Source organism: Streptomyces sp. NPDC104096 (assembly GCF_055584385.1).
This window is the reverse complement of record NZ_JBVJMD010000006.1, coordinates 226,787-275,485: the sequence shown is the minus strand read 5'-3', so window position 1 is coordinate 275,485 and position 48,699 is coordinate 226,787. Positions and strand designations below refer to the sequence as shown.

Here is a 48,699-nt window from a genome sequence, read left to right as displayed (position 1 = left end):
GTATCGGGGCGACCCTCCGCCTTGCGATCGCACGCACCAGACGCCGCCGGGCCCGCCCTTCGGGCGGACGACGCTACTTTCGAAACACGCCCTAGTTCTGCGGCGCGCCGAACCACTGGGTGGCCGCCTGCTCGAACGCGTCGCGGTCCGGGGTGGGTCCGCTAGCCCAGGCCACGACGCCGTCGGGCCGGATCAGCGCGGCACCCAGCCCGAGGTCGTTGCGCGCCGGGCCGGCCGCGTAGCGGATCCGGCCTGCCCACCCCTTGGCCGCGGCCTGCAGCGCCCGGTCGGTGCTGAAGTCGAGCACCACCGCCCGCCCTTGGCGCAGCAGTTCGCCGAGCCGGGTGCCGTCCTGGAAGCGGAAGTCCGGGGCGGTGCAGCCGATGAAGGGCTGCTCGCTGCCCAGGTCGTAGCGGTGGAACAGCCCCGACGTCTGCCGGTACACGTGGGTCGATCCTTCGGTGGTGCGCATCAGGTCGTGGACGAGCCGGCGCAGTGCGGGAGCGTTGGGGCCCGGGTTCATGGTGGCGACCTGGGCGCGGGACCAGTCGAGCACGGCGGCGCCGACGGGGTGGCGTTCGGTGGTGTAGGTGCCGAGCAGGCCCTCGGGCGCCCAGCCGCGCACGGTGGCGGCGAGTTTCCAGCCGAGGTTGACGGCGTCGCCGATGCCGAGGTTGAGGCCCTGGCCGCCCAGGGGCGAGTGGATGTGTGCCGCGTCGCCGGCGAGCAGCACCCGGCCCTCGCGGTACGTCGTCGTCTGCATCGCGCGGTCGGTGAAGCTGGAGGCGAGATGGACCTCGTTCAGCGTCACGTCGGTGCCGCTGATGCGGCGCAGGACCGTCTGGAGGTGTTCGCGGGTCAGCGGCCGGGAGCGGTCGAAGGCGGCGCCGTCGAAATCCATCATCCCCAGATGTCCTTCGAAGGGCGTACGCAGATACATGCCGTTCGGGGTCAGGTTGAACCCGAGCGGCAGCTGATCGGGCTCGGCGAAGGCGACCTTGGCGACGTAGCCGGTGAACAGCGGCTCGGTGCCCACGAATTCGAAGCCGGCGAGCTCGCGTACGGCACTGCGCCCGCCGTCGCAGCCCACCAGCCAGCGCCCCTGGTACTCCTGGCCGCCTGCCGTGACGAGGACGGATCCGGCAGCCTGCGCGACGGCTGTGACGGGGGCGTTCCGGATGACCTCGGCTCCGAGCGCGGTGGCCCGCCCGCACAGTACCGAGCCGGCCGCTTCCAGGCTCGTCATGAACCCCTCCATCGCCGGGCCGGGCAGCCGGGGCGGGAGGGCGGCTGTGTCGATGTCGGCCGCGGTGAGCGTCATGCCCGCGAAATGGCTCAGCTCACGGGGGCCGGGCGCCTCGACCGCTTCCCGGTCCGCGCCTAGCTTCTGCGGGTCGACTCCCGAAGCCTGCGCCATCGTCTCCAGGAGGCCGCGGCGGTATAACGTCTCGGCCGATCCGGCGTTCAGACCCCGTAGCCCGAGCGGGAGCGCCTTCAGGGGCGAGGTGGGTTGCGGGTCCCGCTCGAGGACAAGAACCGAGCAGCCGGACAGGGCCAGCTCGCCGGCCAGGAACAGGCCGACCGGGCCGCCGCCCGCGATCACGACGTCATGCATGAGAGGTGTCCCTCCGGGAAGCGAACGACAAGGTCACCGGGCCGGATCGGCCAGGTCAGCGCAGTTGGGCGAGGCCGTCGAGGATGACGGCGATGCCGGTGAGGAACTGCTCGCGGTCGTCGTGCTCTCTCATCTGGCCGACGACGGCGTGCATGAACGGGTAGGCCTGCGGGTCGAGCTCCTGCCAGGCGGCCGACGCCGCGTCGAAGAACTCCTCGCGATCCTCGGTGGGGTCGATCCCCGAGGTGTCCCCCTCGATGCGGGCGTTCTGGCTGACGGCCCCGAGGATGTAGTGCACGAGTGTCGAGGCCGCGTCGAACCACGAGGCCCGCGGCACGCCCAGGGCGTCCATCTGCCCGCCGATCCGCTCGAAGATCCCCACCGTCACCGGGCCGACCGGATTCCGGACGATCTGCAGGGTCAGCCGCGTGGCGAGCCACCGGTGTGCGGCGATCGCGTCGAACAACGCCAGCGCGACCACACGGATCTCGTCCCCGGGCGTGGCCGCGGTCCCGGCGGGCCGGGTCGCCAGCGCCGCGCCGATCACGGTTTCCGTCGCCAGGTCGAGCAGGTCGTCACGGGTGCCGACGTGGTAGTAGATCGCCCCGGAACCGGTGGACAGCCGTTCGGTCAGCGCCCGGATGGTCAGCGCGCTCTCGCCGCCCGCATCGAGCATCCCGACCGCGGCGTCGATGATCTGCTCCCGGGAGAGCACCTGGTTGCGCCGCTGTGGCCGGCCCGCTCGCGTCGTCATACCTCGATGGTGCCACGTTTGGTGCAGCGCTCCAAATTGGTTCGTCGTACCAAAATGCCGAGCAGTGAGCCGATCCGCCCCGCCTCGGCAGGAGCGGATCGGGCGCAGGCTGGAGAGGGGAAACCGGCAAAGGAGGCGAGCTGCCCATGGGTGCCGTCGACATCGTCGTCGTCCTGGTCTCGGCCGTGCTGATCGGCGCGATGGGCTGGTACTTCTTCGGCCCGCGCCGTGCCGGTGCCGCCCGCCTGGAAGGCGGGGTGCAGCGAGTGGAAGTGACGGTGCGGGGCGGCTACAGCCCCGACCTGATCAAGGTCCGCCAGGGCATGCCGGTGGAACTGGTCTTCGACCGGCAGGAAGCCGGCGAATGCACCTCCCGCGTGGTCTTCCCCGACCTGAAGGTCGGTGCGGGTCTGCCCGCCCACACCCGTACCGCCGTGCGGCTGAACCCGGACCGGCCGGGCTCCTTCGGCTTCGCCTGCGGGATGAACATGATCCACGGCACGCTTCTGGTCGAACCCGAGGACGACTCGACAGCGCCCACGCCGGACGTGCACGCCGCCACTGCCGCACCTCCACCTGCTCTTCCCACTGCCACGGGCGGCCCGTCGGCAGGTGAGGAGCGCACGGCGGCCGAGTCGGAGGCCGCGGACGCCGCCGAGCGGCAGGCGGAGATCAAGGACCTCACCCGCAGGGTGGCGGTGGGCGCCGTGCTCACCGCTCCGGTGCTGTTCGCGGTGATGGCGCACGAACTGTCCGGCGCCACATGGGTGCCCGGCCGGCTGCTCGACCACGGGGTGCAACTGGCGCTGATCACGCCGGTGATGTTCTACACCGGGTGGCCGATCCACATGACGGGCTGGCTGACCCTGCGCCACCGGGCCGCCGACATGAACTCCCTGATCACTCTCGGCACGTCGGCGGCCTACGGCTACAGCCTCCTCGTCACCCTCGCTCCGGGACTGCTGCCGCAGGACCTGCGGGAGGTCTACTTCGAGGCCGTCGGCGTCATCCTGACCCTGATCCTGCTCGGACGGTTGCTGGAGGCCCGGGCGAAGGCCGGCACGGGTGAGGCCATCCGCGCCCTGCTGGGCCTGCAGGCCCGCACCGCACGCGTCGTGCGGGACGGAACCGAGAGCGAGGTCCCCATCGAGGACGTCGTGGTCGGAGACGAGCTCGTCATCCGGCCGGGCGAGAAGATCCCGGTGGACGCCGCGGTCCTGTCCGGCTCGTCCGCGGTCGACGAGTCCATGGTCACCGGCGAACCGATGCCCGTCACCAAGCACACGGGGGACACGGCCATCGGCGCCACCGTCAACGGCACCGGGTCCCTGCGGGTGCGCGCCGCCAAGGTAGGCGCCGACACCATGCTCGCGCAGATCATCCGCCTGGTGCAGCAGGCCCAGGCCTCCAAGGCCCCCATCCAGCGGCTCGCCGACGCGGTGTCCGCGTACTTCGTACCCGCAGTGATCGCGGTCGCGATCGGCACCTTCGCCGTCTGGTTCACCCTGGGCCCCTCACCCGCGCTGACCCTGGCACTCGTCTCCACGGTCGCCGTGCTGATCATCGCCTGCCCGTGCGCCCTGGGCCTGGCCACCCCGCTGTCGGTGATGGTCGGCACCGGCAAGGGCGCCCGGGCCGGCATCCTGATCCGCTCGGCCGGGGCCCTGGAGACGGCGCACAAGCTGGACACCGTCGTGCTGGACAAGACCGGCACCGTGACCGCGGGCAGGCCCGTCCTGACCGACGTCCACCCGGTCGGCGGATTCGACGGGACGGCGCTGCTGGAGCTGGTCGCCGGAGCCGAGGCCGACAGCGAGCATCCGCTCGCGCAGGCCGTCGTCACCGGTGCCCGCGACCGCGGTCTCAGCCCCTCCGCGACGACCGGCTTCGACTCGGTCACCGGCAAGGGCGTCCAGGCCACCGTCGCCGGGCACGCCGTCCTGGTCGGCACGGCCGGGCTGCTGGGCGACGTCGGCATCGACACCACCGCCCTGGCCCCCGTCGCCGCCGACCTGTCGGCCCAGGGCAAGACTCCCGTCCTCGCCGCCGTGGACCGACAGCCCGCCGGCGTGCTCGCCGTCGCCGACACGGTCAAAGAGGACTCCGCGGCCGCCATCGCGGCCCTGGATCAGATGGATGCCGACGTCGTCATGCTCACCGGTGACAACGCCCGCACCGCCGCCGCGATCGCCGCCCAGGTCGGCATCAGCCGGGTCCTGGCCGAGGTGCTGCCCGGACACAAGGCCGACGAGATCCGCCGTCTGCAGAGCGAAGGCCGGACCGTCGGCATGGTCGGCGACGGCATCAACGACGCCCCCGCCCTGGCCGCCGCCGACGTCGGCCTGGCCATCGGCACCGGCACCGACGTCGCCATCGAAGCCGCCGACATCACCCTGATCTCCGGCTCGCTCGGCGGGGTCGTCACCGCGATCCGGCTCTCGAGGGCCACGATGCGCAACATCCGGCAGAACCTGTTCTGCGCCCTGATCTACAACGCCGTCGGCATCCCCCTCGCCGCCGGCGCCCTGTATCCGCTGTGGGGCATCCGGCTCAGCCCGATCATCGCCGCGGCAGCCATGGCGCTCAGCTCCCTGTCGGTCGTCACCAACTCCTCCCGGCTGCGCCGCTGGCACACCCGGCCGCTGCCCGACATCCAGCCCGCCCGCGTCCAGCCCCGTGTCGAGTCCGCCGCCGACCGCGCCCCGGCTGCCGGCAGCACGACCGCCCCGGCGGGCTCCGAGCACCGCGCGGCTTCTCGGAGCGACGACGACGGCATGGTCACGGACCCGGTGTGCGGCATGCCCGTGCACAAGGCGGCATCCGCGCAACACCGGCAGACCGAGCACGGCACCTTCCACTTCTGCTCTGCCCACTGCGCCGCCGCCTTCGACGCCGCCCCCGGCCGCTACGGCGCACCCACCACTGGTGGCACGCGCGAGGGAGGCGATCATCGATGACGCTCACCACAAGGCCGGTCACCCGGCCCGCCTGAACGAGACCGAAGGCCGGACACCCGGCACCGGCCGGGGCCGGGGGCGCCGTCCAAAGGCTGGCCGGCTGTCAGTGACGGCTTGCGGTTCGGCCTCCTCCGTGCGGCGGCCGGAGCCCGGAGAGGGTGACGTCGACGAGCCGGTGCACGGCTGCCTCCGTTGACAGCCCCCCTGCGGCGGACAGCGCGTGCAGGCAGTAGTCGGCCAGCTCGCCCGGGGGGACGTCGTCGCGCACCGCGCCCGCCTTGCCGGCTTCGGCGATGACCTCGCGCACCAGATCGTGCAGTTGCCGCTGGGCCTCGATGACGTGCCGGTCCCGGTGGACGAAGGCGGCGACCTCTCCGTCCCGGCGCCGCGTGTACGTGATGTGGGCGTACCCGCGCAGCACTCCTTCGAGCCGGGCCACGGGTCCGCCCGCATGGTCCCGGGCCTGGGAGAGCCGGCCCAGGTGGGCCGCGACGTGACGCTGGTGCCAGACGATCAGGATCGACTGGACGTCCGGGAAGTACTTGTACAGCGTCGCCCGCCCGATCCCGGCCTCTTTCGCGATCTGCGACATCGTCACCGACGTCAGACCGTGCTCACCCACGAGCGTGACGGTCGTCTCCATGACGGCGTCCTGCACGGCGCGGCGATGCGCCTCCATCGTCTCGTCCCAGAGCTTCGGCATAGCTCGAGGATACGCAACGACGAGGCCGTGACACTCTGCCTTGACAGAGACAAAGTGTATCGATAAATCTGAATGAGTCGATCCGGGCGAGGAAGGAAGGCTCCGATGCCCCACGCGCCACCCGTCGGGGTGACCCCTGACGAGAACCGCGCCGCGTTCGCGGACGGCTGGGCGATCCATGCCGTCGACGCCGTGACGGTCGGCAGTGCCCTGCCTGCTCCGGCCGACAGGCTCCGCGGCCGGCGAACCGGCCTGATCCGCCTGTGACGCAGGGCCCGTACCTGAGAAAGGAGCGGTCATGCCGACCGCGGAAGCCCGCCTCGTGACCGACCGCGCGAGCCGCTACCTCGTCCAACTCTGCCGCCATCTGCGCCGCATGCCCCGCATGAGCCACCGCCCGCCCGGCGCTCACGGTGAGGGCAGGACGCAGCCCGAGGTGCGGCACGTCGAGTTCACCGACACCCACGGCACCGTCCGTTTCGCCGACGGCCTGTGGCACCTGGACGCCGGCGCGGACGCGCTCACTCTGCGCGTCGACGCCGACGACGAGGAGGCGCTGCGGCGTCTCCAGCACGCGATCGCCGCGCGGATCGACAAGATCGGCCGGCGGGACGGACTGCGGGTGCACTGGCGGCGAGACGGGCCCGACGCCTTGTCGCAGGCGGAGTACGGCCCGGAGGGCGACACCGACGGCGCCGGCGTGGCCCGCCGCAGGCGGGGAGCGGCCCTGGGCTTGGCGGCAGGCGGGACAGTGATCGTCGCGGTGCACCTGGGGATCGGCGGCGCGGTGCCGGCCGACGCGAAGTGGACGGGCCGGGCGGTCGACGCCGTACTGGTCCTCGTCCTGGTGAAGCTGGTGTTCCTGGGCGGCCACCTCTTGCTCGGGCGGTCCGCGCTGCGCCGAGGCATCGTGTTCCGGCACCGCACGAAACATCGAGAGCGGGCCGACGCCACGGGCTGAACGCTGTGCACGACGGGGCGCTCGGTCCGGCGGAATCGAGCGGGGCTGCGTCGAGCGGGCGATGCGGACGCCTGCCGTACTGCACGGCGACAGACCCCGCTGTCTCCGCAGCCGTCTCCCGCCCGATCCGGAGCGTGAGGTCCGGGTCGGGCGGGAGACGGTGCCGTCAGTGGAAGGCGTGCACGACGGCATGCCCCTTGCCGCGGCCGATCATCCATCGGTTGACCGGCGTGGTGAGCACGAAGGCCAGAGCCAGGGAGAGCGCGAGCGCCGCCCAGAAGAGGAACTGGTCCAGGCCCGCGTCCATCGCGCCGGGCACGGCCACGACGACCGTGTTGTCGATCACCTCCATGACGGCGATGGACACGGTGTCCGCCGCCAGCGCGACCCTGAGCGCCTGGCGGACCGGCAGCCCGGCGCGCAGCACACCACGCATGGTCAGCGCGTAACCGAAGACGAAGGCGAGCGCGATGGACAGGGCGACCGTGGTCGCGTTGTGCAGGCCTGCGGCGGTACCGATGACCATGCCGAGGACTTCACCGATGGCGCATCCCGTCAGGCAGTGCAGCGTCGCCTGGGCGGCGGTGCGCCAGGACGTGCCGGAGCCATGGTGATCATGGCCGTCGTAGTGGTCATGGTGCTGGTGGTGTGCGGTGTGGTCCATCGTCGGCCTCCCCTTTGCCGGATCGTGTCACCCTCCTTAACTGCATACCCCCCTGGGGTATTTCCGTGCGAGCGGGACAGATCCAGGGAAATGTTTTGGGCTCGGGGACGAGCCTGTGGGCCCGGGGCGGCTGGGTGGCAGCCGCCCCGGGCCCGGCAAGGCCGAATGTTCGGTTACTTGCCGAGCATCTTGCCCATGTCGGTGATCTCGGACGACTGCGAGGTGACGATCGACTTCGCCATCGCCGTGGCGGGACCGTAGGCGCCCTTGGCCTGTTCGGTCTTCGCCATCTCGATCGCGCCTTCGTGGTGGCTGGTCATCATCTGCAGGAACGCCTTGTCGAAGGCGTCACCGGACAGGCCCTTCAGCTCGTCCATGTCGTCGTCCGACATCATGCCGGGCATCGACGAGTCGGAGTGGTCCATGCCCGGCATGCTCTCCATGCCGGACATGTCGGCGTCCGGGACCTTCGCGTCCCAGGCCTTCAGCCAGCCGGACATCGTGTTGATCTCCGGATCCTGTGCTTGCTCGATCTTCGTGGCCAGGTCCTTCACCTGCTGGGACTTCGCCCGCGAAGCGGCCAGGTCGGCCATGGCCACGGCCTGCCGGTGGTGCGGGATCATCCCCTGGGCGAACGACACGTCCTGCGCGTTGTGGCTGTTCTGCGCGGCAGCGCCGGTGCCCGAGGGGCTGGCGGTGGACATCGCCCCCATGTCGTGGCCCGTCCGCCCCGACGACGAGGAAGAGGAGGAATCGCTGTTGCCGCAGGCGGCCAGCACCACCACTGCGGTGGCGGCGGCTGCCAGGGCCACGGTCCGGCGGAGGAGGGAACGGCGAGGTGCCATGAGAGGTACAACTCCTTGAAGTGCCCGCGCCCACGCGCGGGAGAAACGGATGCATGCAGGCCGGAGCGCGCCACCCCGTCAGGAGGGGGGCGTGCGGGAGCCTCTAGATCCGCAGGAGCTGCAACTCGGAAAGATCGGGTGGTGCGCGGCCGTCAACCGACCCAGGGGTCCGGCGCCCGCCGACGAATGCCGCAGGTTCGACACGAGCGGTCAGACCGGGCGTCAGAGCGGGCGGGACATAAGCCGTGGACGTACCGCCTGCCGCGCAGGTCCCGCCGGCGTGGTCCATGGCCATGCCGCTGTCGTCGGCATCGGACAGATGCCGGCAGTCGTCACCGGCAACGTGGACCGGCGCGGGGTGGTGCCCGGGCGATTCCGCCGACACCATCATGTCGTGCCGGCCCGCGGCCGGCATGCCGGCAGGGGACAGGGCATGCATGCCCAGCACCCCCGCCACCAAGGCCAGGACCAGCCACATCCAGCGCACAGAACTCGCCCCGGAACCGGTGCGAGCGCTGGAGATCATGGGTTCATCGTATGAGGCTTCCTCCGGACCGGCAGCCGAACACTGCTCCAAGTGCCGCATCCCACATCGCCCTTCTCCCACCGGCGGACGCGCTCCTCGTCGGGGTGGCGTCAGCGACGTTGCGGTTCCGCTCGCCTGCCGCGCATGCGTACGACGGCGGCTTGGGCCCGTTCTCCGTCGACCCCCTCGACGTCGTCGGACAACCGCTGTCTGTGTCGTTCAAGCACGGCGAGCTGCCGTTCTCGCCGCTGTTGGTGTCTCCCGCCGTCCGGCAAAGCGCAGGCTTGCGGCGATGCCCACGGCCGTATGGCGCCGCGGCCGCCGCCGATGGCTACTTGATGCGCCGCGCGGGCAGGGTGACGGTGTGGAGCAGGTGTTCCAGTGGTCCGCGCCGGAAGTGACGGGTCCATACGCTTGCCGTCAGCAGTGCGGCTGCGATGAAGGCCAGCAGCACCGGCAGCGCGGACATGCTCTCGTCCTCGACCGCGGGGACGGACCAGACGTCGGTCAGGAGCCACAGGGCGACGACGTGAGCGACGTAGGCGGTCAGGGCAGTCATGCCGACGGCGGAGACGGGGGTCGCCAGCCGGGAGAGTCGGGGCATCCGGTCCGCGACCGTCAGACAGCCGGCCACCACCACGAGGGCGACGCCCGTGTTGCCGAGGACGGAGAAGGTGGTCTGGCTGTGCGGGGCGGCCACCAGAAGCCAGGCGAGCGGCGTGTCGCCCTCGGGCTCACCGACCGTGTCGGACCACCAGGCCGACGACGCCGCACCGCCGTTCGTGGCCGCGGCGACGGTGGTGAGTGCGTGCGGGACGAGGCGCAGCGCCAGCCAGGAGCCGCCGTAGCCGAGAACGGCCAACGCCCAGCCGGTCCAGGCGAGCCGGGACCGGATCCCGGGCCGGGTCAGGTCGAGACGGGCCACAGCCATTCCGGCGATCAGAAAGGGAGCCCACGTCAGCACCGGGTAGGCACCGGTGAACAACAGTTCCACGATGCCGTCCGTGCCACTGGTCCAAGCCAAGGGATCATGGGCGACGACGGTGGCCGCCCAAGCCCCGTCCTCGATCGACTTCCTTGCGGCATAGAGGAGTTGGGGCAGGGCGAGTGCGCCGGCGGCAGCGATGAGCGCGAGCGTCGCGGCACGTAACCTGTAGAGCGGGAGAACGGCCAGGAAGAGCAGGCCGTAGAAGCTGAGAATCACGTCGACCTGGGTGTCCAGGGCGGTCAGTGCGTATCCGAGCGCCATGAGTACGACGGCGCGGATCACGATCCTGGCCACGGCCTGCCGTCCCGCGCGGCCGGGTTGGGGCTGTGGGCGGCCGGTGATGATGACCAGGGAGAACCCGGCCAGCATCGCGAACAGGGCGGAGGAGCGGCCACGAGCGGACTCCAGCAGGAAGCCGACGGGACCGCCGACCGCGACGTCGGGGCCGACATGGGCGGAGTACATGCCGAGGACCGCGAGACCGCGGGCCAGGTCGATGCCGACCAGCCGTCCGGCTGTCGGGGCGCAGGACGCCGACCCCGGCAGTACCGCTTGCGGCACTGCCGGAGTTGTTTTGTGTGTCATGCCTTCAGGGTCTGCGGACAGCGCGGCGCGGCCCATCCGGCGGCCGTCCGAAGCCCACCGGCCGACGGGCCGGAACCGAACCGGCCTGCCGGCCGGTCCAGGTCGACGGTCAGCCGGATCCGGACCGCACTGCGCAGATGCGTCCCGGTCGGCGCGATACCCAGTTCAAGGCGAAGAGCGGAGCGCATGTGATCCGAGTAGTGGTGGTCGACGACGAAGCCCTCGTCCGTACGGGCTTCACCCACATCCTCAACGTCTCGGACGGCATCCGAGCGGTGGCGGCTGTTCCGGGCGGCCAAGCCGTCCGGACCGTGCGGGAGTTACGTCCTGACATCGTCCTTCTCGACATCCGGATGCCCGACGTGGACGGGCTGACCGTCCTGGCCGAGCTGCGCCGTATGCCGGATCCTCCGGTGGTGGCCATGCTGACGACGTTCGACACCGACGAATACGTCGATGCCGCGCTGCGGTCGGGCGCCGCCGGTTTCCTCCTCAAGGACACCGATCCCCGGCAACTGCCCCACCTGATCCGCACTTTGTCCGAGGGCGGAACCGTGCTTTCCGCACAGGTCACCCGTACCGTGGTGGACGCCTACCTCGGCCGCAGCGTCCGCGAACCCTACGCCATCCGTCTTGTCGCCCGGCTGAGCGGGCGTGAGCGCGGGGTCCTCGCCCTGATGGCCGAGGGGCTCTCCAACGTGGACATCGGTGACCGGCTCCACCTGAGCACCGGAACGATCAAGGGCCACGTCAGCGCCGTGTTCGAAAAGCTGGAGGTCGACAACCGCGTCCAGGCCGTACTGCTGGCCGAGCGTGCGGGACTGCTCGGCCCCGCCGATGACGGAGCAGCCCGGTGAACCCACGGCACCCGACTGCCCTGTCACCGGACCTGCCGCTGGTTGCCGCAGCACTGCTGGACCTGTGGGCCAACGCAGACGACGACAACCGGCCCGCGCTCGCCTCAGGTCTGCTCGCTCGCCACCCCGGCCTTCACCCTGCGCCGTCACCAGCCACAGCCGGCTTTCGCCCTTTGCGGCCATCTCATTTGGCGAGTCTGCGGTAGCAGATGAGGGTGAGGCGGCGATGTCGGTCGCACCCGCTCAGCCGGCCGAAGTGTTCTGTGCCGCCCCGCGCGCTTCGGTGAGGGCTCGCTGCCCGAGGCCGCCGCCGGACAACTGAATCCTGGTGGCGGCCAGGATGTCGTCCCTGCCGATGGTCCGCCCGGCCTTCCTGCGGGCGGACGGGGCCCGGGGGGAATCCTCGAGGAACGAGGGTGGGCCCGGTTCGCCCGACATCACCGGACTGACGGTACCGAAACGCCGGGCCCCCTCCTCGCGGACGACCATGGCCGCGTCCCGGGCGAGGTCCGTCAGGAACACGCTCGCGATTCCGTCCAGGTCGCGGACCATCGCCGGGACGGCCGTAGCCCCCTGGCTCCGCAGCAACTTCCTGACCCCGGCCTCGAACCTGTGGGCGCCGACCACAGCACTCGGTCTGCGCGACCCTCTGCGCTCCCGAACAGGCACGATGACACCCTCGGCGTCGTACAGGTCACCGGTCAGGCCATGAAACGTCGGGCTGTGGAGGTACCACTGGCACCCCACCTCGATCTCGACGTTCCGGTCGATGGCCGAGACGAGGTCCCGGGGAATCAGCTTCTTGCGGGCCTCCTCCGCCGCCGCTCTCCTCGCGCCGTCGATGATCTCCGTCAGCACTGTCCGCGTCACCGACGCGGCGGCCCACGCGGCCGACCGAGAGACGTGCATCGGGGTCACGTCCCTGAACACCGCTTTGACGAGAGAAGGCCTGAACGGCGGGACATCCATGACCGAGGCGGTCTCGGGGCCACTGTGCTCAGGGCGTACGGGCTGTGCGGTCATCGGAAGAAACGCTCCCCGCTGTCGGAGTTGTCAGAGGCCCACACTTCACCACGCAGACCCGCTCTCTTCCCCGTCCTCCGTCGAAGCGGCACCCGGTCAAGGGCCTGACGGGCACATCCCGACGGCCGGACACCTCGCGGGGGAGGTGGACCTGCGGGACCGTTCCCGTCCGATGCCGACGTTCCTTCGGCACCTCGGCGTCGATCTGCAGGCGTCTGGCCGACAGCGTGGTCGCAGATCGTGGAGTAGGACGCCGAGGCGAAGTCGTACGCCAGAGCCGGGCGTTGGTGGATCTGGGGCGCGGTGTACTGGCGCGGCGCGTTCGCGTCTTCGCGCGGCATGGCGTCGGCTTACGGCTTGGCCGGATGGAGGACTGTGGTCCGCGGTGGTGGTAGGGGTGCTTCGGAGGTGGGTCACGTGGCGGTCGCGAGTCCGACGAGGTGCCGGGCCGTTTCCGCAGGATCGATGATCTGGTGGAGGTGCGCGCCGGGCAGGTGTGCCACACGCCAGCCGCGTTCGTGTGCCTCGGCGGCGAGGTCGTCGTAGGGAGGGCCGAACAGCAGGTAGGAGCAGGGATGGTCGTCCCAGCCGTCGGGGACCGGGATGTGCTGCTCGTAGTAGGACAGCGGCAGAGTGGGCTGCTCCTCGATGACGGTCTGTCGCATCGTCGGATCGGAGAACATGGGTGCGACGTCTGCCTCGTCCCACCAGTCGGTCCAGCGTGGAAGACGGCCGTTCACGGCCATCGGACTGAGGAACGCCAGCAACTCGGGTGAGGCGACCGGGGTCGGTCCGATCAAGGCCGGCAGGGCGGCGTCGACGAAGATCGAGCTGGTCACCGGATGGCCGAGGCCCGAACGGATCGCGGGGAGGAACAGGCCTGCGTTGCTGTGTGCGACCAGCGTGACGGGGCTGCCGGCGGGGATCTGCCGGAGGCCGTCACGAACGGCGCTGACGATGCGGGGCCAGAACGGCGGAGGACCGGCGCCGATGTGCAGCAGCGACGGCACCTGTACCTGGTATCCCGCCGCCGTCAGATGTTCGGCCACGGGGCGCCAGGTCGAGGGACCCACGGACGGACTGTGCACAAGAACGAAGACCGGCTGCATGTGATGATCCTGTCGCCCGCGCCGTCGCAGTTGCGACAGGCTTGGCCGACAGCAGAACGCTCGACTTCGAAGAAGCTCACGCGCGCCTACCGCGCGCACACCGCGACGGCCCTGGACGTCCAGGTGGAGTCGAGCCCGGAGTCCTGGGATTTGGGCCGGGCACACCCTGGGGACACCGGCCCGCACTGCTTGCCGTCCACGATGCCGTCGAGGACGGCACTGCCTGCCGGGCGAAGCTGTCGGTGCGCGTCGCTGAGCCCGTCCTGTCCGACGACCGGATCCTCCAGCACGAACCTGCGGTGCCGGACTTCTGGTGGAACGGCCTCGCCGGGACCCTGGGGAAGGTCTCGGCCGCGCTGCGCCTTCTGCACTGGGAGAGATGGGGCTGTGCTCTGGCGGCGTCTGCGGGAGACTGTGGGGTGCCTACATCCAGCCCGCTCGCAGCCTACGACGACGTGCGTGCATATCTAATTGACCAGTTGAATCGCGCCCTGCGACGTCCCGGAATGTTCGGGAGGGAGTCGGAGCTGGCCTTGCGCATGCTGATGCATCACCTGCTGTACGTGGAGTGCCAGCCCGAGGCATTGACCGAGCAGCAGCGGGTCTGGGAGGAGCGTGGCGCATGGTCCAACATCGGCGTCGCGGGCGTGTTCCGCGAGCTGATCCCGGAGCGCTACTACGAGCACGGCATTGCCTCGGTGTATGCGGAGTTCGCGCACTGCCGCGGCTGGCTCAAGCCGGACCGCGTACTGGACCGTGACGAATACGCAGTGCTGCAGGGCGCGGTCCGCCAGTGGGCGGGAAAGGACCGCGTGTGGACGGACGTCGTCGATGAGTTCGGTACCCCGTCCGTTTCGCACAGCGCCGGTCAGCGGGGCCAGCACGTGCCATCCTGCCGTCTCGTAGAGGGCCCGGCCCTGCGGGGTCGCGACCAGCACGCCTGCCGTGGCTCCTTGTCCGGCTGCGATGTGGGCGAGCGTGAGCATCACCAGCTTTCCCAGACCGCGGCGTTGATGAGCGGGGTCGGTCTCGACCTGGTCGACGACGAAGGTGGTGCCGGTGACGGCGACTTGGCCGCGCGCGGCGAAAGCGCCGTCGGTGGTTCGGATCAGGGCGCGGGCGACGTCGGCCCGGGTCCAGGTGTCCAGTCGGTGGCCATCGGGGGTCGCCGGTGGGGCCTCGGTATGGGCGGTGCCTGGTGGAGCGGTCATCAGGAAGCCGGGTCCGCCGGCCAGGGACCAGCCGGGCCCTAGCCAGGGTTCGAGCATTTCCGGTGGTGCGGGTGTTTTCAGCCATACGCCGGGTGCTGTCGTGTTCTCGGTGATCGTGCGGACGGCTGTTTCATCGGTGGCTGACAGTACGTGTCGCACGACGTGCCCGGGGAGGCCCACGTCAACGGTGAAGCCCCAGGGAGTGGGGACGGGGTCGGCCGTGCCTCGCGAGACGGTCCAGCCGTGGATCCAGGCTCGCATGGCCTCGGCCGTGTTCATGAAAGGCAAAACGCCCCCCGGCGCAGGTGATAACTGTCTGGAATGTGCATCCATGTCGCGTGAAGATCGCCGGTCGTTGCCCGGTGAACAGCGACGCGGGTGGGGCCAGGAGTCGCTGGGACTTCCCGGCCGGTGGCGGTTCGTGCGTCGGTCAGGTGCCGGACGCCTTGGTGAACCGGATGGTGACGTCTTCCCGGTCGACCAGGTCCCAGAGCCTGTCGACGTAGTCGGGGCGGACGTTCTTGTACTGCAGGTAGTAGGCGTGCTCCCAGGCGTCGAAGACCAGCAGCGGGGTGCTGCCCTGGCCGACGTTGCCGTGGTGGTCGTAGACCTGTTCGACGATCAGGCGCTTGCCGAGCGGTTCCCGGGCGACCACGCCCCAGCCGGAGCCCTGGACGGACGCGGTCGCGACGGTCAGCTGCTTCTTGAACTGCTCGAAGCCGCCGAGGTGTTCGTCGATGGCGTCGGCGAGGGTGCCGTCGGGTCGGTCGCCGCCGTCGGGGGAGAGGTTCTGCCAGAAGATCGAGTGCAGGACGTGGCCGGAGAGGTTGAAGGCGAACGTCTTCTCCAGCCCGACCAGTGAGGCCGGGGTGATCTGGTCCTTGTCGCGGATCTCGGCGAGCTGTTCGAGGGTGTCGTTGGCTGCCTCGACGTAGGCGGCGTGGTGCTTGGCGTGGTGCAGTTCCAGGATCTGCCCGGTGATGGCCGGCTCCAGTGCGGCGTAGTCGTAGGGCAGGTCGGGAAGCGCGTAGGTGCCCATCAGGCACGTCCCCTTTCCGGGTGAGTGATCGTCCTGGGGCACCCTGCCGGTTCCGGCCGGCTCCGCCGCGGCGTGACGGCTGTGAGATGGATGCCGGCCGCCACCCTGACGAGGGGGTCGCACCAGTCGGACGGCTCTACCCGGCTGCCACGCACCGAGTGGGGCGCCTTTGTCATCGGGCTGGCCCTGCCTGCGCCGGTGCGGGCCGGCCGGTAGGACTCTGTGCCGGTTTCGGTGAGAGGCGTTGAAGGTGAGCCGGTCGATGACTGCTGCACAGACCCGTCCGGGCAGGCCCCGGGCCGAATGCCAGCGTTTTTCAAGCGCCGCAACGGAACATCGGCCGCGTCCTGGGCCCGGCCGCGGTCACGTGACCGGCCGCAAGCCCAGCCATGGGCGCTGGGCGAAATGCCGGGCTCCGGGGGCGGTGGGAACCCCCGGGGCCCGGCTCGGGGGTGCACGGTTAACGATCCGGGGCCCATACCGTCACGCGTCACCGGGGACAGGGCCGCGAGGACGAACCGGAAGGGCGGTCGGCGGCCGCACTGCGGACACCGGTGGATAGGCCTTCCGCGGGCCGCCACCTCGGTGCCCGCGACGGCTACCGTGCCGTCGTCTGCCGGCTGACTTCCGGCTCCTGATGGACATCTTGAACGGCGAGGCCGGCGAGGCGAGGTGTCAGCGCCTTGTCGAAGAGTTGAGCCGTCGTCCCGTCATGGACGTCATCGGATTCGCCGAGCGCCAGGCGCGACCGGTGCACTGAGGAGTCCGCCCGGGCTGGGGGAGTCTCCCGGGGGCGGTTGCGCGGTGACTTTGCCAGGGCACCAGTATGGTCTGGCATGACCTACGTGATCACCGCCGCTCACCCTGAAGACGCCACGGCGTTGGGGCCTTTGCACCTGCGCAACTGGCTGCAGAACTACCCCAGCGCAGATGCGGGGATCGATGAGTCCTGGATCCGTGAGCACCGCGGTTCGTCCGCCACTGCGGAAGGCGTCACGCAGTGGCGAGAGTTCATCGAGGTGGCGAACCAGCACTCTGCCCCGCACTTCTGCCGTGTCGTCCGGTCCGAGACGGAGATCGTCGGCTATCTCTGCGGCCACTGGGAAGAATCAGGATCGGTCACCCTCGGGCCGATGTATTTGCTGGACCATGCCCAAGGACACGGACTCGGTGGCCAGATGATGACCGAGTTCCTCGCATGGGCCGGACCTGCACGCATCCGCCTGGGGGTCGTCGACTACAACGAACGCGCGATCCGCTTCTACCAACGCCACGGCTTTGAGATCACGGGCGAGCGTTACCTCTGGCGAGGCAGGCTGCCGACCCTTCCCATGACCCGGGAGGCCCCATCGGCCGCCGAATGCGGCTCGACACAGACGTAGGGCCGTTCCCGGTCGCGGTATCGCCGTCTTTCGCCTGAACATCTCAAGCCACGTTGATCGGCAACTGCCGTCGAGACTCATCGAGAAGCGCCGTCCCTGGGGAGGTTCTGGCTCGCTTTCCGTGGAGGGCTGAGTGACCGTAATGTCGATCTCCAATGACCAGCAGCGAGAGGCTGACGTGAGCCAGTACTACGACTTGGGCGATCAGACCCTGTGGAACCCGTCCAGCGGGGCGTCGCGGCTGTTCATGAGCCAGGTCACCGTCTTTCAGGCCGAAGTGGGGCTGCCATCCGGCATCGGCCCCATGGAGGCTGATGAGTGTCAGATCGACCCCATCGCGTTCGCGGCGTTCGTCGATGCCCTGCTCGCCTGGCACAGCCAAACCAGGCACGCCGTCATAACCACCCTGTCCGAAGGGTTCGTTGCCACGGTGCTGGCCTTGGCTGAGACAGCGAACATCGAGGTGAGCCGGCAGGCGGCCAAGCGCGCCGAGAGCCACTGTCTCAAGACGGCTTCGGATCTCCGTGCGACGGAATGGACAACCGCACTGCAGCAGAAGTCACGGGAGCTCGTCCGGCACATGGCGCCCTGAGCTTCATCTGCCGGCACCTCTGGTGCCTCGGGAACGTGGTCCTACGTGCAGGGCGGGACACGCTTGCGGAGGAGTCGGCAGTCGGTGAGGCGGGTGATCAGGCTTCGGTGCTTGGTGGGACTGAGGTGGGTGAGCTGGGCGGATCCGTCTCTGCTTTATCCGTGTTGAGTTGGAGGGTTCGTGGAACAGTCGGGCAGACGTGGGCGGCCATGGCCAGGGCCATGTGGCGATGCCGGCCGGGGTCTCGGTGGACCTGAGTCGTCCGGGCAGCTCAGCCGTCTCGATCTCCACGGCACTGACAAGCATGGGCTGAGACGGCCTCCTGCGACGTTTTCCTGCGGGGCACGGATCCGGCCACGACACTGGACCGGTGAACGAGCACGCAGACGCACACGAGAACGAACGGCAGGCGACTCTGGACGAGTTGGCCGAGGGACTGCGCGTCCTCAAGCCGGGCGACCTGTCCGTCGAGGCCCCTCACACCCTCAACTTCCACGGCAGGACTGTGTACGTGACCGGTGAGCGGGCCACGGTCACCGTGACCGAAACACCCGCCGAAGTCAGCTGGCCGCTCACGGTCGGGCCGATTCCCGGCCCGGACTCGGCGCACCAACTGCGCCCGGAGGTCGGACAACGGCTGGCCGGTGCGCTCGCGGAGCATCGGTCCGTCCTGCTCAGTGGGCCCGGAGGAGTCGGCAAGTCGCAGACGGCCGCCGCCCACGTGCACCGGGCGGTGGACAGCGGCGTCAGCCGGTTCGTGCTGTGGGCGGACGCAACCGACGGCCCCTCTCTGACCGCCTCGTACGCCAAGGCCGCGCAGCGGCTGCTCCTGCCCAAGCTCCCGGATCGAGACCTCGACCGGCAGGCCGAGGCGTTCTTGGACTGGTTCCGCACCCCCGGGCCCTCCGCCCTGGTCGTCCTGGACAACCTCGCCGATCCGTCCTCCCTCGCCGACCGCCTGCCGCACAGCACCGCGGACGGCCGCAGGGTCATCGCGACCAGCCGACTGCGCGGGGCCTCCGTCGGCGGACTGATCGGCACCGTCGTGCCGGTCGGAACCTTCGAACCTGCCGAATCGCTCGCCTTCCTGCGCAAGCGCATCCTCGTCTCCGAGGTGGCCTACCTGGCGGACGAGGAGTACACGGCCCAGTTGTCCGAGCTTGCCGAAGAGCTCGGACACCTCCCGCTCGCCCTCGGGTACGCCGTAGCCGCCATGGTCACCAACGAACTGACCGCCGACGAATACCTGTATGAGCTGCGTGAACGGGCCGACAGCCTGGACGAGGCGTTGACCCCGGACCCTGGCGCCCGCAGCTTAGGAGTCACCGCGGCACTCCTGCTCTCCCTGGACGCGGCCCAGCGCCGCCGCCCTCAAGGTGCCGCCGCCCCCGCCCTGCGCCTCGCGGCCTGCTACGACCCCGTGGGTCACCCCGAACGTTTGTGGCAGGCGCAGGTGGTCCGGGACCTGCTGACCGGCCAGGGGGCCGAGGACTGGTCGGGCGCAGGCAGACGGGGCATCGGTGACGCCGCACTGCGGGTCCTGCACGAGTACGGGCTCCTCACCCACAGTCGGCGGGCCGAGCCGCGCGCCGTGCAGATGCACGCCCTCACCGCCAGGGCGGCCCGTGACACCCTCCGCCCCGACGAACTCGCCACCTGGGCCGCCTGCGCGGCCACCGCCCTGCTCGACCTGTGGCCCGAACATGACTACACCGACGCCGAGTTGGAGGAGGTCCTACGGGCGAACGCGCGTCGCCTGCACGCCAACCTCGGGGAACGGCTCTACTCCGCCCCGGACGGTCCCCGGCTGCTCACCCGCTACGCCCGCAGTTCCGCCTCCGCCGGGCTGCTGCGCGACGCTGTCGGCATCTGGGACGCACACGCCGAGACTACCGAGCGCCTGCTCGGTGTGGACGCGACGGAGACCATCGCGGCCCTCTCCGGCCGGGCCGAGACACTGGTCGCCGTCGGCGGCCACGCCGAAGGACTGGCCCTCGCCCAGGACGCCGCCGCGCGGGCGGCACGCACCACCGGCGAGGCCTCGGAGCCGCACCTGGGCGCGCGCCTGGTCGTGGTCCAGGCCCACAGCGCGGCCGGCCGCTATACGACGGCCGCGTCGCTGGCCGAGGGACTCGTCGGTGACGCGGTGTCCGAGCTCGGCCCAGGCCACAAGGTGACTCTCGGCGCCCGGCTCGCGGCGGCGGACGCCGAACGGCTCTGCGGCCGGCCGGAAGCGGCAGCCGCGTACGAACAGGCGATCCTGGAGCAGTCCGGCGCCTTCGAAGGCCTCGGCGCGGACGGCGATCTGCAGGTGGCGGGAGCGGTGCTGATCACCCGGTTGATGCGGACCGGGGACGCCCAGGCCGCCCGCGCGGGAGCCACGCAGCTCCTGACGCGCCGCGAAGCACTGCACGGCCCCGACCACCCCGTGACCGCAGGAACCCGGTACGCGGTGGCGGTGACCGCCCTGCTGACCGGGCGTGGCGAGGAGGCGCTGGAACGGGCCACCGCCGCTGCCGATGCCCTGTCGGCAACCCTGGGCGAGGAGCACGCGGTGACGCTGGATGCCCGGATGCTCGCCGCCTCGGCGCTGGTCGCGCTCGGCCGCCCGGCCGAGGGGGCCGCCGCCGGGGCGACCGTGCTCACCACCGCCGTCACCTCCCTGGGAGAGGACCATCCGATCGCGCTGCGCTGTGCCGCCGCGCTCGCCGATGCGCTGACCGCCGCCGGGCGTCTCGACGAGGCCCGGCCGCTGCTGGAACGCATCGAGGCACTGCGTATGAAGGTCCTGGGCGCGGCCCACCCGGACACCCGCGCCTCGCGGGCCAACCTCGCCGCAGCCAGGAAGTCCGAGGGCCGGCTGGCCGAGGCGGAGGCGATGCTGCGGGAGGTGTACGACACGGAGGCGGCACGGCGCGGCGAGGAGCATCCCGTGACCCTGACCGTCCGGCACAACCTGGCGCTGGTCCGGTCGGAGCTGGGGCATGCTGCCGAGGCCGCGGCGGACCTGGCCGAGGTCGTCCGTCGACGGTCCGGCCTGCTGGGCGAGGAGCACCCCGACACCCTGATCGCCCGCCAGTCCCTCGCGGCCGTCCGGGCGAGCAGCGGCCGTCTGCGGGACAGCCTCGAGGAGAACCGTGCCGTCCTGCGCATCCAGGCCCGTACCCACGGCCTCTCCCACCCCAGCACGCTGAACAGCCGGATCAACGCGGCCCTCGCCCTCCAGGGCTGCGGGCACACCGCCCAGGCCGTGGAGGAGGTTCGCGCGGTCGCCGCCGACGCGGCCGAGGTGCTCGGAGCGGACCACCCGATCACCCTGGCCGCCCTGGCGAACCTCACCGACGGGCTGTCCGGGCTCGGCCTGCACGACGAGGCCCTCGACCTGGCCCGCTCCCTCGCGGAGCGGGTGGCGTCGAGCAGGCCGCCCTCCGATCCTCTGGTGCTGTCGATGGGCACCGGGCTCGCCCGACGTCTCAGGGACGCGGGCCGTGCCGCCGAGGCGATCGCCGTCCAGGAACGGCTGCTCGCCGACGCCGAGGGCGCTTTCGGCAACGACCATCCGGCCGTCCTGCGCGCCCGCAGCGGCCTGGGCAACATGCTGGTGGAGACGGGAGACTTCCCGAGGGCGGTCGAGCTCGCCCGGACGACCCTGGTGGCAACCGTGGAGCGTTACGGGGAGGACCACAAGGAGAGCCTGACGGCCGCGGTCAACTTCGGCGTCGCCCTCCACGCGGCCGGGCTGGGCGAGCAGTCGGCCGCGGTGACCCGGGCCGTCGCGGAGACGGAGGAACGGCTGCACGGCGCGTCGGCGCCCGCCACGCTCACCGCACGGGGAAACCTTGCGGTCGCCCTGGCCCGGTGCGGCCGCACCGCCGAAGCGATCGAGATCGGACGCGACGTGCTCGCCCGCCGCACGGAACTGAGCGGCTCCGGCTCCCCGGACACGCTCAACGCCAAAGCGAACCTCTCGGTCTCGTTGCGCAACGCCGGCCGGTTCGACCAGGCTCTCGCGCTGGGCCGGGAGGTGGCCGAAGCACGACGGGACCTGCTCGGACCGGAACACCCGGACACCCTCAGCGCCGAGCTCAATCTCGCGGCGTACCTGTGGGACGCGGACCGGGTGGAGGAGGCGGTCGCCGTGGAGCGGCGCGTGCTCGCGATTCGCGAGACGGCCCTCGGCCCCGGACACCCCGACACCCGCCTGACCCGCAACAACCTGGCCCACAGCCTTGCGGCCCTCGGCGACAGCCGGACCGCCGCCGAGCTGCACGGCCGCAACGCCGAGCTCGCCGCCCGGCTGCTCGGCCCCGACCATCTGTCCGTCCTGGAAAGCCGCTGTGCCCGGGCCCGCGAGCTGGACTCGGCCGGTCGGAACACCGATGCGCTGAGGGAACTCGAGGACGTGGTGGCCAGGGCCGAGAGAGTCGGCGTGGATGCGGAGGACCGCTCCGCCTTCCGACTGCACCTCGCCCTCGCGTACGACGAGGCGGGCCGGGGCGTCGAGGCACTGGAGCTGATGCGGCAGGTCGCGTCGGAACGCGTCGAGCGCATCGGGGCGGAACACCGCGACACCCTCACCGCCCGCACCAACGTCGCAACACTGCTCGGGCGTCTCGGCCGGACCGGGGAGGCGCTGACCCTCCAGCAGGAACTGCTCGACATCCGCGAGCGGTTGTGGGGAGCGGACCATCCCGACAGCCGGTCCGCCCGCGCGGACCTGGCCGCGGCCACCTTCCGGGCAGGCCGGTTCGCGGCGGCAGTGGCACTGCTGGAACCGGTCGAGGCCGCACGGCTCAGCGCGCTCGGACCCGACGACCCCCGCGTGCTCGCACTGACCGCCAACCTCGCCGGGATGCGCTCGCGCGCCGGCTTCCCCGAGCCGGCCATCCCGGCCGAGGAGGACGTGCTGGCCCACCGCGAACGTCTCTACGGGGCACAGCACCCGGACACTCTGTGGGCCCGGGGCAACCTCGCCTCCAGCCTCCGACGCGCCGGACGCACCACCGAAGCCGTCCGCCATGCACGACAGGCCCACCAAGACGCGCTCGTCGTCCTCGGCGCAGGCCACTCCACCACGCAACGGATCACCGGTGTCCTCGCCGAAGCCCTGCTGGCCGCTGGTCGTCCCGACGAGGCGGCCGAACTCGCCGGCTCCGTATGGTCCGACGCCGTGGCCGCGGATGCCCCAGGGCACCCGACCGCCGTGCAGGCATGCACGATCCTGGCCCGGGTCGCGCTTGCCGTCGGGAACCCCGACCGGACGGTCGCGTTGGCGGCCACTGCGCTCGCCGCAGCCGTGGACACCATCGGCGCGGACCACCCTGACGCACTGATCCTCCGTCACCTCGCCGCAGTAGCAGCGGCGGACGGCGCCGGGCCGGACGCAGAGGTGGGCCAGGCACTCGCCGCGCTCGCTGCCGCAGTCGGTACACAGCATCCGGACCACGTCCAGGCGGCCCGGCTCAGCGGTGAGCGCTGAACCGGGACTGCTACGCGTGGGGGTATCTCACATCTGGATGTGTACCTCCGCGTTCGAGCCAGTGGAAATAGCGGCTTTGTCATGGAATGTGTTCGTGATGTGTGTCGTGTCGTTCGAGATCGTGTTGCGGGTCACCGACATCTGCGGGATCGGCGCCGATTCGCCCCGGGTCTGCCGCACCGCGTCCGCGAGCTGCTCCAGGAGTTCCTGAACGGCCGGATCGGCACGCAGCGCCTCCCCGATCGCCAGTTCCAGAGCCGTGCGCACCTCCGGGGCCAGCACCGGCAGCACCTGCCCTGCCTCGACTTCGGCCAGCTCGGCGGCCGGCCCCCCGCGCAGCTTCGCCATCACGGCGTTGTGGGCTCGGTTGCCGAGTTCGTCGATGGTCCCGTCGACGATCCCGTCCGCCTTGCCCCCCACCCGCTGCGCCTTGCGGACCGCCCACGCGAACACCATGGCCGCCGCGACTTCGACTCCGGTCATTCACATACCTCCGAGCAAGGGATCAAAGAGTCGCCGGATATCCGGATTGTCAGGAACCTAGCCGTTCGATGCCGCCTGCAGGCAGGTTCCGGTGATTTCGATGAGACTGCGACGCTCTACCGCGAGTTCGGCGTTCGGGCCAGGGGAAGTGGCAAGTAAGGCTGCTGCGCTTACTGTTGAATGAGCTGAGTGAATGAGGCTGCTGCTCTTCGACTTCGTCGGGCCATCAAACGCACTCAGGCCGTCACCCGTGAACGTGCCGCCACGGGACGTGGCTTGGAGGAAGCCGACGACGTCGCTGGCACGTTCGCCACGGACGGTGCGCTCGGCTTCGATCCAACCCCTTTCCTTCGGGCTCTGCACGAGGCCGGTTCCCAAGCGGTGGTGATAGGTCAGGTCGCGGGCATCATGCACGGCTCGGTGGAGCTGACCGGCGACCTCGACCTGCTGTGGGACGGCACGCCTGAGCAGGCACACGCACTGCGCAATGCCCTGGCTGCCACGGGCTGCACAAATCTGCCCGACCTTGGTCGTTCTCAGGTGGCCTACCAGGTGGCCAACGCCAGCGGCGACCTGTGCACGCCTGCCCTGCCCTGGGGCGACATGGGCACCGCCTCCTGCCTCGCCCGGGCGGTGAGCGCCCACGACCCGGCGGGCTTCACCATCCGCTACGCCGCCTTGGACGACCTGATCCATATGCGGCTCGCCCTCGGCCGCCCCAAAGACCGCCGCCGCGCGGAGGAACTAGCGCGCTTGCACCCCTGACCTTGTCTTTTGTCGTTTGAGAGAAGTGAATTGATTGCGTTCGCTGATGCTCTCGGGGCGTGTGGTCGTCTTCCCTGCGCCATGGCAGGGGGCGGGACGTCGGTTCTTCCATCCAAGTGGGGCCCCCGGGAACGGCGTTGAGGGTTTTGGCGCACGGGCGGGGCAGTGCGGGTGCGGGCGGAGGTCCCGAAACCCCCGGCGGACGCGGGCCGGTGTGGGCAGGGCGGGCTCAGTCGGCTCCTCCCAGGAGCGGCGCCACGGGACGGGGACGGGCTTGCGCAACACCCGGTCCGAGCGCATCCGTCCCAGTACCTCGACCGGAAGGCCATCGAGTAGGCAGGCCATGCGAGGAGCGTCGCCTCAGCGATATCGCCGTCGGGACCCAGACGAACCGTGTTCAGCAGCTGGCACCCGGAGGGGCGACCCGTCTCCAGGGTGGCGGCGAACGAGTACGGCCAGCCCGGGATGAACTGGTCGCCGGAGTGTCCACTGAGGCCATGAACGTTGCAGAACAAGCGGTCTGCGCTGCACGGAGTATCGGGGCGCAGCCAGTTGGTGACGTCGACCGCGAGGGCGAGCCGGTTGTCGGCGACTGCGGTCTGCGCGAGCACGGCCGGCGCGCGGCGAAGCACGCCTGCGTCGATGCGGCCGCAGTTCAGCGCGTCGTGCAACGCGCCGTGCCCACGACGCTGCTCGGCCAGCAGTGTCAGGTCCATTGGCGAGTTCACCGGCCCGTTCTCACAGCGCATCGCGTCACACAGTTCGCACAGGGTGCCACTGCGCCGGGTCAGGCACGTGTTGGTGATGTCGTCCAAGGTGCGGAACCGGGCTGTCGAGGCGGGTATGCGGAGGCCGTGCGCATCGAGGAGTGGGATGTCCTTGACGGCACGGCTGATGGTCATGGCGGTGGTGTTGAGGAGTTACTCGAAGAGTCCCTGAAGACTGCGCTTTCGCAGGTAGAGGATGGTGACCAGGGTCTGGCCGACGGGCGTGAGGCGGGGCGTGCGGCCTGTGCCCAGCGCGAGGTGGCGTGGTCCATCGAGGTCAAGGCCCTCGGCACCAACACGCGCAAGAGCCGCAAGGACGGCGTGGGTGAAGTGGACGTTCCGGTGGGCTTCGGCGGTGTGGTGTTTGTACCGGGCGCCCACATCGTGAGCGACGAGGACGGAATCGTCCTGCTCCCCGCGTGAACTCCACCGCGATCCGCAGGCCCGGCCCTCGCGCTCCCCGGCCGACCGCTGGAGCCCTACGACGGGTCCACCTCAGGCCCTGCCGACCGGCGATCCGCGCAGGCGCCGTGGCCGAGGGCGTCGGGGTCGCGGGAGGGAAAGTCCGACTCCCCGTAGAGGCCGGTCTCCTCACGTCCCACGGACAGGCCGCCCCTGTCCTGCCGGCCGATGACGGTGTAGACGGAGCCGTCCCCGCCCGACTGGAAGACCTCCAGTTCGGCGCGGCCGTCGTGGTCGGTGTCGATGGCCCGTGCTTCGTACACGAAGGACGACGACCACATGCGGATGGTGCCGGTCCGGCCGCTTCTCAGGTCGCGGGCGAGAGGCCCGTAACGCACCTCGTGCACCACCATGTTGTCCTGCGGTACGTCGCCGTTGTTCTCCTGGCTGTAGAAGACGGCCAGGTCGAGGTAACCGTCGCCGTCGAAGTCGCCGAAGGCTCCCCGCGTCTTCATGTCCCACCTCCATAAACTCCGCAGCATCGGCCAGAACCCGAGGGCGTCGTCGACTTCGGCGACGGTCCGGTGACCGTCTCCCCGGAAAGCCACCGAACCGGTGCTCGCGTTGATCTCGTCCAGGTGTCCGTCCGCGTCCACGTCGGCGCGCAGGGTGGAGCCGTCGGCGGCGCAGATGGCCATGGGGGCGTGATCGCCGGGTACGGGTTCGATGGCCTGCTGAAGCCACATACCACCGGCGATCACGACAAGAGCGGTGGCGAACTGCTGGCGGCGTGTCCGCGGTCGCAGCAGCGACGCGAGCACACCCCCTGACGTGGCTCGCTTCGGGACAGGGGATATCGGCATCCCAGGAACCTACTAAGACCGTGTCCTACGTGGTGAGGCGTCGTTGGTCTGGTCATGGGTCGGGGTACGTGGAGTTGGATTGTTCCGGACGGGCTGTGGGAGATCGCGAAGCCGCTGATCCCACCCTCAAGAGTGCGTCCGCAGGGCGGCGGAACGCAGGACACACCTGATGAGACGCTGTTCGCGGCGATCATCCACGTCCTGGTCAGCGGGTGCGCCTGACGTCAACTGCCGTCCTGTTTCGGCATATCGAAGTCGACGGCTCACCGCCGCTTCCTGATCTGGTCGAGAGCCGGTGTCTGGGGCCGTCTCCATGAGGCCGTGCTGCACCAGCTTGACGACGCCGGCCTCATCGACGTCACCCGCGTCGTCCTCGACACCGCCCACGTCCGCGCTAAAAAAGGGGCGAACACACAGGTCCGAGCCCCGTGGACCGCGGCAAGCCGGGTTCCAGGATGCACGTCCTGTCGGACGCGAACGGACTGCCCCTCCTCGTCGGCATCTCGGCCGGCAACACGCACGACAGCGAAGAGCTGGAGCCCATGGTCGAGGGTTACCAAACGAACAACGTAAGGAGACACGACCCTGATCGCGGCCGGTACTTCAAGCCCCAACGCCTACACGCGGACAAGGCCTACGACCGAGCCGACCTGCGCAGATGGCTCCGGTGGAAGCGAATCGGAGTACGCATCGCCCGCAAAGGCATCGAATCCAGCGAACGATTAGGGCGCCGCCGCTGGGTCATCGAGCGGACGATGTCCTGGCTCTCCGGCTACCGACGCCTGAGCCCTCGCTACGAACGCAATCCCCGTAACTACCTGGCCTTTCTCGGCCTCGCCGCCGCTCTCTGCTGCTACAAGCGACTCGTCCGCCTCACCACGTAGGACACAGTCTAAAGCCGCTCATGTGCGATGCCGGACCATGTGCAGCTCGCCCGGCCGCGCGGCAACCGGGTCAACTCGCCGGGCTGGTCAGGACGCAGTTCGGATAATCGTTGTCCGGATCGCCGACGGCGACCCATAGCTTCAGGACCTTGCCTTGCCTCAAGGCGGCGTAGGAGTCGGGCCGCCGCTCAACCCATTCGGGGTGATAGGCGTCGATGGGGTGATCGGCGTCGAAGGACACAGCGACGAAGCTTTGCTTCTTGTTGGAGCCTTGCTCCCAGGTGCCTGTTCCGGACCAGGTCAAACCCTCGTACCAGCTGACGGCGACGCAGACTTTGTCGGCGATGAACGTCCCGTCCTGCTTCAGCGTGAGGGTGCCGCCGTCGGCATCGGTCCACGTGGTCGCAAGTTCGGCTGGTTTCAGCACGGCCGGTTCACCCTCGGGCGGCGGCATGACCGTCAACCTGCCGCAGGCCGTGAGAGCAAGGGTCAAGGCGAGCAAGATCAGCGCAGTACGACAGCAACGCAACACACTCCACCCCTAACCGTTCCGCAGGTCACGTGCGCGACCGATGGGATCAAGAACTCGTGCCGTACCCTGGCACAGATTTTGAACGCGTTCAAGTCTCGGTCGTCGGCGGTCACTCTTCGCGAGGCGTGAGGCGGTATGGCAGCGAAGTGCCGTAACAACAGCGGCCGATCGCGGTCGGGCCGCAAATAGCCCATGGATCACCTTCTTCGCGAACCGCTTCCTGGCCCGGCGCACGCGACGGTCCATGCCATCACCACTTGACGCGACGGGCGCCGCAATAGGTCGCTGACCACCCAGGGCAGAGAACAGCTGCCCGCCGCTACACCACACCAAGGGACATGACCATCGAGTGCCTGTCCTGCGGTCAGATCGATCGCCCCTCCCCGAACACACGGTTAGATCATTCACGGAATCGCGGCCAGAGCCGATGTCAAGAAGCGCCGTCACCGATGGGTGACTTCGGTGGTCCGGGGGCGGGTGCGCCCGGCAGGTTGCGGGTGCTCTGCGACGGGGCTGACGGGAGCAGAGGCGACGGTGGCCTTCGTGCCCCTGGCGCCGGGGCTGTGTCAGTGGTGGGTGACACGATCTGGTCATGAGCGGCAAATCTTTCAACTGGGAAGCCTTTTTGGGGCGTTGGCAGGCGGAGTGGGTGCCGCGTGCGGGCGAGGACGGGGAGGGGGACGGCGGGCGGAGCGCCGTACTCCTGGGCGGCCCCGGGGCGGACGAAGCGGCGCTTGCCGCGGCGGAGGAGCGGCTGGGGCGGCGGCTGCCGCCTTCGTACCGTGAGTTCCTGGCGGTGAGCGACGGGTGGCACGTGGACCAGACGGCCGCGATCTATCAGCTCGGCGGCGTCGCTGACATCGACTGGTTCCGGGATCCGCACGGCATGGCCGCGGTGTACCAGGAGGGTCTGGGCGATGATCCGCGGGAGGAGGAGGTGCTGCTGGCGGGGATGTGGAAGCGGGCGCTGCGGCTGGAGACGGACTCGGACATGTCGTATGCCCTGCTCGACCCGGGTGACTGTGACGGGGACGGTGAGTGGGCGCTGTATGTGTACAAGGGCTGGAGCGGCGAGCTGCCGGACCGGTATCCGTCGTTTCGTGCCTATATGGAGGCCATGTACCGCAGCTTCCACGGTGACCGGGTGGCGCGGCCCGATTTCGTGAACGCGACCACCCGCGCCCAGGACGCCCGGGTGGACCGGGCCCGTCTGCTGGCACTGCGCGGACGGTACGAAGAGGCCCTGCCTCTGTTGGAGGAGGCGCGGTCTTTCGGGCGGCCGCGCAGTGCCGTGCTGCTGAACCAGTTCCGCCATCTGCTGGATCCGCGCGGCCCCCGGGACTACGGCAGCCTGGTGGCGGAGCCCGGCTGTCTGGCAGAGGTCCTGCCCGTGCAGGCCATGACGCAGGCGGGTGACCACCGTCGGCGCCGTCCCGGGGACGAGGACAGTCGCTGGCTTGCGATGATGGCCGCCCGCGGGGTGGACCGGAGGACGGCCGAGGACACGCTGGGCGCGATGCGGGAGGGTACCCACCGCTACGCGCCGCCCGGGCCGTGGGGGAGGGCGGTCGTCGAGGCCCGGGAACTGGCCCGCTGGGGTTCGACGGACGCCGCGTGGCAGTTGCTGCGCGACGCGCTGCCGTTGTGGCAGCCCCCCGGTCCCTTGCTGATCGCGCCGGTCGGCCTGCTCGCCGACCCGTTTCTGGGAGCGCTGGTCACATCGGAGCGTGGCCGGGAGATCCTCGCGACGCCGCGGGCCGGGCAGACGGGCTCCGCGTTCGAGCCGGTGCCCGATCTCGACCCGCCGGGCCTTGACTGGCTGACCGAGCCCCCGGCGAACGGCCAGCGCCGCGAGGGCTACCGCTGCGTCTGGACCGAAGGAGCCGACCCCGCCCGCCTACCCGCCCTGATCGGCGAGGAGGGTGCGGAACTGGGCCCGCCCGCGGACATGCGCATGGCGTCCTGGGAGGCGTTCACGGCCCGTGAGCGCGAGGGCGTGCAGCCCTGGGAGGACCGGGCAGTGGTTGCCGTCGGCCGCACTGCCTCAGGGTGGGCCTTCGCCTTCGACGGCCACTGCAGTCGCCAGTTGGGCAGCCGGTTCGTCTCTCCCGCCGCGTCGGCCTCGGTCTCCGGCCGGGCGGTAGTGGTCTGGCGTGACAGACCGAGCCCGTTCCCCGGCGGCGGCCCGGCGGCGTTCCACCTTTCGGTGGCCGAACACGGCGGGGAACTCTACGCATTCACCGTACGGGGAACCGAGATCCAGCGCTCCGGCACGATTCCCGAAGCCCTCGACCCAACCCGGTTGTTCCGTCCGGACGAGCCCGAAGGCGACGGCGAGCTGCGCGCACTGCAGGCTCTGCACACCGAACTCGGCCTCGGTCTGCCCCGTTTCGCGCTCACCCAGGGCAGGCTCCACACCTTCACCACCCGGTCGTGGGCCCGGGCACCCCGCACGGGCGAGGCGTTCGCCTACCTTCAATTCGTGCGGCACAAGGGATGAACGCGGGCGGGCCCGCCCCGGGGAACGGGGCGGGCCTCCACTGAGACAGGGGCTTCCTGGTCGGAAGCGCCAGGCCGTGGGCGCCGTCGACCGTCGGGCTGATGACGTCGTCGGCGGCGTTCTCCACGAGTTGGTCGAGGGTGGTGTCCAGGGCGTGGGTGAGGGTGACGAGCTGGTCCAGGGCGAGGCGGCGCTGTCCGGTCTCGATGCGCTCTGTGAGGACTGGCTGAGGCTGGTGTGGGCGGTCAGATCTTTCCGGCATCAGTCCTGAGCGACGCGCAGTGCGCGGATCCGTTTGCGTACGGGGCTGTCCAGCGCCCCGTCTTCTTGCGCCATGGGCAACTTCGTATGCCGTTGCTGCAACATGGGTTTAACGTCGCATTCAGCCGGCCCGGCACGGGGGCCAAGCGTGACGAAAGGGCGCGACATGTCTGCGCAGGCTTCCCGCCACGGGAGCGACACCCTGCCCGCCGCGACGGGGGACGTGGTGGTGATCGGCGCGGCGCCGCGGGCCTGAACGGCGCGTCGATCCTCGTACGCTCGCGCCGCTCGGTCGTCGTGATCGACAGCGGCACCCCGCGCGAGGTGGGCGCGTCCGCCGCGGCCGGCGTCCTGGCCGGACCCGGCATCAACGCTTCTCCGACCGCCGCCGACACGGTCCTCGCCGCCGCCCAGGCCGCGAACACCCCCGTGTGACCCTCGGCTGATCTGCGTGGACCGCAGCCTGCGGTCCGCGTGACGAGCCCTTGTTCCACCCCTCTGTGGCGACCGGCTCTGTCCCGGCGCTGATTCTGCATGCCCTTTTTTGAGAGGAAAACATGAGTAGCAACCAGCCTCCCCGGGCGACCGTCGCGCCAGTGAGCGGGGCGGGTACGCCGGATGCGCGTCAGCTGCGCGCGATCCTGACCACTGCGTCGATCGCGCTGATGGCCGTCATCGCATCGGTGTCCGGCCTGAACGTCGCCCAGACCCACATGGCCGTCGAGTGGGGCGCCTCACAGACCACGGTCCTGTGGATCATCAATGTCTACACCCTTGCCCTGGCCGCCCTGCTGCTGCCGCTCGGTGCGATCGGTGACCGCTGGGGCCGCAAGCCCATGCTGATCAGCGGACTGATCGTCTTCGGCGCGGCCGGCGTCGTCGCCGGGCTCGCCCCGTCGGCCGCAGTGATGATCGGCGCCCGGGTGGCCGCGGGAATCGGCGCCGCGATGATCATGCCGATCACGCTGGCCGTCATCACCTCCACGTTCCCCGAGGAGGAACGGGGCAAGGCGATCGGCGTATGGACCGGCGTCGCCGGAGGCGGCGGCATCCTGGGCATGTTCCTCTCCGCGGTCCTGGTGGACGTCGCGGACTGGCGGTGGCTGTTCGTGCTGCCCGTCGTCCTGGTCGCCGTCGCGCTGGCCATGACCCTGAAGTCGGTGCCCAATTCCCGCGAACGCGCCACCCATTCCTTCGACACCGTCGGAGCAGCGGTATCCACCATCGCCGTGATCGGACTCATCTTCGTCCTGCAGGAAGGCCCCGTGCGGGGCTGGACCGACCCCGTCTCCCTGATCAGCCTGGCCGTCGGCGTCGTCGCCGCCATCGCCTTCGTGGCCTGGGAGCTGCACCGCCGTGACGCATCCCTGCTGGACGTACGCCTCTTCCGTGAGCGCGGCCTGGCCGGCGGCTCGATCACGCTGCTCGTCGTCTTCGGCGTCCAGGCCGGCATCGCCGTCGTCCTCTTCCCGTTCTTCCAGGCCGTGCTGGGCTGGTCGGGCCTGCTGTCCACCGTGGCGATGCTGCCCATGGCCATCATGATGATGGCGACGTCCGGCCTGGCCCCCAAGACGGCCGCCAAGATCGGCGCCCGCCCCACCATGACCGCGGGCATCGCCCTGGCCACCCTCGGCCTCGCGCTGATGGCGTTGTTCGTCTCCGTCGACGGCGGCTACCTGTCCGTTCTTCCCGGCATGCTCGCCATGGGCATCGGCATGGGCCTGTCGATGACGCCCTCCACCGAGGCCATCACCAGCTCCCTGCCCCGCGCCAAGCAGGGCGTTGCCTCCGCCCTCAACGACGTCACCCGCGAGTTCGGCACCGCCCTGGGCGTCGCGATGCTCGGCGCCCTCCTGGCCAACGGCTACCGCAACGCCATCGACGACAAGCTCGGCGGCATCCCCCCGAGGGCCGCGGACACCGCGCGCGAAGGCATCGCCAACGCCGTCGAGGCGGCCCCGAACACCGGCACCCACGCCCAGGCCCTGATCCACACCGCGCAGCAGTCCTTCGTCGACGGCTGGCAGCAGGCCATGTGGGCGGGCGTCGCCGTCATGGGCGTGCTGCTCGTCTACGTCGCTCTTCGCGGACCGAAGGGCTCGGACCTCGCCATCTCGGACGCGGTGGAGACCGCGGAGGCCGTCGTCGTCCGATAGCCGCGTGGCAACTGGGCGGATCACCCGTCAGGCGTGAGGCATCGCGATACGGCGATGCCTCACGCCGCAGCTCAGCAGGGCACGTTCCCCGCGGAGCACTCGCTCGACCAGCCCGAGCCCCCGAGGCAGGGCGGCACTCGTCGCCCCGTCCGTGCGCCGGGTGCCGCAGATCCCGGAGGGGCCTGTCGGCGCCAAGAGTGCGGTGATCGCAGGACAGTTCGGGGTCCGGCACCTCACTCGCGCGGAAGGCGGCCTTGCGGCCCTGTACTCCAGTCGCACATCATGAGGTCGTTGATCGATCGTCGTGCTGCGCGATCCGGCGTGCGGACGCCGCGGCGGGCACGGCAGTGATCCGTGCGCTGCCGGGTACTTGGGCCAGGTCCGATGGGAGTCAGGGTGGGGGCATCGCAGGCCGGACCGGTCGCGGCTGTGCCGCTGGTCCGGACGATGCGCCGGCACATCGACCTGTGCCGGACCCACGCCGCGCTCTGTCGCTGACCGTGCCTTCCGGCTTCTCGCCGACAGCCCCGTAGTGCACTCGTGACGTCCGGCCGGGCCTGATCCCGCATATCCGGGTGTTCACCCATCCCTGAAAGCGCCCTTCCGGACAGCCCGGATGTCCGCGCATGCCACCTCCGGCATGCCACTCCTCGGCATGCCGTCCGCAGCGATGAGAATGGACGAGTAGTGAGCGCGAAGCAGCCCAGAACACTCAAGACCGTGACCGGAGCCGGTGGCACGTCGGAGACGTACGACCTGGCGATCGACCCGACCCGATCCACTTTGGACACCGCCGTGCGGGTGGCGAAGCTCGCCGAGGCGGCACGGTTCGACGCGCTGTTCACCGCCGATCTGCTCAGGTTCGACGCCCAGGGGGCGATCGGCTCGCAGGAGCCGCTGGTCTTCGTCTCGGCGCTGAGCCAGGTGACCTCGCGGATCGGTCTGATCGCGACGGTGTCGAGCACCTTCCATCACCCGTTCAACCTGGCCCGGCTCTTCGCCACCCTCGATCACGTCAGCAACGGGCGGGCCGCCTGGAACCTGGTGACCTCCTCGGTCGGCGAGGAGAACTTCGGCGCCGGTGAACTGCCCAGCCCTGAGGAGCGTTACGCGCGCGCCGCGGAGACACTGGACGTGGTCAACGCGCTGTGGGACAGCTGGGAACCCGGCGCGCTGACGGTCGGTGCGGACGGCAAGGCGGTGCTGCACCGCGACCGGGTGCACCCGATCCACCACTCCGGCCGGTTCTTCACCGTGACGGGTCCGCTGAACATCCCGCCGCTGCCGCAACGGCGCCCGGTGCAGATACAGGCCGGTCAGTCCGCGGCGGGGACCGCGCTGGGCGCCCGGTACGCGGAGATCGTGTTCACGTCGCTGCCCACCCTCGACCACGCGCTGGACTTCACCCGGAAGATCCGCGACCAGGCCCGCAGCCTGGGACGGGCCGACGGACTGCCGCTGATCTTCAGCTCGCTCCACGCCACGTACGGCGCCACCGAGGCGGAGGCGAAGCGGCTCGTACGCGAGAAGCGGGAGTCGATCGACTTCGAACGCGGCCGTGCCCAGCTGGCCGACATGCTCGGCGGCGGAGTCGACCTGTCGGAGCTCCCGCTCGACGCGGCGCTGCCGGAGAGCCTGCTGCCCGACGTGGCGTCGGTGAACCGCCGTCGCGGCCGCGTCGACATCTTCACCGGCTACGCGCGGCAGGGCCACACGCTCCGGGAGCTCATCATCGCGGCGCAGGACACCGGGCACTGGGCCGTCGCCGGGACCCCCGAGCAACTCGCCGACGCCGTCGAGGAACGTTTCCACGCAGGCGTTCTGGACGTGATCTCGCTGGGCGGTCTCGGTCACCCGCGCGAGCACGACTTCCTCGTCGACGGCCTCCTGCACGAGCTGCGCAAGCGGAAGATCGTCGCCGCCGACTACACCGGCACCACGCTCCGCGAGAACCTCGGACTCGAACTGCCGGCGCGCGATGAAGCACCTCTCCGGGTCTGACCCGCGCTGAGAGCCGAGCGGGCTGCCGCCCCCGCGTCCGGGACCGGTGAGGTCCCGGACGCGGGACGTGTGTGCGTGCTTCCCCAACCACCCCGCCCAGTCGGTTCATCGGAACCGCGGCATCGGCCCCGTGACGGTGGGCTTCCCGGCGGCGGTCGCCTGCGAACGGGACTGCTGGGCGGAAAAGGCCGACGTCGGAGGCTGCAACCTCGCCTGCGCCACCACGCGAACTCGCCATCGAGGAGCGTGAATCAGCCGGAACGTGACAGCTTCTATAGTTTTCCTATCGGATTACTAGGGAAAGTGTTGACGGTGGTCGAAGAGGAGAGTGAGGATGATGAAGCCGACGCACCGCTGCACCCCCACGCCGCCTCTCCGGGCACCGCGTCGTCCTCGGCCCCCTGAAGGAAGACGCCATGACCACAGCACTGAGCTGGAGCGACAGCCGCAGCCGCATGAAGCGGGCGAGGACGTCCCGGTGAAGGCGGACGAGGTGACCGACGCGGAAACCGGACAGGTCGACTGGCTGCACATTGCCCGCGAGATCGCGGACGACCTGGCCACGGACGCGGCCGAGCGCGAACAGGCCGCCAAGGCACCGCTCGACGAGGTGGCGCGGCTGCGAGAGTCGGGACTGCTGACACTGGCGGCACCGGCCGATCTCGGGGGAGGCGGTGCGGACTGGCGCACGGCCTACGAGGTCATCCGGACCGTCGCCGCGGCCGACGGCGCCATCGGCCACCTGCTGGGCAACCACTACTTCCTGTCCGGCAGCGCCAGGTTCTTCGGCGACCGCACCCGTACTGCCCGCATCGAGCGGGAGTCGACAGCGGGGCAGTGGTGCTGGGGAGGCGGCATCGCCTCATATGAACCACCACTCATCCTGACCCCCACCCCGGGCGGCTATCTGCTCAACGGCTACCAGAGGTATGCCACCGGAGTCGGGGTCGCCGACCGGCTGGTGGTCCGTGCCGCCAAGTACGGCACCGGTGAGCCATGGGCCGTCCTGGTCGACCCCGCCCGGCCGGGCGTCGTGGGCGGCAGCGGCGGGGACGCCTTCGGCCAGCGGCTGGCGGCCGGCGGCGGCGTGGAGTTCGATTCCGTTCTGGTCGCGGCCGACGATGTGCTGGGCACGCTCTCGCCGGACGAGGGCGTCCTGTCACCCTTCGCCTCTCTGGCCGCGCCGACCGCGCGTCTGGTCTCCGTCCAGTTCTGTCTGGGCGTGGCAGAGGGACTGCTGGCCGAGGTCCGCGAGTGCGGAAGGGGTATGAGGTCCTCCTGGCAGCCGCTCTCGCCCGAGCCCTGGCCGGACAGCCCGCCGCAAGATCCGCACGCCCTGACCGTGTACGGCGAGCTCACCGTCGTCGCACGTGCCGCGTCCGCCCTCGCCGAGCAGGCGGTCGATGCCCTGGTGCGCGGCCTGGTGCAAGGCGAGGATCTCGACTTCGAGGAGTGCGCGGAGATCGCCGTCCTCGCGAGCGTGGCCGAGTCGGCCGCCTCCCGGGCCGCGCAGGAGATCACCACGCGTGCCCTGGACGTGATCGGCGCCGACGCCGCCTCCGCGCGGCACGGCCTGGACCGCTTCTGGCGCAACGCCCGGACACACACCCTGCGCGAGCCGGTCGCCCACAGACTGCGCGAGGTGGGCGACTACTTCCTCAACGGCGCGCACCCGCCCTTCGCCCTTCCGGCCTGACCAGGGGCGACCGGTGCGGGGGCCGGTACGACAGTGAGGGATAATGGCGGCATGCGGATCTCGGCGCGGGCGGACTATGCGGTGCGGGCGGCACTGGAGCTGGCCGCGGCAGGGAGCGAGGCCTCGGTCAAGGCCGAGGCGATCGCTGCGGCGCAGGGCATCCCGCACAAATTCCTTGAGGGCATCCTCGGCGACCTGCGCCGGGGCGGCCTCGTGGTCAGCCAGCGGGGCGGCAACGGCGGCTACCGGCTCGCCCGCCCGGCGGAGTCGATCGCCATCGCCGACGTCATCCGCGTCGCGGACGGCCCCCTGGTCTCGGTGCGGGGGGTGCGCCCGCCCGAGCTCTCCTACAGCGGTCCCGCGGAGTCGCTGCTGCCGCTGTGGATCGCCGCGCGCGCCAACGTCCGCAAGATCCTCGGCGAGGTCACCCTCGCCCACGTGGCCACGGCCAAGCTGCCCGCCGAGGTCCTGAGCCTCGCGGAGGACCCCGAGGCCTGGACCAATCCCTGACCGGCGTCCGGTGGGGGGAACGAGCAAGAACTACGACGGCCGACGAGGCGGAGTCACGCCCGGTCCGAAGTGGCACGTGACGTCCCGCAGGATGCCTTACCGGCCGTACGGCAGGTCTCGGTCACAGTGTGCGTACCGCATAGGCCCTGACGTCCGCGTCCGAGTCCGTCGTCGCGGTGGCCAGGGCCGCCCGGGCGTCCTCGACGGCACGGTGCCGGGTCAGGGCCAGTACGGCGGCCTTGCGGACGTCGGCGTTCGGGTCGGCGAGGGTCTTGGCGAGGGCCGGGACGGCCAGGTCGGGGTCCGCGGCGGACAGAGCCGTGGCGGCGCCGGCCCGGACCTGCCAGGCCGGGTCCGACAGGGCGGACTCGGCGCGGGTGGCCAGGGCGGGCGGGCAGCCCGTCGTGCCCAGAGACTCGTAGGCCGCCCCCCGCACCAGGGCGTCGGGATCGTCGACGAGCGCGGCGAGGGCCGAGCGGGCCGTGTCGGTGCGTGTGTCCATGGTGGCCAGGGCCTTGGCGATCGTGACGCGGACCTCGCGGGACGGATCGACGGCCGCTGCGCGGGCCACCTCTGCAAAGGCGTCGACCGACACCAGCGCGCGCACGGCCGCGATGCGTACGGCGATGTCGGAATCCGGCAGGGAGTGCGCGAACAGCTCGGCGTCACCGAGCCGCAGGGCACGCAGCACGTCCAGTGCGACGGCGCGGACGGCGGGGTCGGCCGCGGACAGGGCGACGGCGAGGCCGTCGCGCAGGGCCGGTTCCGGCGCCAGCGTCTCGACCAGTTCGCGCAGTGAGGCGACCGCGGCGGCGCGGACGCCGGCGTCGGTATCGGCGAGCGCCGAAGCCAGTGCCGGTCCGGTGCCCGGTGGCACGGTCTCCGTCAGGACCGTGACGGCCGTCCGGCGCACGCTGGAGTCCGGGTCCGTCAAGTAGGCGGCCAGCATGGCGAGATCGGGCTCGTCCTCGGCGAGAGCGAGGAGTTCGAGCAGGCGCGGTGTGGCGTGCGCGTCCGCGTCGGCCCGGGGGCGGCCGACCGGGTCGGCCGCGGTGGGTTCCTGCCGCAACGCCACCGGCGCCGCTTCCCGGGCCCCTGCCGTCGCCACCTGTTCGGGGTGGACCTCGCCCAGGTGCCGGGAGGGGCCGCCGGCCGGGGTGAAGCCGTCGACCGGGACCAGGTAGGCAGCCACAGGGCGGGCGGTGAACTCCATGGTGCCGGAAGGGGACTTGCGCAGATCGAGGTGGTGGAACCAGGACGCGTCGTCACGCCGGGGGTGGTCGATGCGGTCGTGGTAGAGGCCCCAGCGGGACTCGGTGCGGGCCAGGGAGGCGCGTGCGGCCATCTCCGCGCAGTCGCGGATGAAGGTGACCTCGGCGCAGCGCATGAGTTCGTGCGGGGTGCGCGCGCCCATTGCGGCGATGTCGTCCCGCATCCGCTCGAAGGCTTCCAGGGCGAGGGAGAGACGGGCGCCGGACTTCGGCGGGGCGACGTAGTCGTTGACGAAGCGGCGCAGCTTGTACTCGACCTGGGGCTGCGGTGGACCGTCCGGGTTGCGCAGCGGGCGGTAGATCAGCTCGTGCGCCTCGCGCAGCTGGCCGTCGTCCAACTCGCCCTCGTAGGCCTGGTACTGGGACGCGTCCGCTCCGGCCAGGTCGCCGAAGACGAACGCGCCGATCATGTAGTTGTGCGGCACGCAGGCCAGGTCACCGGCGGCGTACAGGCGCGGGACGGTCGTACGGGCGTGGTCGTCGACCCGTACGCCCGAGGCCGAGTGGCCGCCGCACAGGCCGATTTCCGAGATGTGCATCTCGACGTCGTGGGTGCGGTAGTCATGGCCCCGACCGGCATGGAAGGTGCCTCGCGTCGGGCGCTCGGTCGAGTGGAGGATCGATTCCAGGGCCGAGACCGACTCTTCTGGAAGGTGGCTCAGCTTCAGGTAGACCGGGCCCCGGTCGCTGGCGATCTCGGCTGCGAACTCGGCCATCATCCGACCGGACCAGTAGTCGGAGTCGACGAAGCGCTCGCCGTGCCGGTTGACCTGGTAGCCGCCGAAGGGGTTGGCGACGTAGGCGCAGGCGGGGCCGTTGTAGTCCTTGATCAGCGGGTTGATCTGGAAGCACTCGATGCCGGTGAGTTCGGCGCCCGCGTGGTAGGCCATGGCGTAGCCGTCGCCCGCGTTGGTGGGGTTCTCGTAGGTGCCGTAGAGGTAGCCGGAGGCGGGCAGGCCGAGCCGGCCGCAGGCGCCGGTCGCCAGGATCACGGCGCCCGCGCGCACCACCACGAACGCGCCCGTGCGTGTGTTGAAGCCGACCGCCCCCACCGCCCGCCGGCCCTCGCCCTCGCCCGCCGTCAGCACCCGCACCGGCATCACCCGGTTCTCGATGCGGATCCGCTCGCGCATCTCGCGCCGTCGCAACTGCCGGTACAGGACCTTCTTGACGTCCTTGCCCTCCGGCATCGGCAGCACGTAGGAGCCGGAGCGGTGGACCTGGCGCACGGCGTACTCGCCGTGCTCGTCCTTCTCGAACTTCACGCCGTACGACTCCAGCCGCTGCACCATGGCGAAGCCGCGGGTGGCGGTCTGGCGGACGGTGGACTGGTCGACGATGCCGTCGTTGGCGCGGGTGATCTCGGCGACGTAGTCGTCGGGTTCGGCGCGGCCGGGGATGACGGCGTTGTTGACGCCGTCCATGCCCATCGCGAGGGCGCCGGAGTGACGTACGTGCGCCTTCTCCAGCAGCAGGACGTCCGCGCCGTGCTCGGCGGCGGTCAGGGCCGCCATGGTGCCGGCGGTGCCGCCGCCGATGACGAGGACGTCGCAGGTCAGTTCCTCGGCGTCGGCGAGGGCGGGGACCGGGAGGGTCTGGGAGGGGGTGTTCGCGCGAGGGTTCACCGGGGTGCCTTTCACGTACCGAGCGAGGTGAGGACGTCGCGGCGCAGGGCCACGCGGGCCGCGTCGTCGTGGGCCGTGCGTTCGCGCGGGTGCGGTACGTCCCGTACGGCGAGCAGACGGCCGGCGCCGAGCAGGGCCACGCGGTCGCCGAGAAAGAGGGCCTCGTCCACGTCGTGGGTGACGAAGACGACGGTCGCGCCCGTGCCCCGCAGCACCTCGACCAGCAGGTCCTGCATGCCGGCCCGGGTCTGGGCGTCGAGGGCGCCGAACGGCTCGTCCATGAGGACGGCGCGCGGACGCCCGGCCAGGGCGCGGGCCAACTGGGCGCGCTGGCGCTGCCCGCCGGAGACGCGGTGGGGCAACTGGCGGGCGTGGTCGGCCAGTCCGACCCGAGCCAGCCACGCCTCGGCCTCGACGCGGCGTTCGGCGCGCTTGACGCGGCGGATGGCGAGCGGGAGTTCGACGTTGGCGCGCAGGGTGCGCCAGGGCAGGAGGGCGTCGTCCTGGAAGACCAGGGCGCGTTCGGCGGAGGGGCCGGTCAGTCGGTGCCCGTCCTGGCCGATCTCTCCGGCCAGCGGGGGAAGCAGGCCCGCCAGGCTGCGCAGCAGGGTCGACTTGCCGCAGCCGGAGGGGCCGACGACCGTGAGGATCTCACCGCGCGCGACGTCCAGGTCGACGTCGGCCAGGACGGGGGCGTCGGGGCGGCCGAGCGTGGCGGCGTGGAGGGTGAGCCGGGTACCGCGTGGGGGCGACGGTGCCCGGTCCGCCGTACGCAGTTCGGGCTTGGTCTCAGACGAGGTGCTCATCGCGTGCCTCCTCGGTGTCGGAGGGGTGTGCGGTGCGTGCGGCGGTGGCGGCCTGCCGGGTGGACGCGAGCGTGCGCGGCGCTGTCGGCCGGGCTGCGGGGAGGTACGACGTGCGGGGCAGCCAGCGGGTCAGACGGCGGCCCAGCGACTCGACCGCCGTGGAGGTGAGCCAGCCCAGGGCGCCGATCGTGACCATGCCGACGAAGACACCGGGGTAGTCGACGATCGTGTAGTCCTGCCAGGTGCGGTAACCGACGCCGTACTGACCGGAGATCATCTCGGCGGAGATCACGCAGATCCACGAGACGCCGATGCCGACCGACAGGCCGCCGAAGATGCCGGGCAGCGCGCCCGGCAGGACGACCGAGCCGAGGATGCGCCACCGGCCGCCGCCCATCGTGAGGACGGCCTCCTCCCACACGGGGGTCAGCGCCCGCACGGAGTGCCGGGTGGAGACCAGGACCGGGAAGAAGGCCGCGGTGAACGTGATGAAGACGATGCCCTGTTCGTTGGAGGGGAAGAGCAGGATCGCCACGGGCACCAGGGCGATCGCCGGGATCGGGCGCACCATTTCCAGCAGGGGGCCCAGCAGGTCCTCGGCCAGTGGCGAGCGGGCCACGAGCACGCCGACCGCCACACCCAGCACCGCGGCCAGCAGGAAGCCGGTGACGATGTGGGTCAGGCTGTCGGTGAGGTCCCGCCAGTAGTCCGCCCCCGAGAGGCGGTCGGCGAAGGTGTGGGCCACGTCGGTGACGGTGGGGAACTGCGAGAAGCGCAGCCACAGGTCGACGTCCAGGCTGGTCAGCAGCTGCCACAGGCCCAGGGCGGCCGCGACGGCGCCCACCCGCAGCACGTACCGGCCGATCGGCTCAAGTGGCGGCCGGTGGCGGCCCGTTCGCGGAGCGGGCCGGCTCACGCCGCACGCTCCAGGGCTTCGGCGTAGGTGATCACGCGGGCACCGCCGTGCGCGGAGACATACGCCTGCGCGGTCGCCGGGGCGACGAACGGCACGAGCTTGTCGCCGTCGGCCACCCATACCGCCTTGTCGGCGAACCACAGGGTGCCGGTGGTGGCGTCGGGCACGTAGGCGGCGCGGACAGCGCCGGGGCGCGCGGCCACGTAAGCCAGCAGCCCCGCCGGGGAGTTGAAGACCTTGGTTTCCTGGGCGCCCTTCGGCCATGCCTCGCTCGCGGCGGCGGGCGGCCCGGCGGCGAGCTGCTTCGCGTACGACGCCCCGAGGGCCTTCTTCACGTAGTGGTCGTCGACGAAGGAGTCCACGTCGATGTCGCCGGTCAGCTCGGCCGCCTTCAGCACCGACACGTCCTGCTTCAGCGCGGAGACGAGCCGCGGCTTGACGGCCGGGTCGAAGGTGGAGATGCCGTGGGCGCCGTTGTAGAGGTAGACGACCTCGGCGGGCAGGCCGGTGGCCCCGGCGACCTTCTCGGCGGCGGCCACGGGATGGGTGTTGAGGTAGTCGGTGGCCTCGGCCTGGGCTTTGAGGAAGGTCTCCAGCACGACCGGTCGGTTCTCGGCGAAGTCCTCGCGGACGGTGACGCCGTGGAAGGTGGGCAGGTTCAACTGGGCGCCGTCGTAGAGGGCCTTCGCCCTGCCCTGGTAGGCGAGCAGACCCGGCCAGGCCACGAATTGCGAGAGGGCGTCCGCACTGCCCGCCGCCAGGGCCGACGCGCCCACGGCGGGCTGCTGGTTGAGCTTGTCGATGCCGTCGTCCGGGTCGATGCCGGCGCGCTGCAGGGCCCGTACGAGGGTGCCGTCCGCGGCGGAGCCGACGCTCGTGGAGACCTTCTTGTCCTTCAGGTCCTTCAGGGAGGTGAGCTTGGAACCGGGTGCGGTGACGATGGTGTTGAGGCCGCCGCGCAGGTTGTAGCCGGTGACGGAGACCAGACGGGTGGGGCGGTTCAGCTGCTTGCCGCGGGCGGCGTTGATGAGCAGCGGGAAGTCGCCCATCGAGCCGATGTCGATCTTCCCGGCGGTCATCTGGGCGGTGATGGGGGCGCCGGTGGCGTAGTCCTGCCAGTCGACCTTGTAGGTGCGGCCGTCGCCGAGGGAGTTCAACTCCCTCTCGAAGTAGCCGAGCGAGCGCAGGAGGGTTCCCGCGGTGACCGTGTTGATGGTCTTCGACTGGTAGCCGACGGTGATGGTGACGGTGGAGCCGTCAGCGCCCGCCGCGTCGCCGCCGCAGGCGGTGAGCGGTGCGAGGAGCAGGGCGGCGGCTGCGGCAAATACTGTGCGTTTCAAGGGAGTTCGGCCTTTCACCGGAGCAGGTAGGGCATGTTGACCGTGACGGCTCCGGTGGGGCAGCGGGCCGCGCACGGGCCGCAGTACCAGCACTCGTCGACGTGCATGTAGGCCTTGCCGTTGCTGTCGTCGATGGCGAGGGAGTCCAGCGGGCACATGTCCACGCAGAGGGTGCAGCCGTCGATGCACTTCGACTCGTCGATGGTCACGGGCACGTCGGCCCGCTGGGGCGCCAAGGGCATGGCTGTCTCCAGGAAGATGCGCGAGCAGGGTGATTACAGGGAGCGGTGCAGCAGACCGCTCATCGAGATGCGGTCGCCGCGGAAGCGGATGAATTCCAGGTCGACGGGCCGCCCGTCGGCGAGGTGCGTGAGACGTTCCAGCATCAGCACGGCCGCGCCGCGCGGCGCCTGCAGTACGGCGGCGCAGTGGGCGTCGGCGTTCACCGCCTCGAGGCTGATCTCGGCGTGACCGAGGGGGGTGCCGGTGAGCGTCTCCAGGAGCCGGAAGATGTCCGTGTTCTCCAGGTCCTCGCGGAGCAGGGCGGTGCCGACGTCGAGTGGGACGTACGTGAGGTCGAGGGACAGGGGCAGACCGTTCAGCCGGCGCAGACGTTCGATGTAGAGGACGTCGGTGCCGGGCGGGACGTGCAGACGGTCGGCCACCGGGGACGGGGCGGGGACGGGGCCCACGGTGCGGACCTCGTTGGTGACCTGGCCGTGTTCGCGCAGGGTTTCCGCGAGGCCCATCAGACGGTCGAGTCCGTGGGGGTACTTCTGGCCCACGACGACCGTGCCGACGCCGGGGAGGCGTTCGACCAGGCCCTCTGCGCGCAGGAGGTCGAGGGCCTGGCGAACGGTGTTGCGGGAGGCGCTGTAGTCCGTGGCGAGGGTCGTCTCGTGCGGAAGCGCGCCCTCCGGGAACCTCCCGGCCAGGAGCTGGTGGCGGATCAGGTCGGCGAGCTGGCGGGCCCGGTCCGCACGCAGCCGGCGCCGCGCCCGGTGGGCGGCGACGGTGCTCGCGCCCTGGTCGGCGTGGTCTCGGATGCGCTCGGCGGGTGACATGTTTCGGACCATACCTATCTGGTAGGGAAAGCGGTGTTGCCGCAGTGTTGCGCCACCTGACACATGGCCAGATGCCCACCTGAACTGGGGTTTCGTCGCACAGACGGGAAGATCTGCCAGTGCCGGGCCCTGCCCGCGAGAACCGAGAAGGCGATCAACGCGAGATGTCGCACAGCTGGTTCACCTGCGCCCCGACGTGGGCAGGACCCGCCTCCTGCGCATACGACAGCACCGGCTCGCGTGCAGGGAGGACGCCTGTGCGGGCCGGTGCCGTGTGCGCGTGGCCGAGGGGCCGGGCGCGCACTCTGTGTCGCGGGGGATTCGTTCGCTCAGCGGATGACCAGCAGGCCTCGGCTGCGCAGCACCCACCGCTCCAGCGGGCTGAAGATCAGCAGGTCGATGGCGATGCCGACGAGCAGGATCAGGAAGATGGCCAGGAACACCTGCGACATGCTGGAGTTGTTGCGCCCGTTCTCCAGCAACTGGCCCAGGCCGACGCCCAGATCGGGCGAGGAGGCGATGATCTCGGCGGCCATCAGCGACCGCCAGGAGAACGCCCAGCCCTGCTTGAGTCCCGCCAGATAGCCGGGCAGCGCCCCCGGCATGACGATGTGCCACGCCCCGCGCAGACCGGTCGCGCCCAGCGTCCGGCCGGCCCGCAGGAACAGCGGCGGGATCTGGTCGATGCCCGCGACCAGGCCGTTCGCGATGGACGGGACCGCGCCGAGGAGGATCACGGCGTACATCATCGAGTCGTCGAGGCCCAGCCAGATCACCGCGGGCGGCACCCAGGCCACCGACGGCAGCGACTGCAGGCCGGACAGGATGGGGCCGATGGCCGCCCGGACGAACGCCACCCGGGCGACCAGCAGGCCGAGCGGCGTACCGATGACGAGCGCCAGCAGGAAGCCGAGCAGGCCGCGCGAGACGCTGGTCCAGATGTAGTCGAGCAGAGTGCCCTGGACCCAGGCATCGCTCACCTCGCCCCACACGGCGGAGGGCGCGGGCAGCTTGTAGTCGGGGGCGACGTGCGCCCACACCAGCAGCTGCCAGACCGCCAGCACCAGTGCCACGGCGGTGACGGGCGGCAGGACCTTGCGTATCAGGGTCTCGCGCAGCGGCGCGGGACCGGCCTGCACGGACTCCAGCGCGTCGAGCCCGGCCTCCACTCCCGCGAGATCACTCGGCGTCCGGGAGTCCCCGACTGCCGTGGAGCCGTCCTTCTCGGTGTCGGCTCCGGTGTCAGTGCTGGCCATGGCGGCGGATCTCCCCACGCAGTTCTTCGGTGATCTCGACGGACAGTTCGGCGACCGCGCTGTCCTCGATGCGGCGCGGCTGGGGAATACCGACCGTCCACTCCCGGACGATCCGCCCCGGCCGGGAGGACAGCAGGACGACGCGCTGGGCCAGTCGCACCGCCTCGCGCACGTTGTGCGTCACGAACAGGACCGACAGTCCCGTCTCCTGCCAGATACGGGTCAGTTCATCGTGCAGGACGTCCCGGGTGATGGCGTCCAGAGCGGCGAAGGGCTCGTCCATCAGCAGCAGCCGACTGTCCTGGGCCAGTGCCCGCGCCAGCGCCACACGCTGGCGCATACCGCCGGACAGCTCGTGCACCCGCTTGCCGTACGCGCCCTCCAGCCGTACGAGTCCCAGCAGCCGTTCCGCCTCCTGACGGCGCTCCGGCTTGGCGATGCCGCGCAGTTTCAGCGCGAGTTCGATGTTCTTGCCCGCGGTCAGCCACGGGAACAGGGCGTGCTCCTGGAACATCAGGGCGGGCCGGCCGTCCGTGCCGATCGAGCCGGCGGACGGCCGGTCCAGTCCCGCGACCAGGTTCAGCAGGGTGGACTTGCCACAGCCCGAGGCCCCCAGGAGGGTGACGAACTCGCCCGGTGCGACATCGAGAGTGATGTCGTCCAGCACGAGCTGGGATCCGCCGGGCGTGCCCCGGGCGGGGAAGGACTTCGAGACGTGCTCGATGCGGGCGGCGTGCGTCACCGTCCTGGTGTCCTCGGCCGTGTTGATGATCGTGGCGGCCATGGTCGTCACCTCCTGGGAACTCGTCGGGACCGGTCGTCGTTACTTGGCGCCGAGACCGGCGTCGTCGACCGTGGCCTTGCCCTCGGCCTTGAGGACCTTGTTGAGCGAGGTGAGGTCGTAGATGCCCGTCAGGTTGGGCTTGTCCAGCAGGCCGGCCTTGACCGCGTGCTCGGCCTCGCTGTTGAGGGTGGAGGCCAGCGGGTCGTCGAGGAACGCGATGGACTTCCAGGCCGGATCGATGACCTCGGCGGGCAGCGCCTTGCCCGACAGCTTCTCCAGCGCCGAGTTGGCGGAAGCCTTCGCCTTGTCGGGGTTGGCGTTGATCCACTCGTTCGTCTTCACCGAACCGCGCAGCACGGCCTCGACGACGTCCGGGTGCTCCTTGAGGAACTTCTGCGAAACGATGATGTTCGTGATCACGAACTTGTTGTCGGGCCACAGCGTCGACTCGTCGAGCAGCACCTTGGCGCCCTCGGCGACCAGCTTCGACGCGGTCGGCTCCGGCACCCAGGCGCCGTCGATGGAGCCGGACTTGTAGGCGTCCGGGGTGATCTTGTTGTCGGTGCGGACGACGGATACGTCGCCCTTGCCGCTCTCGGCGTCCACCTTCCAGCCCTTGTCCGCGATCCAGTTGAGGAACGCGACGTCCTGGGTGTTGCCGAGCTGAGGCGTGGCGATCTTCTTGCCCTTGACGTCGTCCAGGGACTTGATCTTCTTCGGGTTGACGACCAGCTTCACGCCACCGGAGGCGGAACCGCCGACGATCCGCAGGTTCTTGCCGCCCGACTTGGTGTAGCCGTTGATGGAGGGGGAGGGGCCGATCCAGCCGATGTCGATGGACCCGGCGTTGAGCGCCTCGATCTCGGAGGGGCCGGCGTTGAAGGTCGAGGGCTTGATCGTGGTGCCGCCGAGCTCCTTCTGGAACAGGCCCTCCTGGACGCCGACCAGAGCGGTGGCGTGCGTCAGGTTGGGGAAGTAGCCGATCTTCACTTCGTCGGCGGAGAGCTTCTTGGCGCCTGCCGCAGCAGCCGGGGTCTGCTTGCCGTCGTCGGTCGACTCGGAGCCGTAGCCGCACGCGGTGAGCAGGAGCGGGAGCGTAGCCATGACGGCGAGGGTGCGCAGGGTGGTGAGCTGTCTTGCGGCAGACACGGAGGTGTCCTCTCAGGGAAGGAGCGGTGCTCAAGGGGGTGTGCGATGGCGTGCTGAGGTGTTGCACGGGCCGTCAGATGGAGCTGGACGTACGGCCGAAGTCGATGTGACGACGCGAAGTCAGCACGGGCAGCACCCGGTCTGCGCAGCTCAGCGCTCCCACGGCCACCCCCTGATTCCTAGTTTTCCTACCTGGTTGATAGGGATCGTGGCAGAACGCGGGAGCCACCCCAAGAGGGTAATCACATTATGGACAGAACCATCTCAACATTTGGGATCTATGGCCATTGGTCCAGCGTGTCAACGGTTTTCCCGGACACCCCGTCCGGGGTGAGAGCCATCGACCGGATGCGCCCGGTGCGGGCGGTGAGCGGGTCGCCGACCAGGAGAAAGGCGGCGTCTGGACTCAGTGGTGCCGAGAGCTTCGCAACCGGACCCTCCGGCTGTGCGAGGGAGACGAGGGGCTCCGGCGGTGGCAGGGCGAGGGGGATCGAGGACGGCGCTGAGTCTGCTACGACCTGGCGATCTCCGGGTATCCGGTCGTTCGGGCTTCCTTGTCAGCCAACCTGGTCACTCTGCGGCCCGATGCCCTTGACCCTGGCCGGAGTTCCGTCCGGGGCGAATGCGTGGTGGAAGGTGAAGACGTGCGGCGCGGAGCCGTGGTCGTGGAGGCGCTCCAGCCTGGAAACCCCGTCCCGCCAGGTGGGTATCACGTCGTCGGAGACCCACCAGAGCACGTGACTCGGGTGTTCTCCCCTCTCGAACCAGTCGTGACGCCTGTTCAGCGCCTCACGGTGCAGACCGGTGTAGACGGCGTCGAAGGCGGGGCGCAGGCCGGTCCAGAGCGAGAGGGTCGTGGCCAGAGCGGTGGTTTCCACCGTACGGCCCTTGCTGTACCAAGTCGGTACCGCGAACTCTCCCCATGCACCCCAGTCCGCCTCGAAGAGCATGCCCCGGTCACCGTCGGCCGCTTCAGCACGAGCGAGGTATCCGGGGTGCTGACCGATCCTGCGGTAGACGGCCTCACCGATGTCGTAGAACTCGTGCGTGAGAGGTGCGGGATCGGCGAGAGGTGACTTCAGGACGCCGAATGTGTACAGAGCAAGATGGGGCATGCGTCTCTCCCTGGGTGGGGCTGCCTGGCGTGGACCCGGTTCGGTGGCTCACTCATGGGGGCGAGGGCCCGTGGGACGTGACCGACTCGTCCCGTCGCGGCCGGCCCAGCCTGAAGGAACCCCCGTGCGACCGTGGGCGACCATCGAGGACCAGACGAAAGTAGCTGCCTCTGCGAGCCCTGTCGAAGTTGCAATTTCCCTGTCCAAGTGGCCTCTTGCACAGGGCTGTTGCGGCCGACGAGGACAAGGGCGGTCTGGGGCCG

Annotated in this window: 40 protein-coding genes and 5 pseudogenes; 16 read left to right on the top strand and 29 right to left on the bottom strand. The window is 70.5% G+C overall.

Annotation, left to right across the window (positions count from 1 at the left end):
* Positions 1-91: 91 nt before the first annotated feature.
* Both ACZ60B_RS10205 and ACZ60B_RS10200 read right to left on the bottom strand, forming a co-directional pair.
* Positions 92-1,615, bottom strand: coding sequence for an FAD-dependent monooxygenase (locus ACZ60B_RS10205; protein WP_469385551.1), 1,524 nt, complete (start codon positions 1,613-1,615; stop codon positions 92-94).
* 55 nt (positions 1,616-1,670) lie between these two features.
* A complete protein-coding gene (locus tag ACZ60B_RS10200) occupies positions 1,671-2,369 on the bottom strand; it encodes a TetR/AcrR family transcriptional regulator (RefSeq protein WP_469385550.1) in 699 nt (232 codons plus the stop codon).
* 146 nt (positions 2,370-2,515) lie between these two features.
* Here ACZ60B_RS10200 and ACZ60B_RS10195 point away from each other — a divergent pair, with 146 nt between their 5' ends.
* Positions 2,516-5,326 (top strand): heavy metal translocating P-type ATPase, encoded by a 2,811-nt coding sequence (locus tag ACZ60B_RS10195; protein WP_469385549.1) that lies wholly within the window; start codon positions 2,516-2,518, stop codon positions 5,324-5,326.
* Between the two features lie 103 nt (positions 5,327-5,429).
* Here the strand turns inward: ACZ60B_RS10195 and ACZ60B_RS10190 are convergent, their stop codons facing one another.
* Complete coding sequence (locus tag ACZ60B_RS10190) at positions 5,430-6,029, bottom strand: TetR/AcrR family transcriptional regulator (protein WP_469385548.1); 600 nt, start codon at positions 6,027-6,029, stop codon at positions 5,430-5,432.
* A 105-nt stretch (positions 6,030-6,134) separates the two neighbouring features.
* On the opposite strand from ACZ60B_RS10190, the gene ACZ60B_RS10185 reads away from it, so the two are divergent.
* Both ACZ60B_RS10185 and ACZ60B_RS10180 read left to right on the top strand, forming a co-directional pair.
* Positions 6,135-6,296 (top strand): hypothetical protein, encoded by a 162-nt coding sequence (locus ACZ60B_RS10185; RefSeq protein WP_469385547.1) that lies wholly within the window; start codon positions 6,135-6,137, stop codon positions 6,294-6,296.
* Positions 6,297-6,327: 31 nt separating this feature from the next.
* The gene (locus tag ACZ60B_RS10180) at positions 6,328-6,990 is read left to right on the top strand and encodes a DUF2218 domain-containing protein (RefSeq protein ID WP_469385546.1); all 663 of its coding nucleotides are present in this window, start codon (positions 6,328-6,330) and stop codon (positions 6,988-6,990) included.
* 166 nt (positions 6,991-7,156) lie between these two features.
* On the opposite strand, the gene ACZ60B_RS10175 is transcribed toward ACZ60B_RS10180, so the two are convergent.
* The 4 genes from ACZ60B_RS10175 to ACZ60B_RS10160 form a co-directional block, all read right to left on the bottom strand.
* Positions 7,157-7,654 carry a DUF4396 domain-containing protein gene (locus ACZ60B_RS10175; RefSeq protein WP_469385545.1) on the bottom strand — a complete coding sequence of 166 codons (498 nt, stop codon included), beginning with the start codon at positions 7,652-7,654 and terminating at the stop codon, positions 7,157-7,159.
* Between the two features lie 173 nt (positions 7,655-7,827).
* The gene (locus ACZ60B_RS10170; RefSeq protein ID WP_469385544.1) at positions 7,828-8,499 is read right to left on the bottom strand and encodes a DUF305 domain-containing protein; all 672 of its coding nucleotides are present in this window, start codon (positions 8,497-8,499) and stop codon (positions 7,828-7,830) included.
* A 103-nt stretch (positions 8,500-8,602) separates the two neighbouring features.
* Positions 8,603-9,025 carry a DUF6153 family protein gene (locus ACZ60B_RS10165; protein WP_469385543.1) on the bottom strand — a complete coding sequence of 141 codons (423 nt, stop codon included), beginning with the start codon at positions 9,023-9,025 and terminating at the stop codon, positions 8,603-8,605.
* A 331-nt stretch (positions 9,026-9,356) separates the two neighbouring features.
* Complete coding sequence (locus tag ACZ60B_RS10160) at positions 9,357-10,598, bottom strand: DUF418 domain-containing protein (RefSeq protein ID WP_469385542.1); 1,242 nt, start codon at positions 10,596-10,598, stop codon at positions 9,357-9,359.
* Between the two features lie 188 nt (positions 10,599-10,786).
* On the opposite strand from ACZ60B_RS10160, the gene ACZ60B_RS10155 reads away from it, so the two are divergent.
* Positions 10,787-11,455, top strand: a complete 669-nt coding sequence (locus ACZ60B_RS10155) for a response regulator (protein ID WP_469385541.1) — start codon at positions 10,787-10,789, stop codon at positions 11,453-11,455.
* A gap of 243 nt (positions 11,456-11,698) precedes the next feature.
* On the opposite strand, the gene ACZ60B_RS10150 is transcribed toward ACZ60B_RS10155, so the two are convergent.
* The 5 genes from ACZ60B_RS10150 to ACZ60B_RS10130 all read right to left on the bottom strand — a co-directional run bounded on the left by ACZ60B_RS10150 (position 11,699) and on the right by ACZ60B_RS10130 (position 15,837).
* Positions 11,699-12,478, bottom strand: a complete 780-nt coding sequence (locus tag ACZ60B_RS10150) for a hypothetical protein (protein WP_469385540.1) — start codon at positions 12,476-12,478, stop codon at positions 11,699-11,701.
* 413 nt (positions 12,479-12,891) lie between these two features.
* Positions 12,892-13,551 (bottom strand): alpha/beta fold hydrolase, encoded by a 660-nt coding sequence (locus ACZ60B_RS10145; protein ID WP_469385539.1) that lies wholly within the window; start codon positions 13,549-13,551, stop codon positions 12,892-12,894.
* A gap of 122 nt (positions 13,552-13,673) precedes the next feature.
* Positions 13,674-13,877, bottom strand: a complete 204-nt coding sequence (locus ACZ60B_RS10140; protein ID WP_469385538.1) for a hypothetical protein — start codon at positions 13,875-13,877, stop codon at positions 13,674-13,676.
* A gap of 177 nt (positions 13,878-14,054) precedes the next feature.
* Positions 14,055-14,798 (bottom strand): GNAT family N-acetyltransferase, encoded by a 744-nt coding sequence (locus tag ACZ60B_RS10135; RefSeq protein WP_469385561.1) that lies wholly within the window; start codon positions 14,796-14,798, stop codon positions 14,055-14,057.
* A gap of 430 nt (positions 14,799-15,228) precedes the next feature.
* Entirely contained in the window at positions 15,229-15,837 is a 609-nt protein-coding gene (locus ACZ60B_RS10130) for a superoxide dismutase (RefSeq protein WP_469385537.1), read from the bottom strand.
* An 836-nt stretch (positions 15,838-16,673) separates the two neighbouring features.
* On the opposite strand from ACZ60B_RS10130, the gene ACZ60B_RS10125 reads away from it, so the two are divergent.
* On the top strand, positions 16,674-17,219 hold the full coding sequence (locus ACZ60B_RS10125; protein ID WP_469385536.1) for a GNAT family N-acetyltransferase: 546 nt from the start codon (positions 16,674-16,676) through the stop codon (positions 17,217-17,219).
* Between the two features lie 178 nt (positions 17,220-17,397).
* On the top strand, positions 17,398-17,811 hold the full coding sequence (locus ACZ60B_RS10120) for a DUF6086 family protein (protein WP_469385535.1): 414 nt from the start codon (positions 17,398-17,400) through the stop codon (positions 17,809-17,811).
* Positions 17,812-17,908: 97 nt separating this feature from the next.
* Here ACZ60B_RS10120 and ACZ60B_RS10115 read toward each other — a convergent pair.
* Positions 17,909-18,067: pseudogene (locus ACZ60B_RS10115) on the bottom strand (IS701 family transposase); the annotation flags it as partial.
* 114 nt (positions 18,068-18,181) lie between these two features.
* Here ACZ60B_RS10115 and ACZ60B_RS10110 point away from each other — a divergent pair.
* Positions 18,182-23,290 (top strand): tetratricopeptide repeat protein, encoded by a 5,109-nt coding sequence (locus tag ACZ60B_RS10110; RefSeq protein ID WP_469385534.1) that lies wholly within the window; start codon positions 18,182-18,184, stop codon positions 23,288-23,290.
* A 27-nt stretch (positions 23,291-23,317) separates the two neighbouring features.
* Here ACZ60B_RS10110 and ACZ60B_RS10105 read toward each other — a convergent pair whose 3' ends face one another.
* Complete coding sequence (locus ACZ60B_RS10105; protein WP_469385533.1) at positions 23,318-23,773, bottom strand: hypothetical protein; 456 nt, start codon at positions 23,771-23,773, stop codon at positions 23,318-23,320.
* Between the two features lie 276 nt (positions 23,774-24,049).
* On the opposite strand from ACZ60B_RS10105, the gene ACZ60B_RS10100 reads away from it, so the two are divergent.
* A complete protein-coding gene (locus ACZ60B_RS10100; protein ID WP_469385532.1) occupies positions 24,050-24,538 on the top strand; it encodes a hypothetical protein in 489 nt (162 codons plus the stop codon).
* On the opposite strand, the pseudogene ACZ60B_RS10095 reads toward ACZ60B_RS10100, so the two are convergent.
* A pseudogene (locus ACZ60B_RS10095) lies at positions 24,518-25,353 on the bottom strand (transposase). The gene ACZ60B_RS10100 and the pseudogene ACZ60B_RS10095 sit on opposite strands and share 21 nt — an antisense overlap.
* Positions 25,342-25,575 (bottom strand): annotated as a pseudogene (locus tag ACZ60B_RS10090) (ISAzo13 family transposase); the annotation flags it as partial. The pseudogenes ACZ60B_RS10095 and ACZ60B_RS10090, both read right to left, overlap by 12 nt.
* Between ACZ60B_RS10090 and ACZ60B_RS10085 the strand changes: the two are divergent.
* Positions 25,564-25,728 carry an RraA family protein gene (locus ACZ60B_RS10085; protein ID WP_469385531.1) on the top strand — a complete coding sequence of 55 codons (165 nt, stop codon included), beginning with the start codon at positions 25,564-25,566 and terminating at the stop codon, positions 25,726-25,728. The pseudogene ACZ60B_RS10090 and the gene ACZ60B_RS10085 overlap by 12 nt on opposite strands.
* Positions 25,729-25,784: 56 nt before the next feature.
* On the opposite strand, the gene ACZ60B_RS10080 is transcribed toward ACZ60B_RS10085, so the two are convergent.
* Positions 25,785-26,570, bottom strand: coding sequence for an FG-GAP repeat domain-containing protein (locus tag ACZ60B_RS10080; protein ID WP_469385530.1), 786 nt, complete (start codon positions 26,568-26,570; stop codon positions 25,785-25,787).
* 54 nt (positions 26,571-26,624) lie between these two features.
* On the opposite strand from ACZ60B_RS10080, the pseudogene ACZ60B_RS10075 reads away from it, so the two are divergent.
* A pseudogene (locus ACZ60B_RS10075) lies at positions 26,625-27,454 on the top strand (IS5 family transposase).
* Between the two features lie 70 nt (positions 27,455-27,524).
* Here ACZ60B_RS10075 and ACZ60B_RS10070 read toward each other — a convergent pair.
* Entirely contained in the window at positions 27,525-27,947 is a 423-nt protein-coding gene (locus tag ACZ60B_RS10070; protein WP_469385529.1) for a hypothetical protein, read from the bottom strand.
* A gap of 631 nt (positions 27,948-28,578) precedes the next feature.
* Here ACZ60B_RS10070 and ACZ60B_RS10065 point away from each other — a divergent pair.
* Positions 28,579-30,486 carry an SMI1/KNR4 family protein gene (locus ACZ60B_RS10065; protein WP_469385528.1) on the top strand — a complete coding sequence of 636 codons (1,908 nt, stop codon included), beginning with the start codon at positions 28,579-28,581 and terminating at the stop codon, positions 30,484-30,486.
* Positions 30,487-30,556: 70 nt separating this feature from the next.
* Here ACZ60B_RS10065 and ACZ60B_RS10060 read toward each other — a convergent pair.
* Positions 30,557-30,822, bottom strand: a pseudogene (locus ACZ60B_RS10060) (helix-turn-helix domain-containing protein); the annotation flags it as partial.
* 222 nt (positions 30,823-31,044) lie between these two features.
* On the opposite strand from ACZ60B_RS10060, the gene ACZ60B_RS10055 reads away from it, so the two are divergent.
* The 5 genes from ACZ60B_RS10055 (at position 31,045) to ACZ60B_RS10035 (ending at position 37,110) form a co-directional block, all read left to right on the top strand.
* The gene (locus ACZ60B_RS10055) at positions 31,045-31,182 is read left to right on the top strand and encodes a hypothetical protein (protein WP_469385527.1); all 138 of its coding nucleotides are present in this window, start codon (positions 31,045-31,047) and stop codon (positions 31,180-31,182) included.
* Positions 31,183-31,304: 122 nt separating this feature from the next.
* A complete protein-coding gene (locus ACZ60B_RS10050) occupies positions 31,305-32,903 on the top strand; it encodes an MFS transporter (RefSeq protein WP_469385526.1) in 1,599 nt (532 codons plus the stop codon).
* A 720-nt stretch (positions 32,904-33,623) separates the two neighbouring features.
* Positions 33,624-34,904, top strand: coding sequence for an NtaA/DmoA family FMN-dependent monooxygenase (locus ACZ60B_RS10045; RefSeq protein WP_469385525.1), 1,281 nt, complete (start codon positions 33,624-33,626; stop codon positions 34,902-34,904).
* 493 nt (positions 34,905-35,397) lie between these two features.
* The gene (locus ACZ60B_RS10040; RefSeq protein WP_469385524.1) at positions 35,398-36,600 is read left to right on the top strand and encodes an acyl-CoA dehydrogenase family protein; all 1,203 of its coding nucleotides are present in this window, start codon (positions 35,398-35,400) and stop codon (positions 36,598-36,600) included.
* A gap of 51 nt (positions 36,601-36,651) precedes the next feature.
* The gene (locus tag ACZ60B_RS10035; protein WP_469385523.1) at positions 36,652-37,110 is read left to right on the top strand and encodes an RrF2 family transcriptional regulator; all 459 of its coding nucleotides are present in this window, start codon (positions 36,652-36,654) and stop codon (positions 37,108-37,110) included.
* Between the two features lie 121 nt (positions 37,111-37,231).
* On the opposite strand, the gene ACZ60B_RS10030 is transcribed toward ACZ60B_RS10035, so the two are convergent.
* The 10 genes from ACZ60B_RS10030 to ACZ60B_RS09985 all read right to left on the bottom strand — a co-directional run bounded on the left by ACZ60B_RS10030 (position 37,232) and on the right by ACZ60B_RS09985 (position 48,436).
* A complete protein-coding gene (locus ACZ60B_RS10030; RefSeq protein ID WP_469385522.1) occupies positions 37,232-40,006 on the bottom strand; it encodes a fumarate reductase/succinate dehydrogenase flavoprotein subunit in 2,775 nt (924 codons plus the stop codon).
* A gap of 11 nt (positions 40,007-40,017) precedes the next feature.
* A complete protein-coding gene (locus tag ACZ60B_RS10025) occupies positions 40,018-40,812 on the bottom strand; it encodes an ABC transporter ATP-binding protein (RefSeq protein WP_469385521.1) in 795 nt (264 codons plus the stop codon).
* The gene (locus tag ACZ60B_RS10020; RefSeq protein ID WP_469385520.1) at positions 40,796-41,728 is read right to left on the bottom strand and encodes an ABC transporter permease; all 933 of its coding nucleotides are present in this window, start codon (positions 41,726-41,728) and stop codon (positions 40,796-40,798) included. Before ACZ60B_RS10020 ends, ACZ60B_RS10025 begins: the two co-directional genes overlap by 17 nt.
* On the bottom strand, positions 41,725-43,068 hold the full coding sequence (locus ACZ60B_RS10015) for an ABC transporter substrate-binding protein (RefSeq protein ID WP_469385519.1): 1,344 nt from the start codon (positions 43,066-43,068) through the stop codon (positions 41,725-41,727). The genes ACZ60B_RS10020 and ACZ60B_RS10015 overlap by 4 nt, the downstream gene beginning before the upstream one ends.
* Before the next feature lie 14 nt (positions 43,069-43,082).
* Positions 43,083-43,310: a 4Fe-4S dicluster domain-containing protein gene (locus tag ACZ60B_RS10010; RefSeq protein ID WP_199210338.1), complete on the bottom strand. Its 228-nt coding sequence runs from the start codon at positions 43,308-43,310 to the stop codon at positions 43,083-43,085.
* A 33-nt stretch (positions 43,311-43,343) separates the two neighbouring features.
* Entirely contained in the window at positions 43,344-44,132 is a 789-nt protein-coding gene (locus tag ACZ60B_RS10005; RefSeq protein WP_469385518.1) for a GntR family transcriptional regulator, read from the bottom strand.
* Positions 44,133-44,461: 329 nt separating this feature from the next.
* Positions 44,462-45,388 carry an ABC transporter permease gene (locus ACZ60B_RS10000; RefSeq protein ID WP_469385517.1) on the bottom strand — a complete coding sequence of 309 codons (927 nt, stop codon included), beginning with the start codon at positions 45,386-45,388 and terminating at the stop codon, positions 44,462-44,464.
* Positions 45,375-46,172: an ABC transporter ATP-binding protein gene (locus ACZ60B_RS09995; protein ID WP_469385516.1), complete on the bottom strand. Its 798-nt coding sequence runs from the start codon at positions 46,170-46,172 to the stop codon at positions 45,375-45,377. Before ACZ60B_RS09995 ends, ACZ60B_RS10000 begins: the two co-directional genes overlap by 14 nt.
* 39 nt (positions 46,173-46,211) lie before the next feature.
* A complete protein-coding gene (locus ACZ60B_RS09990) occupies positions 46,212-47,321 on the bottom strand; it encodes an aliphatic sulfonate ABC transporter substrate-binding protein (RefSeq protein WP_469385515.1) in 1,110 nt (369 codons plus the stop codon).
* Positions 47,322-47,878: 557 nt separating this feature from the next.
* On the bottom strand, positions 47,879-48,436 hold the full coding sequence (locus ACZ60B_RS09985) for a DUF3291 domain-containing protein (protein WP_469385514.1): 558 nt from the start codon (positions 48,434-48,436) through the stop codon (positions 47,879-47,881).
* Positions 48,437-48,699: the final 263 nt, after the last annotated feature.

Excerpts from the sequence above, each read along its gene's own strand:
- ACZ60B_RS10205 (WP_469385551.1), bottom strand. The coding sequence starts at position 1,615 with ATGCATGACGTCGTGATCGCGGGCGGCGGCCCGGTCGGCCTGTTCCTG.
- ACZ60B_RS10200 (WP_469385550.1), bottom strand. The coding sequence starts at position 2,369 with ATGACGACGCGAGCGGGCCGGCCACAGCGGCGCAACCAGGTGCTCTCC.
- ACZ60B_RS10195 (WP_469385549.1), top strand. The coding sequence starts at position 2,516 with ATGGGTGCCGTCGACATCGTCGTCGTCCTGGTCTCGGCCGTGCTGATC.
- ACZ60B_RS10190 (WP_469385548.1), bottom strand. The coding sequence starts at position 6,029 with ATGCCGAAGCTCTGGGACGAGACGATGGAGGCGCATCGCCGCGCCGTG.
- ACZ60B_RS10185 (WP_469385547.1), top strand. The coding sequence starts at position 6,135 with ATGCCCCACGCGCCACCCGTCGGGGTGACCCCTGACGAGAACCGCGCC.
- ACZ60B_RS10180 (WP_469385546.1), top strand. The coding sequence starts at position 6,328 with ATGCCGACCGCGGAAGCCCGCCTCGTGACCGACCGCGCGAGCCGCTAC.
- ACZ60B_RS10175 (WP_469385545.1), bottom strand. The coding sequence starts at position 7,654 with ATGGACCACACCGCACACCACCAGCACCATGACCACTACGACGGCCAT.
- ACZ60B_RS10170 (WP_469385544.1), bottom strand. The coding sequence starts at position 8,499 with ATGGCACCTCGCCGTTCCCTCCTCCGCCGGACCGTGGCCCTGGCAGCC.
- ACZ60B_RS10165 (WP_469385543.1), bottom strand. The coding sequence starts at position 9,025 with ATGATCTCCAGCGCTCGCACCGGTTCCGGGGCGAGTTCTGTGCGCTGG.
- ACZ60B_RS10160 (WP_469385542.1), bottom strand. The coding sequence starts at position 10,598 with ATGACACACAAAACAACTCCGGCAGTGCCGCAAGCGGTACTGCCGGGG.
- ACZ60B_RS10150 (WP_469385540.1), bottom strand. The coding sequence starts at position 12,478 with ATGACCGCACAGCCCGTACGCCCTGAGCACAGTGGCCCCGAGACCGCC.
- ACZ60B_RS10135 (WP_469385561.1), bottom strand. The coding sequence starts at position 14,798 with ATGACCGCTCCACCAGGCACCGCCCATACCGAGGCCCCACCGGCGACC.
- ACZ60B_RS10130 (WP_469385537.1), bottom strand. The coding sequence starts at position 15,837 with ATGGGCACCTACGCGCTTCCCGACCTGCCCTACGACTACGCCGCACTG.
- ACZ60B_RS10125 (WP_469385536.1), top strand. The coding sequence starts at position 16,674 with ATGACCTACGTGATCACCGCCGCTCACCCTGAAGACGCCACGGCGTTG.
- ACZ60B_RS10105 (WP_469385533.1), bottom strand. The coding sequence starts at position 23,773 with ATGACCGGAGTCGAAGTCGCGGCGGCCATGGTGTTCGCGTGGGCGGTC.
- ACZ60B_RS10080 (WP_469385530.1), bottom strand. The coding sequence starts at position 26,570 with ATGCCGATATCCCCTGTCCCGAAGCGAGCCACGTCAGGGGGTGTGCTC.
- ACZ60B_RS10065 (WP_469385528.1), top strand. The coding sequence starts at position 28,579 with ATGAGCGGCAAATCTTTCAACTGGGAAGCCTTTTTGGGGCGTTGGCAG.
- ACZ60B_RS10050 (WP_469385526.1), top strand. The coding sequence starts at position 31,305 with ATGAGTAGCAACCAGCCTCCCCGGGCGACCGTCGCGCCAGTGAGCGGG.
- ACZ60B_RS10035 (WP_469385523.1), top strand. The coding sequence starts at position 36,652 with ATGCGGATCTCGGCGCGGGCGGACTATGCGGTGCGGGCGGCACTGGAG.
- ACZ60B_RS10025 (WP_469385521.1), bottom strand. The coding sequence starts at position 40,812 with ATGAGCACCTCGTCTGAGACCAAGCCCGAACTGCGTACGGCGGACCGG.
- ACZ60B_RS10010 (WP_199210338.1), bottom strand. The coding sequence starts at position 43,310 with ATGCCCTTGGCGCCCCAGCGGGCCGACGTGCCCGTGACCATCGACGAG.
- ACZ60B_RS10005 (WP_469385518.1), bottom strand. The coding sequence starts at position 44,132 with ATGTCACCCGCCGAGCGCATCCGAGACCACGCCGACCAGGGCGCGAGC.
- ACZ60B_RS10000 (WP_469385517.1), bottom strand. The coding sequence starts at position 45,388 with ATGGCCAGCACTGACACCGGAGCCGACACCGAGAAGGACGGCTCCACG.
- ACZ60B_RS09995 (WP_469385516.1), bottom strand. The coding sequence starts at position 46,172 with ATGGCCGCCACGATCATCAACACGGCCGAGGACACCAGGACGGTGACG.
- ACZ60B_RS09985 (WP_469385514.1), bottom strand. The coding sequence starts at position 48,436 with ATGCCCCATCTTGCTCTGTACACATTCGGCGTCCTGAAGTCACCTCTC.